Consider the following 56,781-nt stretch of genomic DNA (forward strand, 5'->3'; position numbering starts at 1 on the left):
TCCCAACTCAATACCGGCATGCGCGTGGTAGCATCGTTCGCGGCGCTGCTGCTGCTGATGGCATGCATGTCGGCAGTCTCGTTGTGGCGCCTGCAATCGGCCAATGACACCACTGCCAACCTGGTGCACGACAAGCTGGCGCGCGAACAACTCACTTCCGAGCTGCTGGGCGCGGCCGAACTCAATGGTCTGCGGGCGATTTCCGTGGCCCGCAGCGACAGCCTGGAAGTATCGGACCTGTTCATGGCGCAGCTGGTGGCCGGCGACCGCCAGGCCGAGGCCACGGAGCGCAAGCTGGCGGCCCTGCCGACCGAAGCGGCGGAGGCGGCGCTGCTGCAGGCCGTGGCGGCAAAAAAGGCGGTGTACATGGCGCTGCGCGCTGACCTGTTCAAGTTCAAGGACATGGGCCGCATCCAGGACGTCGAGAGCCTGCTCGACACCCGCCTGGGCGCCACCTTCAAGCAGTACACGGGCGCGCTCGACCAGTTGCTCACCTGGCAGACGCAGGAGGCGACCGCGCTGGCGGCGGCGTCCGACCAGCAGTTCCGCAACAGCCGCGTGCTGCTGGCAGCGCTCGGCGCGGCAGCGCTGGCGGCGGGCATCGTGCTGGCCTGGATGCTGACCCGCAGCGTGGTGCAGCCGCTCACGCAGGCGGTAGCGCTGGCCGAGCAGGTGGCCGCCGGCGAACTGCATGCAGTCATCAATCATGGCCGCCGCGATGAAATCGGCCAGTTGTTCGACGCATTGAGCCACATGACGGCGCGCCTGGCCGATACCGTGGGCCGCGTGCGCGACGGCGCCGTTGCCATCGATGCCGCCTCGCGCGAGATCGCCAACGGCAACCTCGACCTGTCGCGCCGCACCGAGCACCAGGCCGGCGCCCTGCAGGAAACCGCGTCGGCGATGGTGGAACTGACCACGGCCGTGAAGCAAAACAGCAGCAACGCGCGCCAGGCCAATACCCTGGCGGTGTCGGCGTCCGGCGTGGCTGGCAAGGGCGGCCACGCGGTGCGCGACATGGTCAACACCATGGCCGGCATCAACGACGATGCCCGCAAGATTTCGGACATCACCGGCGTGATCGACGGCATCGCCTTCCAGACCAATATCCTGGCGCTGAATGCAGCGGTGGAAGCGGCGCGCGCCGGCGAGCAGGGACGCGGCTTCGCGGTCGTGGCTTCCGAAGTACGGTCGCTGGCACAACGCTCGGCCGATGCCGCGCGCGAAATCAAGAAGCTGATCACCGCCTCGACCGAGCGCATCGCCAGCGGCAGTGCGCAAGCCCAGGCGGCCGGAGCCACCATGGACGATATCGTTGCGAGCGTGGAGCAGGTGACCGTGATCATCGGCGCCATCAGTACCGCCAGCGGCGAGCAGGAAGCAGGCATCGAGCAAGTGGGCCGGGCGATCGGCGAAATGGACGGTGTGACCCAGCAGAACGCCGCGCTGGTGGAGGAAGCGGCAGCTGCCGCCGACGCCATGCAGGCGCAGGCGCGCGACCTGGCTGCGCTGGTCGGTTCGTTCCGCATCGACGGCGCCGCCGCCGAGGACACCACGGTCGTGGTGGCAGCAGCGAAGGCGCGGCCCGCGCTCAGGCGCGCGGCGGTGTTGTTGCCTGCCGGTCGTGCTGCAAATGGCGCCGTATAACCGCCAGCATCTGTTCGACATCGATCGGCTTGGCAATGAAGTCGTTCATCCCCGAGGCGATGCACTGTTCGCGCTCGGATTCCATCACGCCAGCGGTCATGGCCAGCACCGGCAGCGTCAAACCGAGTTCGGTGCGAATCAAGCCGGTGGCGGTAAAGCCGTCCATCTCCGGCATCTGTACATCCATCAGCACCAGGTCGTAGTGCTGGTTGCCGCCGTTGACGCTGTCCCGTAGCGCGTCGATGGCGGCGCGGCCATTGTCCACGGCGGTGATGTGCGCGCCTGCGTATTCGAGCATGCTGCGGGCGACCAGCTGGTTGACCGGGTTGTCCTCGACCAGCAGCAGGTGCGCGCCGTCCAGGCGTATCTGCTCGGGGGGCTCCTGCGGCACCGGCGCTGCCGGAAGCGATTCATTCACGGCGTAGGCGTGGTGGTGCGGCGCTTCCTTCAGCGCCGCTTTGAGCGCTTCATGCAATCGCGCGGCGGTCACCGGTTTTAATAGCACGCCGTCGGCGCTCTGTTCGCTTTCCACCAGCAGCAGGCGGCCCTGCTCGTAGGCGTTGACCATCACGATCACCGGGCGACCGCCCAGCCGGGCGTCGTCACGCAGCTGGCGCAGGATGGCGCGGCCGCACAGGCCCGGCATATTCCAGTCCAGCAGCACGGCATCGTAGTGCTGCGCCGGATCGCCAAGCAAGTCGAGGGCATGGTCGCCACCGGCGGCCGGCGTGGACGTCCAGCCACAGGACGCCACCGTGCGTCCCAGGTAGCCGGCGCCCGGTCCCAGGTCGCCGATCAGCAGCAGGTGCAGCGCTTGCTGGTTGCCGGCGCGGGCCGCGCCGGGTTCTTCTGCATCGGCCGCGCGCTGCAATGGCACAGTCAGGACGAAATCGCTGCCGGCGCCAGGGGTGCTGCGCACATCGATGGCGCCGCCCATCAGGTCCGCCAGGCGCCGTGAAATGGTCAGGCCCAGGCCGGTGCCGCCAAAGCGGCGCGTCGTCGATGCATCGGCCTGTGCAAACGGCGCGAACAACTGCGCCAGGCGTTCGGGCGCGATGCCGATGCCGGTGTCGCGCACGGTGAAGCGCAGCGATACGGGACCGCCGTGTTGCGGCGCGGCGGGCAGCGCTTCCACCAGCAGCACCACCGAACCCTGCTCGGTGAACTTGATCGCATTGCCCAGCAGGTTGACCAGGATTTGCTGCAGGCGGTGGCTGTCGCCGACCAGCTGCGCCGGCACGCCGGCATCGACGTCGATGGCCAGGTGCAGGTTTTTCTCGCCGGCGTTTACGCTCATGATGGTGGCCACCGCTTCGAGCACCTGCGCCAATGCGAACGGGGACGGTTCGAGCTCCATGCGGCCTGCCTCGATCTTGGAAAAATCCAGCACGTCGTTGAGGATGGCCAGCAGCGAGCTGCCCGACGACCGTATCATGCTCACATACTGGCGCTGCGGCGGCGCCAGCGCGGTCTGGTCCAGCAAGTGGGCCATGCCCAGCACGGCATTGAGCGGCGTGCGGATCTCGTGGCTCATGTTGGCGACGAATTCGGTTTTGGCGCGGCTTGCCGCTTCGGCCTGGTCGCGGGCCACGATCAGTGACTGCTGCGATTCGCGCAGCGCGGCCGTCATCTGGCGCGCCAGGCCGGTGGCATACAGGTGGCGCGCAGTGAGCGCGCGCACCACGCCGAAGAACAGCAGGCTGATGATCATCCCGGCCAGCAGCACGATGTGCGACTTCTGGCGGTCGATGGCGCGCTCGAAGGCCGGCAGCGAGGTAAAGCGCAAGGTCCAGCGGTGTTGCAGCAAATCGAGCGTCTGTACGTCCTGGTAGGGGTTCGGATACTGCAACTGGTCGGCCGCACTGCGGTCGGGGGCGCTGGCGTACAGGCGCTGCCCCGGTGCGGTGCTGTCGCCGTCGAACACTTCGAGCCCGATATCATGCACGCCGGTGCCCATCAGTCCCGCCATCAGGTCTGCCGCCCGGATCGGGCTGTAGGCAAAGCCCTGCAGCGCCGCCATGCGCTGCTCCGGCGTGGCATCGGGGCGCAGGCCGGCCTGGCGCCGGTACACGGGGAAGTACATCAAAAAGCCCGGCTGGCCGCCGCCTTGGGCATCCTGGATCAGCACCACGCGGTCGGTGAGGGCGGGTTGGCCGTTGCGGCCGGCATTGAGCAGGGCCACGCGGCGTACCGGCTCGGACAGCATGTCGTAGCCAAAAGCGATCACATTGCGGCCGGTGAACGGCTCGAGGTAGTACACCGGCACGTACATGCCCAGATCGGCCACGCCTTCGCGCGACCAGACGCGGAAATCAGGATAACCTTCATGCGCCACCTGCGCCTCGAGCGCGGCGCGCTGGCCCTTGCGGATAAAGGCGCCGTAACCAAGGCCCATCACGCCTGGGAAATTGCGCTGCAAGTCCATGCCGGCGGCAAAACCGCGCCATTGTTCGCGGCTCGGTTGCTGCTCGGCCTGGAACAGCGCCTGCGCCGCGCGCAAGCCCGATTCGTAGAGCGAGATGCGGCGCATGATGCGCTCGGCAATATCGTGGCTGTCGGCCTCGAAGTGCTCGCGCGCGCGGCGCTCGGTGCCCACCGTGACCAGGTGCCACACCAGCACCGTCAGCGCCACACCCAGCAGCAGCGTGGCCCATTGCACCGCGCTATGCTGCAGCACGCCTGCTTGCAGGCGCCGGCGCTCGGCCGCGTCGGCGCTGAGCACCATGCCGATCAGGCTGCACAGCACCACGAAGGTATCGAGCGCGATCAGGGCGTCGTTGAGGGTGCCGGCCACGAACGGTCCCTGGCCGTTGACGGTGGCCAGCACGGCGGCGCCGGCCGCCAGCAGGCACACGGCGCTGGCGCCGCGCAAGCCGTAGCGGTGCGCGGCCCAGGCCACGCAGGGCACGAACAGGTACGGCAACCAGCCCAGCGCATCGTCGCCGGTATAGCTGCGCATGAAGATCGCCGCGCCGAGCGCCGCCAGCAGGCCCAGCGACACCGCCACCTCCAGCGCCACCCGCAGCACGCCGCGTTCGTGCCAGCCCGGCGGCGGGCGCAGCCGCCAGATCACGATGGCCGGCGCCACCAGCAGCACGCCGGCGGTGTCGCCCACCCACCAGGTGAGCAGCACGGTGCCGAAGGCGCCCGCTGGCGCCAGCCCGGCCGCCACCAGCGCGCTGGCGCCGATGCCGGCGCCGACCATGCTCATGAGCATGGCCACCAGGGCGAATTTATAAACGTTTTGCAGTTGGCCGAGCGGTTGCGCGCCGTCGGTGTAGCGCCGCATCATCCAGGCGCCGGCCAGCGCCTCGAGCGCGTTGCCGGCGCCGATCACGGTGGACACCAGCACCAGCGTGGCCGACAGCGGCTGGCCGTTGATATAAAAGGTGACCAGGTTGGCGAGGAAGGCGCCCAGCATGATGGCGGGCCAGGCGCGATAGCCAAGCAGGATGATAGCCGCCAGCGCCATCCCCGACGGTGGCCACAGCGGCGTGGCGTTGGTGTGGGCGACGCCCAGTTGCAGGCTCAGTCCCGCCACGATCGCGTAGCTGGCGGTGAGCAGCAGCAGGGCGCCCGCGCCCGGATGGTGGTTGCGGCCCAGGCCCTGCGGCGGCAGGGGATCGAAATCGGAATTCGGGGCTGCCGCGGCTTGCGCCGATTGGGCTGATCGAGCTGTAACGGTGGGTGGCACTGCGGGCATGGCAGCTCTCGTGGTTCGTCTCCGGAATGACTATAACGTACCGCTGCAACCGGCGCCACCATGGTGCAACTGGCGCCGCCAGGATACCGTTCGTCGCAGCGTTCCACGCAACACCTGGCCATTCCATACAGTGTGGTCATACCCACCACATGGAGCACAACATGTCCTTTCGATACCATCTCGCAGCCCTGTTCATCACCGTCGCCGCGCAGTCCGTCCATGCCGCAGACCTCAATATTGCGGTCGAAGGCGTGGCCAGCGCCGATGGCCGGGTGATGGTGGCCCTGTTCGATTCGGCCGAGACCTACCGCCGCAAGCCGGTGCGCGCGCTGGTGGCGCCGGCCGCCGCCGGCACCGTGCGCATCGACGTCAAGGACCTGGCGCCCGGCGACTACGCGTTTGTCGTGTATCACGACGCCAACGCCAACAATCAGCTGGACATGAACCCGGTCGGCATGCCGGTCGAGGACTTCGCCTTCAGTAACAATGCCATGGGGCAGGGCGGCGCGCCCGGGTTCGACGCCGCGCGCTTCACGCTGCCGGCCGCCGGCCTTGCCACCACGGTCAACCTGCGCTGAGGTTCATCATGCCAGCACGCCGCCAATTTCTCTCCCGCTGCGCCGGTCTCGCCGCTCTCGGTGTCTCCGCCACCACGCTGGCCGATACCGCCACGTACCGCAGCTTCCACGCCGCCCTCGATGGCGACGCCCGCCTGCTCCCGTATGCCGACTTCGCGGGCGAGCTGGCCGGCGATGCAACCGTGCTCGGACGCTTGCCGACAGACCTGGCAGGGGTGTTCTACCGTAACGGCCCCGGCCGGTTCGAGCTGGGGGGCGAACGCTATCACCACTGGTTCGACGGCGACGGCTTTGCCCAGCGCTGGGCGATCGCCGATGGCAAGGTCCACCATCGCGGGCGTTTCGTCGCCACCCAGAAATTCGAGCAGGAGACGCGCGCGGGTCGCTTCCTCTACAGCGCCTTCGGCACCCAGATCGACCGCGCCCCGGTCCGTAGCAACGACACCATCAACGTTGCCAACACCAATCTGCTGCCGTTCAACGGCGGCGTGTATGCGCTGTGGGAAGGCGGTTCGGCAACCGAGCTCGATCCCGATACGCTGGACACGCGCGGCATCAAGACCTGGCGCCCGGACCTCAAAGCGATGCCGTTTTCCGCCCATCCCAAGCAGGATCCGGACGGCGGCCTGTGGAACTTCGGTAACCTGCCCGGCGCCGACCGGTTGATCATCTATAGGCTCGACGCGCGCGGTGCGGTCACCCGTACCGCCATGCTGCCGGTGCCGCAGCTGAACATGGTGCACGATTTCGTGGTCAGCGCGCGCCACCTGGTGTTCCTGGTGCCGCCGTATGCACTGGACGCCCCGGGCCGCAGCCTGGCCGAGCGGCTGCGCTGGCAGGGCGGCGAACGGCCGCTGCGCGCGGTGGTGGTGGACAAGGCCACGCTCACCGTGCGCCAGGTGTTCGAGCTGCGGGCGCGCTCGGTCTTCCACCTCGGCAACGCGTGGGACGACGGCGACTGCATCCGGCTCGACGCCGTGCTGCACGCGGGCGATATCGTGCCGGAACCGGCGCTGCCGATGCGCGGCGACATGCGCCCGTACGAGGCCCAGCGCAGCAGCGCGGTGCAGATCATGCTTGATTTTGCCAGCGGCCAGGCGCGCGAGGCGCGGCTGTTTGGCGTGAGCGAATTTCCACGGGTGGCGCCGCAGGTGGTGTCGCGCCGCCACCGCAAGCTGCTGGTGCTCGGCGTGGGTGCGGGCAGCACGGCGCAGGTGCTCGACTCCGTCAACCTGGTCGATACCGACAGCGGCAAAGTCGATGGTTACCGCTTCGGTCCCGGCTGGCAGGTCGAGGAACATGTGCTGGTGCCGCGCAGCGGGGCCAGGACGGAGACGGACGGCTACGTGGTGGGTGTGGCGCAGGATACGCGGCGCGGCCAGACCGTGCTGACCGTGTTCGATGCACGCAACGTCCAGGATGGCCCGGTGGCGCTGGCGCGGCTCGGCTATCGCGCGCCAGTGTGTTTTCATGGTAACTTTCTGGCGGCATGAAAAATCCCGACATCATCGTATCCGCTCACCCGCTCGAGCTGATTCCCGGCTTGCGGCGCTGGCCGGCCTCGCGCTGGCGCAACGCGCTGTACACGGCCATCTTCAGCACCCTGATCGCGGCGGTGCTGACCGCCGCGCGCACCGCGTTTTCCGACGACGGCCCACCGGTGATGCGCTACTTCCTGCACATGCTGCTGGTGGCCAACCTGTGCGGGCTGTTCATCCATGGCGGCATGGTGCTGCTCAACCGCTGGTTCGACAATTTGCCACGGCGCCTGCGCGGACTGCCCAGGGTGGCGCTGCACGTGGTGTTCAGCGTGGCCAGCGTGCTGGCGGCGATCGCGCTGGCCAACGTGCTGCTCAGCGGCGGCCCGGCGCTGCATTTGCTGGCGCGGCCGGTGGTACTGCTCGAATGTACCCTGATCGCGGCGGTGATCGCCGGCTTCATGGTCGTGGTGCGGCGTAATGCTGAGCGGCGCATCCAGGCCGCGATGGACGAGGCGCGCCAGAAGGAGACGGCGGCAGCCACCGCGCGCCTGCTGGCCGAAGCGCGCCTGCGCGCCTTGCAGGCGCAGATCGAACCGCACTTCCTGTACAACACGCTGGCCAACGTGGTCAGCCTGATCGGCACCCGGCCGGACCAGGCGCGCTACATGCTCGAGCGCTTCATCGATTACCTGCGCGCGAGCCTCGATACCAGCCGCAGTGAATCGTCGACGCTGGGCGACGAGGCGCGCCTGCTGGCCGCCTACCTCGACGTGCTGGCCGTGCGCATGGGCCCGCGCCTGCGCTATGGCATCGACGTGCCGGCCGAACTGCGCGCCATCGCCATCGCGCCAATGCTGCTGCAACCGGTGGTGGAAAACGCCATCGCCCACGGCCTGGAACCGCAGGTCGACGGCGGCGAGGTTACCATCGGCGCCGCCGTTGCCGATGGCCGCCTGTGCCTCACGGTTGCCGATACCGGCGCCGGGCTGTCCGGCACGCAGTCGACCAAGCCGGGCGGGGGGGTGGGGCTGAGCAACCTGCGCGAACGCCTGCGCACCCTGTACGGCGCCGAGGCCAGAGTCGAACTGCTGGAAAACCAGCCGAGTGGCGTGGTGGTACGCATCGTCCTGCCGCTGCCGTGTCGCTGAACGAGGATCACATTAACCATATCGCTACCAATATGAACAACTCTCCGCGCGCGGTGATCGCCGACGACGAAGCCCACCTGCGCGACTACCTGGAACAGCAACTGGCCGCCGTGTGGCCGGAGCTGCGCGTGGTAGGCCGCGCCGCCAACGGCCTCGAGGCGCTGCGCCTGATAGACGACGAGGCGCCCGACGTGGTGTTCCTCGATATCCGCATGCCCGGTCTGACGGGGCTGGACGTGGCGGCGCGGCTGATCGACAGTCCGGCGCCGCCGCAGATCGTGTTCGTCACCGCCTACGACCAGTATGCGGTGCAGGCATTCGAGCACTCGGCGCTCGACTACCTGCTCAAGCCGGCGTCGCTGGAACGGTTGTCGAAAACAGTGGGGAAACTGAAAGCGGCGCTCGCCACCCCAGTCGCAGCGGCGCCGCCAATGGACGCGCTGCGGGTTTTGCTGGCACAGTTGGGCGGGCCGGCCGCGCTCTCAACACCGGCGCCGGCACCGGCACCGCTGCAATGGATACGCGCGTCACAGGGTGAGCAAACACGCCTGATTGCGGTGGACGAGGTGCTGTACTTCCAGAGCAACGACAAGTACACGAGCGTGATGCTGGCCGATGGCGAATGCCTGATCCGCACGCCGATCAGCAAGCTGCGCGAGCAGCTCGATGCGCAGCAATTCTGGCAGATCCATCGCAGTGTGATCGTGGCGGCGCGCCACGTGGCGGGCACGCGTCACGATTTTCGGGGCAGGTTGATGGTGCAGCTGAAGGACCGCACCGAGCAACTGGTGGTGAGCCGGAACTACGCAGACCTGTTCCGGCAAATGTAATGTGACCGAGAACCTGTTCGGGAAGGGAACGAGGCGCTGCCTGCGCGCCTCGCACATGACAGGTTTAGGCGATGACGGGCCGCACCTTGGAAGCGGCCAGCTTGGCGCGTTCGCGCGCGGTATCGGTGTCGGCAGCGGTGGCTAGCGCCACGCCCATGCGGCGCCGTGCGAACGATTCCGGTTTGCCGAACAGGCGCACGTCCGCGCCCGGCACCCGCAGCGCATCTGCCAGGCCTTCGAAAGCAATGCCTTGGGCTTCGTGCTGGCCGTAGATCACGGCCGAGGCGCCTGGAGCGCGCAGCGAGACATCGACCGGCAGGCCGAGGATGGCGCGGGCGTGGATCTCGAATTCGCTTTGCGTTTGCGTGGCCATGGTGACCATGCCGGTGTCGTGCGGACGCGGGCTCACTTCCGAGAACCACACCATGTCGTCACGCACGAACAGCTCCACGCCGAACAGGCCCAGGCCACCGAGGTCGCCGGTCACCTTGGCGGCGATGTCCTGCGCGCGCTGCAAGGCCAGCGGATGCATGCGGCACGGCTGCCACGATTCCACGTAGTCGCCCTGCACCTGGACGTGGCCGATCGGCTCGCAGAACTGCGTGGTGACCTGACCGTCGCTACCGATAGAGCGCACCGTCAGCAGCGTGATCTCGTAATCGAAATCGATGAAGCCTTCGACGATCACGCGGCCCGCATCGACCCGGCTGCCGGCGGCGGCATGGTCCCAGGCGGCGTGCACCTCGGCGGCGCTGTCGATTTTCGACTGGCCCTTGCCCGACGACGACATCACCGGCTTGATCACGCATGGAAAACCGATCTGCGCGGTGGCAGCTTCCAGCTCGGCCAGGCTGCTGGCGAAGCGGTAGGGCGAGGTGGCCAGGCCCAGGGTTTCGGCAGCCAGCACGCGGATGCCTTCGCGGTTCATGGTCAGCTGGGCGGCGCGCGCGGTAGGGATGCAGGTGATCTTGCCGGCGCGTTCCAGCGCGGCCAGGGTGTCGGTGGCAATCGCCTCGATCTCGGGCACCACCAGGTCCGGCTGCTCCCGCTCGATCAATGCCGCCAGCGCGGCGCCGTCGGTCATGTCGATGACGTGAGCGCGGTGCGCGACCTGGTGACCGGGCGCGTTGGGGTAGCGGTCGACGGCGATCGTCTCCACGCCCAGGCGTTGCAGGGCGATGATGACTTCCTTGCCCAGTTCTCCGGAGCCGAGCAACATGACCTTGGTGGCCGACGACGACAGCGGCGTGCCGATAATGCGTGCAGTATTCATGGTGGCCAAAATATCAGAACGAGTAGACCAGGGTGACGGAGGTCTGGGTATCGGTGTTTTTCTTGTCGTCCGGGACGCTGGTGTCGCTGCGCACGCTGAACGCCGCCTTCATCTGCATGGTGGTGTTGATCTTGGTGGACAGCGAGGTCTCGGCGGTGGAGTGGGTGTTCGAGGTGCCGCGTTCGACCGTGACCAGTTGGCTGAACAGGGCCGATTCGCTCAGGCGCCATTTCAGGCTGCCGGCGGCGCGCACCGTCATGCCGTTTTCGGTTTCGCCGGTGGAGCGTTCGCCGCGGAAGTAACCGGGACCGAGTTCGCCGTCGATGGTCAGGTTTTCCGCGCTATAGAGCCGGGTACCATAACCGACGCCGACGGTCGAATAGGTGGTGTACGCGCCGAATTTATCGTTGACGTGGGTGGCCAATGCGAACAGGCGGTCGTTGTCTTCCATCAGCTTGTAGGCGGTCTTGCCCGACACCGAATAGCGCTGCGCCGAGCGCTGGCGCGACTTGCTGCCGTCTTCGTTGGTGATCTGTTCATCCTTGAAATAACCGGCCAGTATGTACTCGTTGCTGAAGTCGGGCAGCTCTTGCTTGGCATCGATCTTGCCGGTCACCGAAGTGCCGACCGTGTTGCCGGAAGTGGAGATGGCGCCCAGTTCGGCCGAGGTGCTCCAGCCGTACGGTGGCGGGGCATCGATCGCGGCGGCGCTGCCGCATAACAGGGTCAAGGCAAGCGGAGTGACGAGCAGGGAAGATTTCATAGGCATGGTGAGCGAGTTCCATGGCGCCGTGGGCGAGCCAGGCAACGTTGCTAAAGGGTTACGGATGAAGTGCTATTGTACCCGAGGCATGCCTGCGTGTGGTTCCGTACAGATTTCACGCGGATGGCGCGCGATCATGGCGCATCGCTACAAAACACGCCAGGAGGCGGCCATGAATACCATCCATCCGATCACGGGCGCCACCGCCGCCTTCCTGCTGTGCGCCGCGCTGGCCGCGGTTGCCGGCAGCGCTCAAGCCCAGGTGAACCGCTGCGTCGATGCCGAAGGCCGCGTCACGCTCACCGATGAACCGTGCGCGCGCAACAGCCGCGCCGTCAACGACGACGTCAGCGACAACGGCGCAACCGGGCTTATCGTCACCACCGGCGCCCAGTCTGCGCACCTGACCGACGATGTCGCTGCGACCCAGTCCGCCGCCATTTCCACCGGCCTCACGCGCAGCCGCTGGGCCGACCTGCCACGTCCGCTGGTGCGCAATGCCGCCGGCACCGACGTCGTCACCCTGCAAACCGCGCGCACCACCATGCTGATGCGCGACGACATGCGGCGCCAGAGCCGCACCGTGGCTACCCGCTGATCGTCGATTCGATTGCCAGCCGGGGCGCGGCCTCGGCATAGCGGTTCTTGCCCGCGCGCTTGGCGGCATACAGGGCCTGGTCAGCATCGCGGTAGCTGAGCGCCAGGTCGCTTTTCTTGCACAGCTCGGCAATGCCGATGCTGACCGTCCGCGGCGGCTGGCATGCCGTCTGCACTTCCGCCAGCAGCAGCGCGGCAAACTGGCGCGCTGCCTCCGCGCTGCCGGCCAACACCACCCCGAACTCTTCGCCACCCAGGCGTCCGCACAGGTGGCCGTCCGACAGCCTGCCGATCACCTCAGCCGTGCGTTGCAGTACTTCGTCGCCGGCATCGTGGCCCAGGGTGTCGTTGATGACCTTGAAGTCGTCGATGTCGATCATCAGGAATTGCAGCGGCGTGGCATCGGTGCGCGCTTGCGCGGCGCGCGCGTCGAGCGTGAACTTGCGGCGGTTGTTCAGTCCCGTGACACTGTCCTTGAAGGCCAGCGCCGTCAACTCCTCCCGTACCCGGTAATTGTTTACGCGCAGGGTCAGGAAATAGACGTTCAGATACGCACCGATGCACAGCGTGCCGATCACCGCTACCAGCCCCAGGTAGAAGTTGACGTGGCCCGGCTGGGCCGGAAAGTGGCCGACCGCCAGGATCAGCCAGCACCCGCACGCCGTGGCCAGGTAGTTGAGCAGGCTGCAAAACACGGGTGCCGCCGCCAGTGATATGGCTATACCCAACGGTAATACCCACAGACCGGGGTGATCGCTATAGTTCAGGAACCAGCGATAGGCCCAGGCCGTCGCCAGTGCGCCCAGCGCGCCGCTGACCAGGAGCGGTGTCAGCGCCCGGGCGCGCAAAGTCATCGCCAGCGTAATCACCATTACCGGCAAGCCCCACAGTACGGGCGCGCGGGCGCTGCCATAGGCGTCGAGCACCAGGGTTACCGTGACCAGCCAGGCCAGCAGGCCGAAGGCCTGGGTCAGCGCCACGATGTGGTGGACTTCGGCGAAGAACTGTTGGCGATGCCCGGGGTCGCCGATGGAATAGGAATAAGCCAGGAGTTTACGCATGATTGCCAAATGTTATTGCACTAGTATATGTTTTTTGGCAAACGAATAACAAGCTCTCCGATCGTGGTGCCGAAGACAGTGTGGTTTTCAGGGTTCCACGGAATGGGTCTTTTTCAGGCAGCGCAGCACGAAGGTGGAGCGGCTGTGCTTAAGTCCTGGCAGCTTGTAGAGCTTGCGGCGCAGGAATTCCTCGTAGCCGGCGGTGCCAGCCACTGCCACCTTGATCAGGTAGTCGTAGTCGCCCGTCAGCAGGTAGGCTTCCATCACCTCCGGCAATTCCGCCAGCGCCTGGCCGAATTTGTCGAAGATGTCGTCGTCATGGCGGTCGAGCGTGACTTCGATGATGACGGTATCCGGATAGCCGAGACCGGTCTGGCTGAGCAAGGCAGTGTAGCCCTCGATCAGGCCGGCCTGTTCGAGCGCACGCACGCGGTTCCAGCACGGCGTGGTGGACAGCCCGACCAGTTCGGCCAGCCTGGTGTTGGACAGGCGCCCATCGCGGCGCAGTTCACGCAAGATGCGGCGGTCGATTTGGTCGATTTCCATTTTGATATCGAAAGAAGATTATTCCAGGTATTGTACCTAAGATGGGTAATGTTTCTTTGAAATCGCGGAGATCGCAGGAAATCAGGGAGCCTATTCCCGCCGCCGGGCAGTATTCTGGCGGCATGAAATCTCATCAGACCAGCTATCGCTTTTGCCTGGAGCCGGACGCTCCCATCGCCACCCTGGAGCAGGTATTGGCCATCGTGCGCCGGCTCGACCTGGAACTGCGCGCACTGCGCACCACCGCCACGCCCGGCGGCGTGGAAGTGATGCTGCGACTGGCCGGCCAGGATCCCGAACCGCTGACCTTGTGCCGGATGCGTCTGCACAACCTGGTCGGCGTGCTGCCGATCCGGGAATTGTCGGCGAATAAGTCAGACCATCACCAGCGACGTTCGACACCAGGCGGCGTTGCCGAGATGCTCTGAAGAACGGCCGCCATCGCCGAAGAAGGGATCTTCAGTTTGTTATGGAGCCGTCGAGGGTGAATTTCACTCAGAAACGTATTCCAGTGTGATCAAGGCAACCGGCGCAAAAGTCCCCTGATCCGAACAGTGCGCCGAGCATTAATTTTGTCACCAACGATGCGAAAGCTGCGCATGGGCGGATATCCGGGACCGGCGATGACCACTTTAGTTTTGTCAGGAATCTGCGATGGCTGGTTCCACGCGTAACGCTGCGCTCTTTTAGGCGCGTGCGTGGGTGATAATTGGTGAGTCTTTTTGATGGGCAAGTTGATATCCTGTCGGCTGATAGCGTGCAGTCGCAGCTCAGCGTAGCGCCCCAAATAAATGTAAAAGGATCCACGTATGCCAAGAGGAGCGCATCTGACCAATATCGCCAGCGGTTTGTGCGGCTCGTTTGCTAGCCGGAACAACGAATTGGATGGCTACTGGTCAATTGGTCAACTACGCTCGTTGGCAGGGCGGCATGGCGAGTCCACAGTAATATTCGACCTGGTAATGTCCACCATTCAACCGCCGTCGTCCGAGTTCGAAATCGTATTGGTGCGCTATCGCCGCCTCCTTGCAAAGTTGACAGACATCTCGAGTATCCGACTTGAAGAAATCACCGCAGCACGAATCAAGCTCAACTTCGCACCTCGACCTTGGGCCCGAATTGAATACTACAAGCAGCAATGGGGTGATCAGTTCACCTTGTCCGTGACTATTAACGCAGACGGTCAGTCCGCTGGTATTTCGCACCACACCGGCTATTGCCGGCCGCATGATCCCGCCCGAGAGCGCCGGTCAGCTCGTTCAGCAGGTTACTGAAGCGAAGATCGGTTAGGTAGCTTCTGGCCTGTCGTGGTGGTGGATTTTCAAACTGGCAACCTGCTATGCTGGCGTTAACCGTATGTTTCGGCCACAAGCAGACGGCGTCAAAATATGCTGGAAACGACTATGCAGTTGCACGAAAACTTGAAGTGGTAACTGATGAGGCCACGTTCCTGGCTTTTGTCCAGGCCCTCGCGCAAGACCGGCGCGCTGATGGCAAAACCTGGGAAAATGATTCAATTGAGGACTTTTTAGAAGCGGCAGGCAGCTGGGCTGATGATTCTGGATTCGGAGCTAGCCAGGGGCTCTCAGCAGCATCACCATGGAAGAAGTTCGCATTGTTCCTTTACTGCGGCAAGATATATGAGTAGGCATGCAGCTTTGAGATCGGCACACGGCCATGAGCGGACGGTCAGGCCAGTTTTCTTGAGCATACATACAAGGATGATTAAATGCTTACGCAAAAAATGCTGACTGAGATGGCTGACCTATTGGATTCCGATGGCATTAACTATTCGGTTTCTCTCAGCTTGTATTCGGGCCTGAAAGAAACTGCGGGGGACATCAACAGTGTCGTCACTGGGTTGATTGGCGATGATGCCGTGCTCGATGGCATTCGGAACGCCAGCATGTCTGAGGTAGTTGAAACTCTGCGTCAAAGCCTCAGCTATGTTGGCGATGATGGCGCAGGCCCCGGTCCGAGTACTCTCAGGACGGCTGATTTTTCGCGGCTGCTTGAAAGCATTTGCCATAGTGTCCTGCAGTTGAGTCAAACAGGGTCTGGAATCAAGTCATTTCAATTCGTGAGGGGGCATCCCCATTACCCGGTGTTCTGGGATTTCGCCTACCTTTTTCTTGGAAACGACGAAGACGTCTTGTTGGTCGGTTCCAGTTCTGATTAGGTCCGCTTCGAGGCGACAACGGTGTTCCGGGCAGAACATGATGTTTTTGTAACATCGGCATGCTATGCTGGCGCGACCGGTCGAAAACGGCCAAGACCCGCTGGTCAGACGCGTGTAGAAAAATGAATTTTTTGATGAAAACTTTTAACCCGATGAAGGCTTGCGATTCTCGTCACTAATGCCAGAGACGTGTACTCGGCAATTGACAGACTGCGATTCCGTTCATACCACTCCTTAAAGAGCTTTGTCATTCTTCAATTTAAGCAACAGATGAAAGCACTGGCTCTTGCCGCAATTAAGTTCTACCAAAGGTATATTTCGCAATACAAGGGCTTTTGCTGTGCTTACGCCGCTTACACGAGCGATGCTAGTTGTTCGACGCTCGGTTATCCCGCAGTCCGGCGCTACGGGGTTTTGGATGGACTTTCCGTTCTAAACCGGAGGCTGGTGCGATGCGGGACGGCGAGTCGAATTGCGACGGTTGCCCGGCAGATGCCGATGCTGATGCGACGGCAATCCGGCTATATCGACTGCGGTGGTTGCGATGCCGGTGGTTGCGATATTCCACTCGGAGGTTCTAGTTGGTCGTGCCACGATTTTCTGAAAATCCTGGACTGTTGTTCTGGGTGCAGTTGCGAGTGGCCAACTCGCGGCAGGGCAACCTCAGGCTATCGCGAGGGTACCCCAGACAACGAGGAAGCCGTCAGGCGGCGTAGCCGACTCCTGCGCGAGGCAAACACCCCCCCCGATACCCCGGAGCCGTAGTCAATTACCGTTAGAAAGTCTCCACAGCGGGCGACTTCTGCCAGGACGTGACAAATTGTGAGCTTTGCACTCAGGCAAGATGCTATCGTGACCACGTGGACCGTATCGGGCCGATGATAGACGTTAGACGTTGTATTAATTACTGCGGATGCGCCGACTGCAATCGGCCATGAGCGGACGCTAGCTCACTTTTCCAGACAGGGGCGTATGTTTTCGACTTTAACGCTGCGCAGCTACTTTGTAATTACACTTGGGCTTTTACTTGCACTTCCACTGCTTTTGCTTATTGCTGGAAAAGCTGGTACGCCCGAGGACGTGCTCGCTGCTAGGGAAGCGGTTGTTCGGTATCAGCTGACGAGTAGTGAGTTTGCACCTGCAGATGGTGTCGACACCTTCTGTGTCGAATTTATTGATACTGTCGCAGAAACCAGATCAGACCCGCCGCAGGAATTGATCCAACGTCTTAACGATGGGCGTCATAAAGTACGAAAGGGGTCCGACTGTGATTACAACAGAGGGTACGGTGTTGTTGTGAAGGGTTCGAATAGCCCTGGGTTAGTGCTGTGGGTAGAGGGAGTGACTTGGAAAACCGATACAAGTATGGCCATTACAGGCAGATATTTTCGTGGCGCGGAAAATGGATCGGGCCACGTGTACCAGCTGGAAAAGCGCGGCGGCAAATGGCTAGTCATCGAAGAAAGGTTAATCTGGGTTTCATAAGATCACTGCCTTTTGTTGAGGATGTCCGCTTAGGGGCGAAAACGACGAGTCGGGGCAAATCATGATGTTTTCGCAACGGCAACATGGTATCCTGGCGCGACCGGCCGAGAACGGCCAGATGCGGCCGTTCGATAAAGTCGCGTAAACCATTAAATCGGGAGAAACTTCCCACCCCAAGACGTCTCTTGAATAAGTTACTTTGTGCGTTTTTGTTGTTAATTTCTGGGGCAGTTATGTCAAGCGATCAAAAGGTTTATTTTCCATCGTCACAAGACATTGAGGTGTTGGCACACCAGCGGGCAGTCATCGAGAAGCTCTTGTCCCCATCGGACTTGGAATCAAAATATATCACTGCACCTGGAAAACTGGGAACGTTGCGCGCGGTTATTGCTGCGAACATGTTCAAAGCGAACCAAACGTTCGAACTTCAGTGCATGGGGGTCGTCTTGGGCGACGCGTTTGTCCTCGACATGGGCTTCCATTGGGTAGTCGTCGAAGACGAACACGGCAGAGATTTTGCTCTTAGATACAAAGACACATCCGTCATAGTCTTCCCGGTCACCATGATTTCAAAACGTGTTGAACGGGGAGAGACCGTTGACGTTTTTGATCTCTACAACGGTGTTACAAACAGGTTTGAAGAGATTTCGAGTAAAAAACCCGACAGACTTTAGTCTAGATTTTCAGTGTAAAAGCCGGTGGTGCCAACGGCCGAACGGCCGGCCCGTGACTTCATTCACTCAGTCAACAGACTCCCAAGGCAATAGCCCTCCGGAAGAGATGAGGGTCGGCTTTGGGGTGGAAACCGCCGAATTCAGCAAGCGGCCAGAACCAATGGGATGGACTCCTCCTCACCTTTCGGCGTCTGGGCGCCTAAACTGGAGTTTCGACACAACCAGTTGAGAGAAGGAGTCCACCATGAAGATTATCCGCGTCGGCGTTGATCTCGCCAAGAGTGTCTTTCAAGTGCACGGGGTTGATCGTTGCGAAAAGGTTGTATGGCGCAAGAAGCTAAGTCGGTCAGAATGGCTGCCGGCATTGCTGGAGAAAATCGAACCGGGCTGCGAAATTGGAATGGAAGCTTGCGGCGGCGCGCATCATTGGGCCCGGCAATTGCAGAAACACGGCTTCGCGGTAAAGCTCATCGCGCCGCAGTTCGTCAAGCCGTACCTGAAGAGCAACAAGAACGACGCCAACGATGCCGAGGCAATTTGCGAGGCGATGAGCCGGCCGAGTATGCGATTCGTGGCGGTCAAATCGGTGGAGCAGCAGAACCTGCAGGCGATCCACCGGATCAGAGCGGAGCTGGTGAGTCAGCGCTCCGCCAAGGGCAACCAGATCCGGGGGCTGTGCAGTGAGTATGGCTTGGTGGCGCCAAGGGAAATGATTCAACTGCGAGCAGCCATTCCGTTGTGGCTCGAGGATCTGGAGAACGGTCTGACACAACGTTTCCGTCGCCTGCTGCGCGGCTTGTGGCTCGACCTGCTGAACCTGGAGTTGCGGGTGAAGGAACTGGATCAGGAAATAGAAATCGCGGCATCGACCGATCCGGTCGCCACCCGCTTGCAGCAGTTGCGCGGCGTCGGCCCGATCATCGCCACCGCGATTGTGGCCAATGTCGGCGACGCGAAGCAGTTCAGCAGTGGCAGGCAGATGGCGGCCTCGCTGGGGCTCACGCCAAGACAGAACAGTTCAGGCGGCAAGGAGCGATTGCTGGGGATTACGAAACGCGGCGACGCTCAGTTACGAACGTTGTTAATACACGGGGCCCGTTCAGTATTAAGAACGGCGGCGAGCAAGAATGATCGGATGAGCCGCTGGGCGACGCACATCGCCGAGACGAGGCACCACAACATCGCTGCGGTCGCACTGGCCAACAAGACGGCGCGTATCGCCTGGGCGATGATGACCAAGGGCACCGATTACCAGCCTGGGGCAGTAGCATTTTAAGCTGTAGAGCAGTTAGTACGTAAAAAGGAGCATCCAACCACGATTGCGAAACATGCCGATGATGGCCAACAGGTCGAACCGGCGCTGGCAGAACCCGAGAATGTCTGTGGCTTTGAAGCCCGTAGAAGCGATAGGGTGCCAGCGCGCGAATAGCCCATTATGGTCCTTGCCCGATGACGGGCAAAGCAGTTAGAGACCGAATATACGTGAGCAGTCGTATCTAAAGCCAAAGACGGAGTGTTTGCAAACGAGGAGGAGTCCATATACGGACATTTGATGCTCCACCATGTCAACGATAAATCCATGAAAGCAGAATTCCTTAGTCCTCACGATCCCTACCTTGAGTTCGACCAAGTCCTAGCTGCCGCTGGTGAGATATCGGACTCCGAGGTCGTTGCAAGCGTGGCCGTGACCGTTGATAGCGCACCGCTGGCCCGAGTAGACATTCTTGCGAGTGCAGGCGAGTCATGCTTCAGGGACGTACGTTCCATTGACAGCATGATTTACATTGGCTACGGGCGGTTCGCCTTCGTCGTCGACGTTCATCTTGGCTACGTGCGCCGCTTCTCACTTAGCGGGTATTTCGGGTATCTATATGACTCGCGTGACCTGGATCATCTTGATCGTCAGATCTCCGTCCTTGCCGCATCTGCATCTGAAGTGCTCGCATTTGACCGTATAGGGGGTCTGATCTGGAAGCAGCACGACCTTGGAATTGATGGCGTGGTACTCCACCGTGCGACACCCGGTGAGATTGATGGAGAAGGAGAATGGGATCCGCCTGGTGGGTGGCAACCGTTCAGCTTAAGGTCAGAAACTGGTTCGATAATCCGATGACCGCTTCGGGGTGACAACGTCGCATCGGGGCAGATCATGATGTTTTCTCAAGTTCAACATTCGATGCTTGAACGACCGGCTGAGAACGGCCAAGACCGGACCTTATTGGTGGAAAGCTCCTTCTTCTTTTTGAAATTGATCCAATGCGATTTTTCAGCAGAAAACCTACACCGACGTTCACAGCAATTAAGTTGTATAGCATTGGCGAGCCTAAAAACCAGGAACTTCTGTTACAACGTATCCTCAGCTCGCTACTGAAGAACTTCGGTGCATTGCCCGAGGAATTTGATATACATGGTCCTTATGGCATACGAAAGGGAAGTTCCATTGGGTATCGTGTATGCCTTGAGCGGAGAAGCAAATGGTCAATTTGGATTTAACCTCCTGATCGGCGCGCGCATCGGCGAAATAACCTATACATAGTTGGTTCTATGGTATGCGTCAGCAACCTACGTAGTTGACTTCCTGGAGCTTGTAGAGCCAATCCTTGGGCCTATGAATGCTTGGGCAAGGAGCGATTGCTGGGGATTACAAAACGCGGCGATGCTCAGTTACGAACATTGTTGATTCACGAGGTCCGTTCAGTATTAAGAACGACGGCGAGCAAGAATGATCCGATGAGTCGCTGGGTGACGCACATCGCCGAGAGGAGGCACCGCAACATCGCGGCGGTCGCACTGGTCAACAAGACGACGCGTATCGCCTGGGCGAGGATGACCAAGGGTACCGATTACCAGCCAGAAGCAGTAGCAGTTTAAGCTGTAGAGCAGTTAGTACGTAAAAAGGAGCATCCAACCACGATTGCGAAACATGCCGACGATGGCCAACAGGTCGAACCGGCGCTGGCAGAACCCGAGAATGTCTGTGGCCATTGAGTCCGGAAGAGCGATAGGGAGCGACCGCGCGAATAGCCCATTATGGTCCTTGCCCGATGGCGGGCAAAGCAGTTAGAGACCGAATATACGTGAGCAGTCGTACCTAAAATTCAAAGACGTTGCAAACGAGGAGGAGTCCATATACGGACGCAATGACATCGAACCTACATGGCAGCGCGAGCAAATAACCCGCTATCAATGATTTTGAACAGTTCTTCTATAATAAAATTAGTGCTGCGTTGGCGGGCATAGATACATCTGCCATCCCAGATATATACGCGTTGTCATTTTTCATAAACGATAATGGCGACGATCCACGTTATCCCGTTCTCCAATTGGGCTACAATACCCTGAAGCATGTCGCGGACAGCACAGCTTTTGCATCCAGTGTTGAAGAAGCAAAATGGAACTTCGCATTCTGGCTCCAGAACGAACTGGAGTTCATTGGTTTGCCTGGGACAGAAGACGCGCAACTGTTAGAAGAGCTTTTGCGGTCGCGAAACGTTTGGTACACAGACGAAGATGAGGAAGCCGATTTTGATCTATGTATGCAGCTTGGAAGTGCAATAACTGCCTACTTCGTGGACGCATGTGTTCGGATAGCTCGGGCGCTGCACGAAAATGGAGTCATCGAGCAGCAGTTTTCCCGCCCGATCCCAATTGTCGTGCATGAGCTTGAATATTACGAGAAGATTACCGTACAAACCCGATCGGCTAATCCGCTAGGATTGGCCAAGGAATTTGAAGACTGGATTGCCCGTATGTAGTTTGTGTCCGCTTCGGGGCTGTAACGGCGCATCAAGGCAAATCATAATGTTTTCGCAGCGACAACTTGCTATGCTGGTGCGACCGCAGAGAACGGCCAATGAAACACGGAGCTGGATTGCTAGATAGTGCCCTATTTTTTGAAGGACTTGCATGACAACTCGAGGTGTTTTATCAGCCATCATGGCGCTATTCATGTTGATCAGTTCGGCTAGCGAGTCAAAAATAGTCGAAAAGCCGAAGCAGCCGGAGAATAAACAGCAGTGCATTGAGCTGGGTGGAAAGTGGATGCTTTTTCCTATGGGTCAGCTCTATTTTTGCGCAATTAAAACGAATGATTCGGGCAAGGTATGTTCTGATGACAGCGAGTGCCAAGGGGACTGCGCTCCCGTGAAGAGCAAGGCCGCGAAACCAGGCGTCTGCGCACCCACGTTGCCAATGCCAAGCGGATGCTCAGAGCACTTGATTGGCGGTAAGATGGTCTCAGAGCCGTGTATTTGAAATTATGTTGAAAGCGGCCACAAGCAGCCCTCGACACGACCTATAATTCTTGAATAAATTCGATTCCTATGCCCGCCCAGGCAATTTCTCTTGACGTAGCTATTGAACCCATCGCATCTTCTGCCTTTGAAGTATTTTTTGCGTATTTAAATGACCATCTTTCCGATAACGGAAAACCCGGAAATGTTTACTTTCAGCCATTGCCCTACGCTGAATCGGTATTTTCGATTGATAAGGCTAAGGCGTTTCGGGATGCGCTAGACATCCCGATGGGAGAGCCAGGTTGGCGTCGATTGTGGGGAGCGTTTACTCCTGGTCGAAAGTTGGTAGGCCACATCGACTTGCGGGCAAATCCGGAGCCATTTGCAGCTCATCGTTGCCTTCTAGGTATGGGAGTTGACCGAACCTTGAGAAAGTTTGGATTGGGACAACGCCTAATTGAACATGCGGGAAAATGGGCCTCGGAGAGCGGCAAAGTAAAGTGGATTGATTTACAAGTTTTGTCTGTTAACCAACCTGCCATTCGCCTTTATGAGCGCTCGGGCTTCACGAAAACTGGAGAGGTGCCTGAAATGTTTGAGATAGATGGCCAACCTTTTTCGTACACGAGTATGGCGAAGAGGGTTGAGGTAAATTTTAGCGACCTCGTGTAACATCATTTCGCAGGGTGGCGACAACTACCGGCCAAGGGCGGACGGACAAGAAAGGCAATATGAGGTTGTTTAGATTCCTTTTGGTTTTGACCGCTGCTTCAGCTGCCGTTGCGATAATGGTGTGCGCTTGGAGTGAAATATCGATTGATCGATGCCTAGATAGTGGCGGGCGATGGAACGGTGAGAAATCGTCCTGTGAGGGCTCGCCACGCTAGACCGTTTTCGGCCAAAAGCAGCAAGTCGTTATAGAAAGTTTTTATATGAATTCGCGTTCAACCGAAGGCTACACGCCACCTGAAAACCGAGCTCAGCTTGAACTGCGATATGCTGCTGGAGAGCGCTATTTTCCGAATACCGACTTGAGCGGCGAGTCCCTTGTTGGAATCAAACTGGATGGTGCTGACTTCGAAAAGCATTCTTGGTTTTTCGACGCTGATTTTTCTAGAGCGAGCTTGCGCGGCGTAAGCTTTAGAGGATGTAATCTTAAATGTGTTAATTTTTCAGCCGCGGACCTCACTGGTGCAATCCTCGAACTTGCCGCAATCGAGTCGATAAAAACAAATGGTGCGACACTATCGGAGGTGAAAGTCCGTGGCGCAACCTTCTACGGCTGTGAGCTTGGCGAGAACGTTGAACTGCCGTCTTGGAACTGGTAAGCTGATGCCCGAGTTCGGCCACAAGCAGCCCTTCAACTATCGTCCAAAAGCTTATGCAAGAAAATGTTCAAACTGTGCTGCTCGAAATGGCGTCGCTCTTGCGGGCTTATTATGATACGGACTGGGGCAAGGCATATGAAAAGCTCGCCAACTACATCGTAGTTTCTCCTGACGAGACCGCACGCCGGATACTGGCCAGTTATGGCGGAATGGGGTCTATCAATGACGTTGTTCTTACGTCGGGTGGACGCCCTCTGATTGAAGAGAACAACAGATTTGATTTGCTACGCTCCCAACTCAAGAGGCTATGCTTAAATAGTCTGAATGGACCAAGTAGTAGCTAGGCCGATTCCGGCCAGGAACGGACATTCATGGAGAACATTTGCAGGCCGCGATGACTAAGAAATTGTATGGTGTGGTATTTGCCTCTGCGGCAGACGCAGAATATGAGGGCATGGCTCATGTCTGGGTGCGTGACGCGAATACTGCACACTGGTTTTCCCTGTCTCGTGCTGTCGAATCCGACTGCATTGAAGTCATGGTTTCGGACCAACTCAGCTGTTATGATGAGGTTAACGTAACGCTCTCAAAAACTGGAATTCTTGTTCGGCTAAACGATGCAGGAACACAATCGCTCGACGGCCATCATGAATATTCTATCGAATTTCATCCCGAGAGCGTAGACATAGCTGAAATTAGAGAGACTTTGGAAGTTATTTTCAGGGGGAAATCAGGATTGCTGCTACATGTCTGACCATCACCGCCGCAACCGGCCAGAAGCGGCCGGTCACTTGAAAGCGAGGTACTGGAAATGAAGCTCGAGAATATTCATCGCTGGATGCTTTGCGTCGTCGGGGGAGCAGCTTTATTGTGGGTAGCATTTGGCTACTTCTTTAATCGCATGATGGCACTTAGGTATTATACGCAGCTTTGGACAGGTTTTAGCTTGTACGACACAGTCATCACCGTATTGGCGAACTACTTCATACTTACTTCGCTGTCTGGTAGATGGGCATTATGGCTTGGCCGATAACGGCCAAAAGCGTATGCTCCAGGACTGTTTAAAAAATATAGGATGTTCTGAAAGTATTTCGTATAATCGGGTGGTTTTATTCCTTGATCGTCTTTTTTTTTTCGGCTAGCTTCGCTTGGTACTCTCATATTCGTTTTTCTAAATCGGTGGGCGAACACCTATTGCCCGAACTTTTACTCTTTTTTGTCACAATCCCGGCATCTCTTGCGCTTGAGCCACTCTGTGAAAGTCTCAGTATTTTTATTGATGGGCCGTCTGCTGGCCTCACTTTTCTTATGCTGTGTGGAGCTACGCAGGTAAGTGCATTATTTGTCATGGACTATTTGGTTTCTCGTAAATAGAACGCAACAGTGAACCTTGATGCTGTGAAAGAAGCTCGCGTCAGGAATTGGCCAAAAGCGGAATGTCGTGCTTAATCGAGAATCGATACTTTATTCATCAATTCCAGCCTTATGAAGAACCGCCTTGCTCAGCTCATCTTTTTAGCTTTCTTTCAAAGCACTGCGTTAGCGCAAAGCTCACTTGAGCCATGTCGAAAAGATTTCATTGATGCCTACCATGTCGGCGTCAACAAAGTCATTGATGATGCTGTTGCCGTACCTTCTTCACTTCAGCTAACAACTTTTCCATCATTTCAGGCTGAATCTGGGTTGCGGTTAGTCGCATCCAAGGTCTACTTTGTGGAGTTTCAAACATCGTTCTGGGGCGATTCGTATGTGGTTGACCGTAAAGGAAATGGCCGCATGGACTTTACCAAGCCCAGAACGGTGGCGAAATCAAGAAGCGCTCCATTAAGCTCAGATACAGCGCAACGTATTGGGCGTGCGTACTCAAAAGCTATTACTGAAGCAACACAATCGGGCAGGACGGGATTGGATGGGACCGCTTACGTGCTTTCGACGGGGAAGGGAGATTGCGCGTGGGCTTGGTCTCCGGAGCCGAATTCTCAGAATGGGCAATTAATCGAGTTGATGCGAAGATTGGAGACGCACACCAAATTCTCGTCTTTAATTGATTTACAAAGAAGTGAAAAGTCTATCATTCAACTTCTCAACACCATCGAGAGAGTGGGAAAATAATCTGCGTACTTCAGCTAAGGGGCGAAAACAGTCATTCGCAATATTCCGCTAATTCTGCAAATTACCCAAAAATTAATACCCAGCTAGCGTAACTCCTGCGCTTCCGAACCCGTCAGTGGCATGCATGAATGCGTTCGCAGAGTATTTAAGAAATCCGACTTCATACCAGCGCTGGTGTCAAACCTTATAGCTCATCCACAGCCATATCATGTGTAGCTGTACTTGACCAGGAATACCACGGCGATAATCCACACCACCGGCTTGACCTGGCGCGCCTGGCCGGTCAGTAGCTTGAGGCCGGCGTAGGTGATGAAGCCGAAGGCGATGCCGTGCGCGATTGAATAGGTAAACGGAATCACCAGCGCGGTGATGGCGGCCGGCACGCTTTCGGTGGTCTCGGTCCAGTCGACCTCCACCAGGTCGCGCAGCATCAGGCACGCGACAAACAGCAGCGCGGGCGCGGTAGCGTAGGCGGGTACCACGCGGGCGATCGGCGCGAAGAACAGGGCGGCCAGGAACAGTGCCGCGACCACCACGGCGGTCAGGCCCGTGCGGCCACCGGCCTGCACGCCGGCCGCGCTCTCCAGGTAGGCGGTGGTGCTGGACGTGCCCAACATGGAGCCGGCCAGGATGGCGCCGCTGTCGGCCATCAGCGCCTTGTTCAGGCGCGCCATCTTGCCGCCGACCAGCAGGCCGGCGCGGCTGGCCACGCCCATCAGGGTGCCGGTGGCGTCGAACAATTCCACCAGGAAGAACACCAGCACCACGTTGAACAAGCCGATCGACAGGGCGCCGGACAGGTCGAGGTGGAAGAAGGTCGGTGCGATCGATGGCGGCAGCGACATGAAGCCGTTGAAGGTATTGCCGCCGAAGAAAAAACTGAGCACGGTGACGGCAACGATGCCGATCAGCAAAGCCCCCGGCACTTTCAGGCGGTCCAGGGTGACGATCAGCAGGAAGCCGAACACGGCCATGATGGTGTGCGGATTATGCATGTCGCCTACCGTGACCAGGGTGGCGGGGCTGCCGACCACCAGGCCCGAGCTTTTCATGGCGATCAGGGCCAGGAAAAGTCCGAGGCCCACGGTGATAGCCACCCGCAACGAGTGCGGGATGCCGTTGACGATGTGCTCGCGCACCTTAAAAATGCTGACCAGGAAGAACAGGCAGCCGGAAATGAAGACCGCGCCCAGCGCCGATTGCCACGGCACGCCCATGCCCAGCACCACGGCGTAGGCGAAATAGGCGTTCAGGCCCATGCCGGGCGCCATGCCGATCGGGTAGTTGGCATACAGGCCCATGATCAGGCTGCCGATGGCGGCGGCCACGCAGGTGGCCACGAACACCGCGTCGCGCGGCATGCCGGCGTCGCCGAGGATGGTGGGGTTGACGAAGATAATGTAGGCCATCGTCAGGAAGGTGGTAATGCCGGCCACCACCTCGGTGCGTACGTTGCTGCCATGCTCGGGGAGCTGGAAAAATCGGGAAATCGGGGACTGATGAGAGGACACGGGGGGCTCCTGCGGTAGCGGCGGTTTTTTTGCGAGGGCGAACAATAGCACGGATGGGCTATCTTTTTTTCATGGGGCCAGCGCGTAGCCGTCGCGACCCTGACGCTTGGCCTGGTACAGCGCGGCGTCGGCGCGCGCCACCAGCGCGGCTGGGGCCAGGTCGTCGCCGTCGAGCAAGGCGATGCCGATGCTGGTGGTGACCAGCAAGGGCGCGCCGTCCACGGTGAATGGCACCCGGATCGCGGCGACGATTTTTTGCGCCATCCGCGCCGCTTCGTCGGCCTGGTCCACCTGCTCGAAGATGATGACGAATTCGTCGCCGGCAATGCGCGCCACCGTATCGGCCGCGCGCACGTTGGCGCCCAGGCGGGTGGCGAATTCGCACAGCACGGCGTCGCCGGCGGCGTGGCCCAGGCTGTCGTTGATGGATTTGAAGCGGTCGATGTCGAGATAGGCCAGCGCGAGCGGCATGCGGTTGCGGCGCGCCCGCACCACGGCCTGTTGCAGCACTTCCTCGAAGTACAGGCGGTTGGCAATGCCCGTCAGCGGATCGATGCGGGCCAGTTGGGTCAGCCGCTCTTCGAACGCCACCCGTTCGGTGATGTCGTGCAAAAACGCCGTGGCATAGTAGGCGCCGCCATGGCGGATCGAGCCGACCGACAGTTCGACCGGCACTTCGTGGCCGTCGCGGTGCAGGGCGGTGATGCGCACCCGCGCGTTGATCAGGCGCCCCATGCGGCCTTCGCCAAACGCCTGCATGCCGGCCTGGTGCGCGCCGCGCATGGCCGGCGGCACGATCAGTTCGGCGATATCGCGGCCCAGCGCTTCGGCACGGCGCCAGCCGAACGTGCGTTCGGCCGCTTCGTTCCAGTTAGTGATGGCGCCGTCGGCCGCGCAGCTGACAAATGCGTCCGGCGCCCGCTCGAGGATGCTGCTGATCAGCGCTTCGCTGTCGCGCACCGCCTTTTGCGCCGCTTCGCGCTCGGCCATCAGCTCGTGGAATGCGCCGGCCAGGTCGCCGATCTCGTCGGGGCGGCACGGTTGCAACACGCCGATGTCGGCGCTGCCGTTGCGGATCTCGCCGATGTGCTGGCGCAGCAAGCTCAGCGGGCGCAACATGGCGCGGACCGCCAGCCAGGCCATCACGCCGGCCATGGCCGCAAACGCGGCCGCTGCCAGCATGCCCTTGTGGCGCATGGCGATCATCGGTGCAAATGCCTCATCGACCGGGTAGCGGGCGCCGACGATCCAGTCCGCGCTGCGCAAGCGCTTATAGGAATAGATGCTGGGCGTGCCATCTTGTCCAGTCGCCTCGGTCCAGCCTTCGAACCCTTCCAGCGCCCGTTGCATGCCAAGATTGAGGTTGTCACGCTTGGTCACGTCTTCGAGCAGCAACGCGCGGTCCGGGTGCTGGACCAGGATGCCGCGGGTGGTGAAGATGAACGAGTAACCGGTGCGTCCCGATCGTTGCCCGGCCACCTGTTCCAGCATGCTGGAGTCCGCAAGATCGAGGCTGCCGCCCAGCATCATGGTGGCACGGCCTTCAGCGTCTTTCACCGGTTGCATGATCACCACTGCCGGCGCGCCGGTCATCACGCTCTTGTAGGGCGGCGAAACGATGGCCTTGCCGTCTGCCAGCACCTTGGCCAGGTAGGCGCGCAGCGAGGCGCTGGTGTCAAGCGTGGCCACGCCTTGGCCCTGGGTGTGCAGCAGGTCGCCCTGCCGGTTGTAGATGACCAGGTTGCGAAACTCGCGCCGCGCGATCGGGTGGCGGTTGACGAACTCGAGCATGTCTGCCGCGCTGGCGGTGGCTGCCGGCGGCAAGTCTTCGGCCAGGCTGGCCAGCAGCAGCTTTTTGGCGTTCAATTGCGCGTCGATCTGGGCAGCCGATGATGACAGCAATGCAAATTGCTGGTTGCCGATAATGGCTTTCATGTCGCGCTCCGCCAGTACCAGCGCCACCCACGTCACGATCATGGTGGCGGCCAGCACCAGCAAAATCACGACCAGGGTCATGCGAAACTTGAGACTCCGTGGCAGGATGACGGCTACGTCCATGGTGCGCTTTTCGAGGGGGGCTGAACCTAGTATTGCATAGGAGACAGAGTTACACCAGCAAGCGCTGGTGTAGTGTGGCAATAGTGTCGGCAGTCGTGCGACTTCCGCGCTCAGCATTCATTAGGATAGGCCATGCGAATGTTTAAGGAGTACGACATGCCCAGAGGCGCCAACCCCAAGCGCGAGCGCGAATTCAAGGAACTGGAACAGAAGTTCAAGCAGGAGGGCCGCTACCCTGGCCACGAGGAGGAAGTCGCCGCCCGCATCGTCAACCAGCAGCGCGCCGACGCCGGCGAGACCAAGGAACCGCAAGGCGGTCGCACCGGCACCGGTTATCGCCGACGAAACACGGTACGGCGTGCCAAAGCGTCGTGACAAAAAAATGGCCGGTCCCTTGGGGAACCGGCCATTTTTTTGCTAGTATCCTGCCTCACAATATTTTCCGCCTTCTCAATGAATTTGATCCAGCGTTCGGCCGCCGCCGTGTTCGTTGCCGGTGGCCTGCTGGCCGCCAGCCTGGCAGCCGCCAGCCAATGCCCGACCCATTATGTCGATGGCCGTCCCCCTGAAATTCTCAATCGCAAGATGGAAGCAGCTACCACCGAACTCTGCTACGGCGTGTTTGGTGTCATGCATTCCGGCATCACCCGCACGCCGCTGTGGTCGGCCGAGCATCTGAAGGTGGACAATCTCGAGGCCGCCAAGGACTTGTCGCGCGAGAACTCTTTCCATGCTGAAAAACGGTTGCCGGCCATTGCCCGCGCCGAGCTGGCCGACTATGCGCGCAGCGGCTACGATCGCGGCCACATGGCGCCCAATGCCGACATGCCCGACCGCAGCACCCAGCGCGAAAGCTTTACCCTGGCCAATATGGTGCCGCAAGATGGCGATATCAACCGCAACCTGTGGGCAGGCATCGAAGGCGTGGTGCGCGGCATGGCCAGGAAAGAAGGCGACCTCTACGTGCTGACCGGGCCGGCCTTCATCGGCAGCAACTTGCAAAAAGTCGGCAGGGTGCTGGTACCCACCCATTTGTACAAGCTCGTGTATAGCCCGCGCCAGCGCGCCGGCGGCGCCTATTTTGTCGAGAACAAGGCCGGCGCCACCTACGAGACCCTGACCGTGGCGCAACTGGAAAGCCGGATCGGCATCGATCTGCTACCGTCGTTGTCGGCGCGCGAAAAACAAGTGATGCTGCGCCTGCCCAATGTGCGTCAACGCAAGGAACGGAGTAAATAATGACTTTCAAACCCTATGCCAACGAAGCGGACGTGCTGACCATCGGCCGTCTCACCATCGAAAACCGGCTCGACCGCATCACCATCAGCGGCGACATCGATCTGACCGCCGACCAGGCCGGCCTGGCCGGTGCCCGCGACTTGCACCGCCTGCTGGGCGACGTGGTGAAACATCTGGAAGCGCGGCAGGACTTGCCGAAGCAGTTGCCACCCCCCACCGTGGAAACGGTGGACAACCCGTTCGCCTGAGGCCGTTCTAAAGGCTCAAGCCAGCAATTCGCTATTGGGCAGGCTGATACGGTTGCGGCCCATGTGTTTGGCGCGGTACAGCGCCGAATCGGCCGTCGCCACCAACTGGCTGGGATCGGTATCGTGCGAGGGCAGGGCGGTGGCGGCGCCGATGCTTACCGTCACCACGTGCGGCTGGCTGCCCAGGTTGGGCAGGTGCAGTTGCTCGACCCGGCAGCGGATCCGTTCCGCCACGATTGCCGCCCCTTTCAGCGACTGGTTGGGCAGGATCACCGCGAATTCTTCACCGCCGTAGCGCGCTACCAGGTCGTTGGTGCGCATCTCGTTGGCGACGGCGGCGGCAATGCGCTGCAGGCATTCGTCGCCACCGAGGTGGCCGTAGGCATCGTTGTACTGCTTGAAATTATCCACGTCCACCATCAGCAACGACAATGGCTGCTGCTGGCGCAGTGCGCGCTGCCACTCCGCTTGCAGGGTGTTGTCGAAGCAGCGGCGGTTGGCCAGGCCGGTCAGGCCGTCGCAGGTGGCCAGCTGTTCCAGCGCCACCTGGGCGCGTTTTTCGTCGGTGACATCGCGCAGGGTTTCCACCACAGCCAGCAACTTGCCGCTGGCGTCGAGTATCGGGCTGGCGTCGGCCGCCAGGAACCGGCGCCTTCCCACGCGCGGCATGTCGCACCAGTTTTGCGAGCCCAGGCTGGCGTCGGCTTCGCCGGAGCGCGCCGGCCGGCCTGTGCCTGTCGCCAGCTGGCGGCTGCCTTCGATCACCAGGTCGGCCAGGGTGGGGCGCCGGTCTTCGTAAAACGCTTGCCAGTGGTTGTCGGTACCCAGCACCTCCCACGCCTGCACGCCGGTCAGGCGTTCGCAGGCGGCGTTCCAGATGATCACCTTGCCGTCGATATCGATGACGAAAGTCGGTATCACCAGCGATTGCAACATATTGAGCGCAAAGCCGTGCTGCTGGTTTGCCTGGGACAATTCCGTAGTGTGCAACATCATGTGCGAAACCTTGTGCGTACTGTTCATGACGTCCTTTGCTGGTCGGCGGATGGACTACTGGATTAACGACTTAATGGATGGTGGTGAGCGGGAAGGACATGGTCAGCGCCGTGCCCTGGCCGGGCGTGCTGGCGACATCGAAACGCCCGCCCGCCTCGGCAACGCGCTCGGCGATGCCGCGCAAGCCCACCCGGACGCCTGTCCGGCAGGCGGACGGAGGCGGCGCCTGCATGCCGACGCCGTTGTCCTGCACGGTCAGGTCGAGGCGGTTGGCGGCGCGGGCGATCGCCACCGAGACCTGGGTGGCATGAGCGTGGCGGGCGATGTTGCTGAGCGACTCTTGCAGGATGCGGTAGATCATTTTTTCAACGCCGGCATCGCGGTTGTCGAATACCTCGGGCTGGACGTCGAGCTGGCAGGGAATGCCGGAGAGGCGCGAAAATTGCGCCAGTTGCCCGTTGACGGCCGCCTCCAGGCCGTTTTCCAGCGCCTCCGGTTGCAAGTCGCGCACCACGCAGCGCATGGCGCGCAAGGTGTGCTGGACATGGCCGTCGATCCGGTCCACTATTTCTCCCAGCGCCGGCTGGCTGGCGCCCAGTGCGCGCAGTTCCATGCCCAGGGTGAGCAGGTGCTGGCCGAGGTCGTCGTGCAGGTCGCGGGCGATGCGGCGCCGTTCGGCGTCACGCAGCGATTGCTGGCTGGCGCTCAGGTGGCACACCTGGCGCCGGGTATCGGCCAGCGCTTGTTCGGCCTGTTCGCGCGTGGCGCGTTCGCGCTCCAGTCGCGCCTGCAGGCGGTGCAGTGCCATATGCTGGTGGCGCTGGCGCCAGCAGAGGGACAGGGTCAACCCGGCCAGCAGGCACATGCCCGCCACGATGAGGTCGATTTCATTCAGTAGTGCAGCGGTTTCCATGCCCGGTATCTCCCTGTGAATGTTATTCCCAATGACAAATTGGTTGCAAAAAAGCAGGACTCGATTCGAAGAAAATACCTTGCTTGCCTATTTGCATCTTTGTGCAATGTCAATTCATGCTGCAATGCATGAAAAAGTGACGGATCAGGACAGCCGCGGACGCGTGCGATATAATCGAGGGTTGTCCATTCAGGAACTATCGTGACTTACAGCATCAAAGAGATTTTCTATACCTTGCAGGGCGAGGGCGCGCATGCCGGCCGGCCGGCCGTGTTCTGCCGCTTTTCCGGGTGTAACCTGTGGACCGGCCGCGAGAGCGACCGGGCCAGCGCCATCTGCCAGTTTTGCGATACCGACTTCGTCGGCACCGACGGTGAAGGCGGCGGCAAGTTCAAGTCGCCCGAGGAGCTGGCCGCCACCATCAATGCGCTGTGGCCCGAAAGTTATCCCGCCAGCAAATACGTGGTGTTTACCGGCGGCGAGCCGCTGCTGCAACTCGACGCGCCGCTGATCGCCGCCATGCATGCGCAAGGTTTTACGATTGCCATCGAGACCAATGGCACCTTGCCGGTACCCGAAGGCGTGGACTGGATTTGCGTCAGCCCCAAGGTGGGCTCCACCCTGGTGGTGTCCAGGGGCAGCGAATTGAAAGTCGTGATTCCGCAAACCAACCAGGACCTCGCTGCCTACGAACACCTCGATTTCGAACATTTCTACGTGCAGGCGATGGACGGTCCGCTGGCCGCCTTCAACACCACGCTGGCGATCGAGACCTGCAAGCGCCATCCGAAATGGAAACTGAGCTTGCAAACCCATAAACTTTTACAGATACCATAATGCTCACCATTACCCGCAAGCTGGAGTTCGACGCCGGCCACCGTATTCCCGACCACAAAAGCCAGTGCCGCAACCTGCACGGCCACCGCTACACGCTGGAAATCACGCTCACCGGCGCGATCATCACCGCCGAAGGCAATTCCGACAACGGCATGATCATGGACTTTTCCGACGTCAAGACGCTGGCCAAGCAGCACCTGGTCGATGTGTGGGACCACGCCTTCATCGTTTATGAGAAGGACACGGCGGTGCGTGAATTCCTGGCCAGCCTGCCCGACCACAAGACCGTCGTGATCGACCGTATTCCTACCGTGGAAAACCTGGCCCACGTGGCATTCGGCATCCTCAAGGCAGCGTTCACCGACCGTTTCGGCACCGGCCTGCGCCTGCACAAGCTGGTGCTGCACGAAACCCCGAACTGCTGGGCCGAGATCACCGATGCCTGAATCCCTGCATGACGATTTCATGAAGCTGGCGCTGGAACAGGCCCAGCACGCATGGGATCTGGGCGAGGTGCCGGTGGGCGCGGTCGTGGTCAAGGATGGCGTGGTGATCGCCACCGGCTACAACCAGCCGATCGGCAAGCACGACCCCACCGCCCATGCCGAGATCGTCGCCCTGCGCGCCGCTGCCGAAGTGCTGGGCAACTACCGCCTGCCCGGCTGCGAGCTGTACGTGACGCTCGAACCGTGCGTGATGTGCTCGGGCGCCATGATGCACGCGCGCGTGGCGAAAATCGTGTACGGCGCGCCTGACCCCAAGACGGGCGCCTGCGGTTCGGTGGTCAACCTGTTCGAACAGGAGCAACTCAATCACCATGCGCAGGTGACCGGCGGCGTGCTGGCCGATGCCTGCGCCGATCTGCTCAAGCGTTTCTTTGCCGCCCGTCGCGCGCAAGTTGCCGCTGCCCGCCGCGCCGCAGCCGGGTCTGCGCAGTAAGGGCCGCGCAACCACCTGCCGTGATGCGCGGGCCTCGCTTGTCCGCCATGCGGCTGCGGGGTAAGATGGCAGTGGATTCTTCCCTGCCGGCCGCGCCCGCGCCGGCGGCCACTCCGTCACCATCCGAGGCATTTTGAACCCACCACCGACAGGCATCGCCATTGTCGCGCCAAGCGGCCTCGCGCCCGACGCCGACGCCCTCGACGCCGGCATCGTCCGCCTGCAGCAGCAGGGCTTTATCGTCCATAACTATTACGATCACGCCGCCCGCCACCAGCGCTTCGGCGGCACCGACGAAGCGCGCGTGGCGCAGCTGCACGCCGCCGCCGCCAACCCGGCGGTCAAGGTGGTGATGGCCTTGCGCGGCTCCTACGGCATGACCCGGCTGCTGCCGCACATCGATTACCAATTGCTGGCCGACAGCGGCAAGCTGTTCGTCGGCTACAGCGATTTCACCGCCTTGCAGATGGCCCTGATGCAGGCGACCGGCCACATCAGCTTTGCCGGCCCGATGTTCTGCGCCGATTTCGCACCGGCCGAGCTTGATGACTACACGGTCGCCGAGTTTTTCAATTGCCTGCGTGGCCCGCAGCACCGGGTGCTGGGCGCTGTGGCCGACGGCGCGTCCGATAACCCCGAGATCACGGTAGCGGGGCGGTTGTGGGGCGGCAACCTGGCGATGCTGGTTAGCCTGCTGGGCACGCCGTATTTCCCGACCATCGATGATGGCATCCTGTTCCTGGAAGACGTGGGCGAGCACCCGTACCGGGTGGAGCGTATGCTGTTGCAGCTGCAGCAGGCCGGCGTGCTGGGCCGGCAGCGCGCGCTGGTGCTCGGTGAGTTCACCGCCTATAAACTGGGCGCGTACGAGAACGGCTACGACTTCGAGGCCATGCTGGCCTACGTGCGCGCCACGCTGCCGCTGCCGGTGCTCACCGGCCTGCCGCTGGGCCATGTGCGGCGCCACACCACCTTGCCATTCGGCGGCATGGCGCAACTCACCTCGAGCCCACGCGGCTTCACCCTGACCATCGCCGACTATCCCACCTTGTAAGTTTTCTAGTCGATGCGGCGCACGCGCGGCGCCTGGTTTACTCCTTCGATGTCGAGGAAGTAGGTGCCGAAGAAACTGCGCTTGATGACCACCTTGGGCGCATTGAGGTCATAGTGCGACGCCGAAGTGTCGTCCACCACGCGCCAGGTCTGGCCGTTGGCCAGGCGGAAAGTCGTGCCCGGCCTCCAGCCGCTGAACGTTCCGACCAGTGCACTTTCCACGGACTCTTCCTGCTCGGTCTTGCGCATCTGTCCCGCGGTCAGACCGAAAGTGCTGTTCGCAGCAGAAGCAGGGGCTGCCGGCGCCGCTGCGCCGACCGGAATGGCGTCGTAGCAGGCCAGCTTGGCCGGCGCATCGGCCAGCGCACGGCACCGCAGCAAATCGGCATCGGCGGCCATGACGGTGGTGGACACGGAGACTGCAAACAGGGCGAACAAGGCTTTCATCGGGCGCTTTCCAGGTTGAGATGGCCGATTATATCGGCTCCCACTATAAAAAAAACAGCCCGGGACGCTTGCGCGGCCGGGCCAAAAGACATGGAGGGTATTGCCACCCTCCCTGGAGTTGCACCTAAATTAGTTACGTAAATTCAGACCGACCATGATGCGACGGCCGGCATATGCGGTGTCGAGGATGCTTGGCGTGCCATCCGCAAACGCTGCGTAGTGGGCCTGGCTGTTGGTGGTTGACGACAAATTCAGGTTGCGGCCTTCGGCAAAGATCTCGAGGTTCTTGTTGATGCGGTACGAGATCTTGGCGTCCACGTAACGGGTGGCGTCCTTGAAGTTCGGCGAACCCGGGTTGTATGGCGCGAAGGTGGTGCGGCCGCCGCCTTCGTTCGGATAGTTGTTCACCGTGTTCTTGCCGCAGGCAGCAATGCAGGTGAATTTCTGGCCTACGGCTTGCAGCGTGATCCGTGCCGAGAACTTGCCGTCGTCGTACCACAGGGCGGCGTTGTACGTGTATTTCGACTCGCCCATCGGCGGCAGTTCCTCGCCGGTCAGCAGATCGACGATGCGCGCCGTGGTGTTCGACGATTTCAGCTTGGTGTAGTTGAAATCGAAGCCGGTGTAGCGCAGCATCCACGGCAGGAACGTGAAGGCTGTCTTGCCGCCCACTTCCACGCCCTTGCGGATGATGTTCGGGCCGTTTTCATAGGTGCGGTAGTCGAAGTCGATATTGTCCACCGGCTGGCCGGTTTGCGGATCGACGATGCCGGTGCCGTCGAAGATGCGCACATCGCTGCGGCCGACCACGGTGTTGGCGCCCACGATGCCGACCTGGCGGAAGCCGGCGAGCGACAGGTTGGTGTCGCTGTTCGGATACCACTCAAGCGCCAGATTCTGGTTCTTGTTGGTTTGCGCGCGCAGGGCCGGGTTGCCGATCACGCTGCCGCAAGTCTGGTTCAGCTCGGTGTTGCCATCGATTCCGGTGCGGCGCTGGTCGTAGGTGCAATCGCCAACTGGCAGCAGGGCATTGACCGGCGGCCGCGCCACGGTCTTGGCGCGGTTGTAACGCACCACTACCTGGTCCGGCACCAGCCACATCGACAGGTTCAGCACCGGCAGGTAGTCGGTGGTCTTGGCGTGGAACGTGGTGGGCTTGCGGGTGGTGGCCGTGATGGTGCCGCCTGCATCGTTCGGGCGCAACGGGTTGTACACGCCTGGCACGGTATAGATCGACGTGAAGCCCATGTTGCCGGTGGCTGTGATCTTGGTGCGGACCATGCGGTAACCGAAGTTACCGTCAAGCTCCATGCCGAACGGCAGCGACCAGTTGGTAAACGGGATTTCGCTCATGCTGAAGTCGGTCATCAGGTAGCCGGAAGTGACTTTTTCCTTGAACGTGTTGACTGGCTGGGCATACACATTGCCGTCGTTGGCCTTGCATTCCTTGACGCAGTCGAAGTTGACGTTTGGCGATCCCACCAGCTGGAACACCTTTTCCACGTCGATCTGGTTCCAGCCATTGATGATGCCGGCGGGACGGTCGGGCATGCCGTTGAAGAACGTCGAGTTCGGCGCCTTCATCGATTGCGTAATGATGTCCAGGAACTGCTGCTGGGACATGTAAGTGGTGCCGGAATTGGCCGCTGCCGGATTGGTGTTGGCAACGTAACCGGTCTGGCAAGGCCGGCCGCCCGCGCCCAGCGAGCCCGGCGTGTCGGTGCAACCCGTAAAGAAACTGCGTACGTTGGCGCTCGGGATGATCACCGCCGGCACATAGCCAGCCTTGCCGAATTCGCCTACCTGGCTCTGCACGGTATTGCCGCCAGCTCCCCAGCTGTCACCGGACGTGGTGCGCAGGTTGAAACCGGCCTTGATGCGGCTGAAGAACGGCACCGCTTCGCCGAGGGCGTAGCTGAAGTCGGCCTTGGCGGTTTTCTCTGCGGTTTCCGCCATTTTGGGCGAATAGGTGATCTGCGGCGACTGCGTGGTCAGCGGGATCTGGTTGGCCGTGTAGGCGGGAATCGCCACTGGCACATTGGGGCCGGCCGGCACGGCAGCGGTGCCGACGGTGGCGGGACGCACACCGGCGTAAATGGTCGGGTCGGCCTGGTTGAACGTACTGCCAGGTACCGCCTCATAGGTCCACAAGCCGTTCGGCAACACCTTCATCACGGCCGGGCCGTAGTTGTAGCTCCAGTTGGTGCGCTTGTCGCCGCGGCGCCAGTCGGACTTGGAGTCGCCCACGAAGAATTCGGCGGCGAACCCGCCGTTGCGATAAGTACCGCCTGCCTGCAGGTAGCGGGTGGAGGTCTCCATCGCATTGAAGATCTGGTCGGTGTTGACGTTGGCGTCGCTGATACGCATCTGCGTGACGTGGTGATTGGCATCGACCACCACCGAACTCGGATCGACGTTGGCCACCGCGCCCTGGTACGGGTAGGCGCCGCTGACATAGCTGGGGTTGTTGTACAGGTAGTAACCGGAACCTGCCACCGGCCGGCGCACGCCATTGCCGTTGGTCACCGTATCGGTAAACGCCAGGCCGTTGTAGGTCGGGCTGTTGGTGACGGCGGGATTGACGTTCAGGCCGCCAAGGCCGTATGTCATGAAAGTGTCGTCCACCTCGCGCTTGGAATAATTGACCTTGCCATATACGCTGAGGTTGTTGTCCACCTTGAAGTCGAACCGCAGGTCGATGTTCTTGCGCTTGTCTTCCTGGCGCTTCTGAATGAAGCGCACCAGCGACGGCGAGTAGTCGTTCCACTGGTTCAGGCAGGAGATCAGCTCGTTGCTGCGCGCATTGATGGCATTGGTCAAGTTGTTGCCGCCGATCAGGGCGTTGCGCTGCGCCGTGCTCAGGTTCGGGAATGCCGCATAGCACTCGGCCTTGGTCTGGGCAGCTGCCGACTTGGTCAGGATCTCCATCGGCGTGGCCGAGTTGAAGAGGCCGCCCGCAGCCAGCGTCGATTGCAGCAGCGGCTGGTTGACGGACACATCGGTGCGCGACAGGGTACCGGGCTGGTAGCTGAAAGTCTTGTTCGGCGAGTTGTCGAAGTCGATCGCGCGCGCATAGCCCTGATCAGCCGATGTCGCCACCTGTGACGAGTGCGACTCGTTGACCACGCGCGAGGTACTGGCGTTGACCATCACACCGAGGCGGTTGTCGAAGAATTTCTTGGTGGCGATCAGGTTGGCATCGGGCGTCCAGTCCTTGTTGATCGAGCTTTGCGAGCCGGCCACGCGCAACGACACGAACGGCTCCTTGAAGTCCAGGCTGGTGCGGGTCTTGATGATGATGCCGCCGCCGAGCGAGCCTTCGGTCATGTCGGCAGTAGAACCCTTGACCACGTCAACGCTCTTGATCAGGTCGGCGGACAGCGAGCGGAACTCGGTGCCGCGGCCGCTGCCGCCCCCGTTCATGTCGGTACCACCTGCCGATTGCACGCCCTGGCCGTCGATCTCGACGCGGGTGAGGTCGGCCGAGTTGCCGCGAATGGCCACGCTGACGCCTTCACCGAAATCGCCACGGTCGAGCGCCACGCCGGAGATGCGCGAAATCGCCTCGCCGATGTTACGGTCCGGGAACGAGCCCACGTCTTCCGCAACGATGGAGTCCATCGCGGTGGCGGCGTTCTTCTTGCGCTCGATGCTCGACTGCTGCGAAGCGCGCGTGCCTTGCACCACGACCTTCTTGATCTCGCCATCGGCAGCGGCAGCGGCTTCGGTGCCTTGTGCAGGCGCGGTCTCTTGCGCAGCGGCGTAACCGCTGGCAACGAAGGACGCGAGTGCGATGGAAATGGCGTAGCTGAGCGGCTTACGGCGGGTGCCGTAATCGGTGGTCGTCATGTGTATCTCCCTGAGTGGCCTTATGGCCTGTTTTAAGTTGCGGCTGTGATCGCCCGCTGATATTTCAGTGTTTAGTCTAGTGGCGAACAACACGTCGTGGATTGCATATTAGAAAACAATCATGCGACTGATCAGTAATGTCGCTTTAACGCAAATCGGCGATTTTGTACGTCATTTCGATATCACTTTTTTTGCACCGCAAAAAAAAAAGCCCGGCGCACAAGGCGGCCGGGCCCAAGGTCAGCTACTCTTTGATCAACTGCGTGATTGCTTGTCCGTCGGGGTTACCTCAATTTCGGTAGTTCATGCCGACCATGATGCGGCGGCCCGCATACGTGACATCGAGCAGGTTCGGCGTGCCGTCGGCGAAGCCCGCGTACTGGCCCTGGCTGTTCGATGTCGAGCTCAGGCCGAGGTTGCGGCCCTCGGCAAAGATGTCGAGATTTTTGCTGAGTCGGTAGGAAATTTTCGCATCGACATACCGCGTGGCATCCTTGAAATTCGGCGAACCCGGATTGTACGCGAGCGCAGTGGTGCGCCCCCCGGCGGCGTTCGGATAGTTGTTGACCGAGTTGTTGCCGCATGCTGCGATGCAATTGAATTTCACGCCCACCGCCTGCAACGACACCCGCGCCGACAGCTTGCCGTCGTCGTACCACAGCGAGGCGTTGTACGTGTACTTCGACTCGCCGATCGGCGGCAACTCGTCGCCGGTCAGCAGGTCGACGATGCGCTGCGAGGTGTTGGACGAACGCAGCTTGGTGTAGTTCAAATCGATGCCCGTGTAGCGCAGCAGCCAGGGCAGGAAAGTGAACGCGGTCTTGCTGCCGTACTCGACGCCGGTGCGCGTGATGTTCGGGCCGTTCTCGTAGGTGCGGTAATCGAAGCCGATATCGACCGGCTGGCCGGTGTTGGGATCGACCACGCCGGTACCGTTGAAAATATTCAGGTCGGTGCGGCCCACCACCACATTGCCGCCCACCTTGCCCACCTGGCGAAAGCCCGCCAGCGAGAACGAGGTGTCGGCATTCGGATACCATTCCAGTCCCAGGTTCTGGTTCTGGTTGGTTTGCGCACGCAGTTGCGGATTGCCGATGGTGCCGCTGCACGTCTGCGTGCCGTCGTCGCCGGTGGCGGGGTTGGCGTTGCGCTGGTCGTACGTGCAGTCGCCGGACGGGATCAAGGCCGTGACGGGCGGCCGGGCCACCTGCTTGGCGCGGTTGTAGCGCAGCACCACTTCGTTGGGCACCAGCCACAGCGCCAGGTTGAGGATCGGCAGGTAATCGGTGGTGGTCGCCTCCATGCGGGTGGCACGGCGCGTGGTGGCCGTCACGGTGCCGCCTACCGCGTTGGGGGCGGCGGGGTCGAAATTGGCGGTGGTGAGGATCGACGTCAAGCCCATGGTGCCGCTGGCCTGCACCTTGGTGCGCACCACGCGGTAGCCGAAGTTGCCATCGAGTTCGAGGCCGAACGGCAGGCTGCGGTCGGTGAATGGCAGGTGGTCGAAGCTGAAGTCGGTCATCACGTAGCCGGCCGTTGCGCGTTCTTTGTAGCGCGTCACCGGTTGCTGGTAGACCTTGCCGTCATTGGCTGCGCATTGCTTGACGCAGTCGAAATTGACGTTCGGGATGCCCGACAGCGCAAACACTTTTTCCACGTCGATCTGGGTCCACCCATCGATCAGGCCGGCCGGGCGGTCGGGGGCGCCGTTGAAAAACGGCGTGTTCTTTTGCGTCATCGATGCGGCGATGATGTCCTGGAACTGCTGCGGCGTCATGGTCGCCGTGCCCGACAGCGCTGTGGCCGGCGCCACATTGGCCACGTAGCCGAACGCGCACGGGCGGCCATTCGCACCGAGCGAGCCGGGCGTATCGACGCAGCCGACGAAATTGCTGCGCACGTTGGCGGTCGGCACCACCACTGCCGGCGTGTAACCGGCCGGGCGGCTGAACTGGCCGATGGCGCCCGCTGCCTCGTAGCCACCTGCACCCCAGCTGCTGCCCGACGTTTCACGCAGATTGAAGCCGGCCTTGATGCGGCTGAAGAACGGCACGCTGGCGCCCAGCGCGTAGCTGAAGTCGGCCTTGGCCGTGCGCTCTTCGGTCTCGGCCATCTTGGGCGAGAACTGCAATTGCGGCGCCTGCGTGGAGAGCGGCTGCTGGTTGACGGTATACGCGGGTATCGCGACCGGCACGTTGGCGCCGGCCGGCACGGCCACGGTGGCAGCGCCGGCCGGGCGCACGATCGCATAGAGGGCGGGATCTGCCTGGTTGAAAGAGGTGCCGGCCGGCTGTTCGTAGGTCCACAGGCCGTTCGGCAGTACCTTGAGCGTGGTGGGGCCGTAGTCGTAGCTCCAGCTCACGCGCTTGTCGCCGCGCTGCCACGTCGACCGCGCATCGCCGACAAAGAGCTCCGCCACCAGGGCGCCGTTCTTGTAGGTGCCGCCGGTCTGGAAGTAGCGGTCGCTGGTCTTCATGACGTTGTGGATCTGGGCGGTATTCGCGTTGGCGTCGCTGATGGTGAACTGCGTGACATGGTGGTTGGCATCGACCGTGACCGAGCGCGGATCGACGTTGGCGACGGCGCCGCGCGCGGTGGCCACCTGGGCCCGGTAGCTGGCATTGTCGTACAGGTAGTAGCCGGAGCCCGGTACTGCGCTGCGCACGCCGCTGGCGCTGTCGGTCCAGGCCGCACCTTGATAGGTAGGGCTCACGGTGACGTCGGGATTGACATTGAGGCCGCCAAGCGCCAGCGTCATGTTGGTGTCGTCGACCTTGCGGCGCGCATAGCTGCCCTTGGCAAACACGGTCAGCTCGTTGTTGACCTTGAGGTCGAAGCGCAGATCGACGTTGTTGCGCTTGTCCTCCTGGCGGCGCTCGATGAAGCGCACCAGCGACGGCGTGTAATCGTTCCACTGGTTCAGGCAACTGATCAGCTCATTGCTGCGGGCGTTGCTGGCCTGGTTGCGCGCGGTGTTGCCGTTGAAGGCATTGCGCTGGGCATTGGTCAGCGCGGGGAAGGCTGCGTAGCAGTCGGCCTTGGTCTGGGCGGCGGCGGACTTGGTCAGGATCTCGAACGGCGTGGCGGCGTTGAACGTGCCGCCGGCGGTCAGCGGCGAGCGCAGGGTGGGCGTGTTGACTGCGGGATCGTCCTTTGACAGCGTGGACGGCAGGTAAGTGAAGGTCTTGTTGGGCGAGTTGTCGAAGTCGATCAGGCGCGCATAGCCGGCATTGCGCGAGGTGGCGATTTCGGTCGAATGCGATTCGTTGACCATGCGCGAGGTGGAGGCGTTGATCATCACGCCGAGCCGGTTGTCGAGGAACTTGCGGGTGGCGATCAGGTTGGCGTCGGGCGACCAGTCCTTGTTCAGCGACCCTTGCGAACCGGCCACGCGCAGCGACACGAACGGCTCCTTGAAGTCGAGACTGGTGCGGGTCTTGATCACCACGCCGCCGCCGAGCGAGCCTTCGGTCATGTCGGCCGTCGATCCTTTGACCACGTCCACGCTCTTGATCAGGTCGGCCGACAGCGAGCGGAACTCGGTGCCACGGCCGTTGCCGCCGCCATTCATGTCGGTGCCGCCGGCCGACTGCACGCCCTGGCCGTCGATTTCGACACGCGTCAAGTCGGCCGAGTTGCCGCGGATGGCGACGCTGATGCCTTCGCCGAAATCGCCGCGGTCGAGCGCCACGCCGGAAATGCGCGAAATCGCTTCACCGATATTTCGATCGGGAAAAGCACCGACGTCTTCGGCGACGATGGAATCCATCGCGGTAGCGGCATTCTTCTTGCGCTCGATGCCCGACTGCTGCGAGGCGCGGGTGCCGTTGATGACGACCTTCTTGATGTCCTCGGCGGCCGTAGCTGTGGTGGCGTCGCCCGGCGCTTCCTGTGCCATGGCAAGGTTGCCTGCAACCACAGAGGCAAGCGCGATGGAGACGGCGACACTGATTTTTTTCTTGCGACCAACGTGATGATGACTGACTCGATGCATGGCAACTCCCTGAATGGCCTGGCGGCCTGTTTTAACGCCCGGCTATCGCTGCCAGGCTTGAATTTCAAGGAGTTTAATGTTGAAAGTAGCTCAAATGTTTCTAAAATGAAAATATTAGAACGAGGGCGTTTGTTATACGTTTAACGTTGCCATAAAGCAAATATACTTATGCGAAATTCATTCCAGGAGGGGGCTGGTTCCTGGGGCTATTGGACAAATATCCAAAATGTCCTTATGTGAAGTACATTCCAGGGTGAGGCGCGATCCCGGGGCTGGTGGAGCGGCAGGGGGCGGGTGCTGTATAATCATGGCATTCCGCCTAACGGCATGATTTCAATAGAAAAACCTCATTCCAGATGCTATCCACCGCAAATATTACGATGCAGTTCGGCGCCAAGCCGTTGTTTGAAAACATCTCCGTCAAGTTCGGCGATGGCAACCGTTATGGCCTGATCGGCGCCAACGGCTGCGGCAAATCGACGTTCATGAAAATCCTCGGCGGCGATCTCGACCCGTCCGGCGGCAACGTCATGCTCGACACCAACGAACGCCTGGGCAAGCTGCGCCAGGACCAGTTTGCCTTTGAAGACATGCGCGTGCTGGACGTGGTCATGATGGGCCACACCGAGATGTGGGCGGCGATGCAGGAGCGCGACGCCATCTACGCCAACCCGGAAGCCACCGACGACGACTACATGAAAGCCGCCGAACTGGAAGGCAAAGTGTCCGAGTACGACGGCTACACGGCCGAGTCGCGCGCCGGCGAACTGCTGCTGGGCGCCGGCGTGGCGATCGAGCTGCACCACGGTCCGATGAGCAATGTGTCGCCAGGCTGGAAATTGCGCGTGCTGCTGGCGCAGGCGCTGTTCTCGAACCCGGACATCCTGTTGCTCGACGAACCGACCAATAACCTGGACATCAACACGATTCGCTGGCTGGAAGACGTGCTCAACGAGCGCAACTCCACCATGATCATCATTTCCCACGATCGCCACTTCCTCAACCAGGTGTGCACCCACGTGGCCGACATGGATTACGGCACCCTGAAAATCTATCCGGGCAACTACGACGAGTACATGTTCGCGTCCACCCAGGCCCGCAACCAGCAACTGGCCAACAACGCCAAAGCCAAAGAGAAGGTCGCCGAGCTGCAAGACTTCGTGCGCCGCTTTGCCGCCAACAAGTCGAAAGCCCGCCAGGCCACGTCGCGCGCCAAGCAGATCGACAAGATCAAGGTCGATGACATCAAGCCGTCGTCGCGCGCCTATCCGTTCGTGCGTTTCGACGGCGAGAAAAAGCTGCACCGCCTGGCCGTGGAAGTGGACAGCATTTCCAAGACCTACGATCGCAACCTGTTCAACAACTTCAGCATCATGGTGGAAGCGGGCGAACGGATTGCCATCATCGGCGCCAACGGCGCGGGTAAAACCACCATGCTGCGTTGCATCGGCGGTGATGATATCGCCGGCTTGCACGCCGATCACGGCACGGTCAAATGGGCGGAAAACGCCAACGTCGGCTATATGCCGCAAGATCCGACCGAAGAATTCGCCAGCGGCGCCACGCTGACCGACTGGATGGGCAACTGGACCCAGGAGGGCGACGACGACCAGGCCGTGCGTTCGATCCTCGGCCGCCTGCTGTTCGGCGGCGACGAAGTGAAAAAATCGGTGAAGGTGCTGTCCGGTGGTGAAAAGGGCCGCATGATGTACGGCAAGCTGATGCTGGGCCGCCACAACGTGCTGCTGCTCGATGAGCCCACCAACCACATGGACATGGAATCGATCGAGTCGCTCAACATTGCGCTCGACAAGTACGCCGGCACCCTGATTTTCGTGTCGCACGACCGCGAATTCGTCTCGTCGCTGGCCAACCGCATCATCGAAATCAAGGAAAACGAAGTTGTCGACTTCCGTGGCAACTACGAGGAATATCTGACCAGCCAGGGCATTGCCTAAGCGCCCGAATCGTCTTCACTCCATCATGCAAACTGTAGAAATCAAACCCGTCGAGTACGAGCATCCACAAGACGGCGCCAGCTGCGTCGCCCATGCATGGGCACGCACGCCAGCCACGCCCACCGCCGACCAGCGCACGCAGCTCAAGGAGCGCATCAAGCAACTGCTGGTCGAGCGCGAAGCCGTGCTGGTGGCGCACTACTACGTCGATGCCGATTTGCAGGACCTGGCCGAGGAAACCGGCGGCTGCGTGTCCGATTCGCTGGAGATGGCGCGCTTCGGCCGCGACCACGCAGCGAAAACGCTGATCGTCGCCGGCGTGCGCTTCATGGGCGAAACCGCCAAGATCCTCAGTCCCGAAAAACGCATCCTGATGCCGGACCTGGACGCCACCTGTTCGCTCGACCTCGGTTGCCCGGTCGATGAATTCACGGCGTTCTGCGACCAGCATCCGGACCGCACGGTAGTGGTGTATGCCAACACCAGCGCGGCCGTCAAGGCGCGCGCGGACTGGATGGTGACGTCGTCGATCGGCCTCGATATCGTCAAGCACCTGCATGCGCAGGGCAAGAAGATCCTGTGGGCGCCGGATAAACACCTGGGCGGCTACATCCAGAAAGAAACCGGCGCCGACATGTTGCTGTGGCAGGGTTCGTGCCTGGTGCACGACGAGTTCAAGGGCGTCGAACTGGACCTGCTCAAGGAACAGTATCCGCACGCGAAAGTGCTGGTGCACCCGGAGTCGCCCGCCAACGTGGTGGCGCTGGCCGACGTGGTGGGTTCCACCACCCAGATCATCAATGCCGCCGTGGAGATGGATGCCGATACCTTCATCGTTGCCACCGACAACGGCATCCTGCACAAGATGCAGGCGGCCGCGCCCGGTAAACGGTTTATCGTCGCGCCGACGGCCGGCAACAGCGCCACGTGCAAAAGCTGCGCGCATTGCCCGTGGATGGCGATGAACGGCCTGCAAAACCTGGCCGACCTGCTGGAAAACATGGACAGCCGAGGCACGATCGCCGCGCACGAAGTGTTTGTCGATCCGGCCATCGGCAAGCAGGCCGTTACGTCCATCAACCGCATGCTGGACTTCGCGGCAGCCAAAAAAGCCAAGGTGCAACCGGGCCCCGACCTGGGCCAGGAAGCGCCACTGTTTTCAGGAATCGGACCGGCATGATGAGTACCCTTAAAAATACCTTTGCGCCGTTCGACGACGCTTTGCGCACCGCTTTTGAAGCCAACCTGCTGGCAGCCCTGCTGGAAGACGTGGGTACGGGCGACCTGACCGGCTTGCTGGTGCCGGACGGCGGCCGGGTTACTGCCCGCGTGATCGTGCGTGAAGACGCGGTGCTGTGCGGCGCCCCGTGGTTCGAAGGCGTGATGAACTGCCTGCAGGCCGGTATCGAGATCGATTGGCAATACGCCGAAGGCGACCTGATGACTGCCGACAGCGTGGTGTGCACCCTGACCGGGCCGGCGCGCGCGCTGCTGACCGCCGAGCGTTCGGCACTCAATTTCCTGCAGTTGTTGTCCGCGGTGGCCACGGCCACCCGCAATTACGTGGACGTCATCGCCGGCACCCGCGCCGCAATTCTCGATACGCGCAAGACCTTGCCCGGCCTGCGCCTGGCGCAAAAATACGCGGTGCGTGTCGGGGGCGGCAAGAACCAGCGCCTGGCGCTGTACGACGGCATTTTGATCAAGGAAAACCATATCGCGGCCGCTGGTGGCGTGACCAATGCCGTGTTGGCAGCCAAAAAGCTCGACGCCGGCGTGACCATCCAGGTCGAAGTGGAAAACCTGGCGGAACTGCACGAAGCGCTGGACGCCGGCGCCGTTTCTGTCCTGCTTGACAACTTCAGCACCGACATGATGCGCGAAGCGGTGGTGATCAATGCCGGACGGGCGTTGCTGGAAGCCTCGGGCGGAATCAACTTCGATACCGTGCGGGCGATTGCCGAAACCGGCGTGGACCGGATTTCAATCGGCAGCCTGACCAAGGATATTCGGGCCACCGATTATTCGCTAAGGATTGTGGGCTAATGCACCGCTATTACACAGATGGTTTGGTCAGCCATTGAGTGCGGCCAAAATCATGTCAAGATATTCCTGGGCCGCTCTCAGATCGGCCTGGGCCTGCAGCCAGGCATCATAGGCCAAGTTGCGCCCGTCATTGATTCCGGCCATAGTGGCATCGTATTCGTTGTAATAGCCATCGATGCATTCGACATAATTGCTGCCGTTTCCGTGACAAAGTGAAAAACCATGGTTTAACGCTATGATCGCGGCGAATTCTGCGGTTTCGTGTCCGTGGTTGTACTCCCATTCCGCATTGCGCACATTGCCATCAGCGATAATTACCGCCATCGCGGCATCCTGGGCATCCGCCTGGGTATAGGCGTTTGCGGCGGGCGCTGCTAGTACAGTCATTATTCCGAAGAAAAGAACAGCGATCGAGCGGTTGAAGAGGGATATGTGTGACATGAGATCTCCTATTTTATTAATGATCACGCCGAAAATTAGAAGTTGGCAGGTAACGATTAGATAGTTACTTTCGCGCAACTTCCATCGTGAATATATCATTTAGGAGTTTTTATTTTAATCAAGTTAATGATTAATTAATTTTTATGTATGTAGTCCGCCCTGAATAATCCCAAAATCAATGCAGACAAAGACTGGGCCGTGGACGATCGCCGCCAATGATGTCGTGAAACAAGCTCGCCAGCGCGATGCATACCTTCGATATGAAGTGCAGCGACGTCAGCGAAGCGGCGATGAAAGCGAAAAAAAGCCGCAGCTTTCGCAGGATCATCCGCAGGTAGTGGCCGCAGCCGCACAGCAGCACATTGAACGCGTCGCCATCGGCGCCCTGGAGCCAATTACGTCGCAGCCTGACCAAGCCTTCCTTGTGCGTGGTGGCGATCGACACCTTCACGCCGAATTCGTAAAGCTGCCGCGTCTTGCCCTTGGGTGGCGTGACCAACGCCGTGCTGGCAGCCAGAAAGCTCGACGCCGGCGTGACCATCCAGGTCTGCTCGACAACTTCAGCACCGACCTGATGCGCGAGGCGTTCGTGATCAATGCCGGACGGGCGTTGCTGGAAGCCTCGGGCGGAATCAACTTCGATACCGTGCGGGCGATTGCCGAAACCGGCGTGGACCGGATTTCGATCGGCAGCCTGACCAAGGATATTCGGGCCACCGATTATTCGTTGCGCATCGTCGGCTAGGCAGGTACGGCAGGGCGCTTCACCGCATCGCCGGCTGTCGCCCCCGACCAGTGCGCCCGGTGCCGGGCGCTCCACGGCGTAGCCGGCAGCGCCTGCATCGACGCCGTGTAAAAACAGCATACCCCGTGGCCTGCCAGGCCTGCATGTAACAGCGCGATGCCGGCATGGCCCAGCAATTCTGCTGCCGTGTCGGCATCGGTCGGGCTGGTGGCGATGCCAATGCAGGCGGTCAGCATGATATCGCCGGCAGCGAGGTCGAACGGCTTCTCGAGCGCGCGGCGGATGTGCGCTGCCGTGCGCGTGACCTGGTGCAGGTCTTCGGGACCGGCCAGCAGCAGTGCCAGCGTATCGCGGTCAAGCCGGCCGAGCGCGGCGCCGCGTGGCGCCATATTCTCGAGGCGCCGGGCAAACTGCTCCAGCACCGCCTCCACACCAATTCGGCCGAATGCCTCGCCCAGGTCGTCCAGCCCATCGACGTCGATCAGCAGCAGCGCGCTGGCGCGCGGCCACACCCGCGCCAGCTCGCGTTCCAGCTTGCAGGCAAACAGGTTGCGCGACAGTAGGCCGGTCGCGGCGTCGACACCGCACTGGGGCAGGCCGCGCGCGATGCAGTTCTGCGGAAACGGGCTGAGGAAGATGGTCATGATTCTCTCCAGTAGGGACAAGCGGCGCCGATGGCGGCCAGCAGCAGCTGGTCGAAGAGCGGCTTTTGTAAATAAGCAACGGGTTGCCATTGCAATGCCAGGCTGTGCTCGCCAGCGGTATGGTGGCCTGTCATCAGTATCACCGCGACCGCCGGCGCGCAGTGGAACAATTGCGCCAGCAGGTCGAGTCCCGATCCGCCCGGCATGTGGACATCGATCACCGCGCAGCAGGGCGCGCCAGCTTCCAATGCAGCGAGGAAGCTGGCGCCCGAGTCGAACGCCAGTGCCGGGATGCCGGCCGAGCGCAGCAGCCGCAGCAGCGCGCGACGTATGCTGGCTTCGTCGTCGACTACCGCTACCCAGGGAAGTGTGGTGTCCATACCTGGACGATACCGCTGCCACTGCCGGCGCGGTATTGGACCTTGGGCCAATGCCGCCGCCCCGGTCGCGGGCTTCAGGTGGTGCCGTCGCTGCGGGCGCGGTCGACCAGGCGCACCAGCGCCGTTACCGACTTGACCGCCATCTTGGCCATGACCCGCGCGCGATGCACCTTGACCGTCTTTTCCACGGTGCCCAGGGCTGCGGCAATCTGCTTGTTGAGCAATCCTTCGATGACCAGGTTCATCACCTCGGCTTCGCGCGGCGTCAGCGTGTGCAACCTTGCGCGGATGGCGGCCAGTTCGCCGTCGGCCTGGCGCCGTTCGCGGTTGCGCTGCAACGCCAGTTCGATGGCGGCGATCAGGCGTACGTCGTTCACCGGCTTGGTCAGAAAATCGGCGGCGCCGTGTTTCATGGCGCGGATCCCGCTCTCGAGGTCACCGTGGCCGGTGAGGAAGATCACCGGCAGCCGGCTGGCGCGCGCCGCCAGCGCGTCCTGCAATGCCGGTCCGTCCATGTCCGGCATCGACAGGTCCAGCACCAGGCAGCCTTCATCGTCGGCGTGGCCGGCTTCGAGGAAGGCCGCGGCAGTGGCGTAGGCGCCCACGCGGTAGCCGGCAGCGGCCAGCAGGCGCCCCAGTGCCTTGAGCACGGCCGGCTGGTCGTCCACCAGGAACACCTGGGCGCCGTTCATGGTGCTGCCTCGTGCGCCAGCGGCAGGCGCAAATGCACGCTGGCGCCGCCATCCGGATTGTTTTCGGCCCACAAGCGGCCCTGGTGGGCGGCGACGATGTTACGGCAGATCGACAAGCCCAGTCCCATGCCGCGCGCCTTGGTGGTGTAGAACGGCTCGAAGATGCGGGCCAGGTCGGCGTCGGCGATGCCGCTGCCGCTGTCGATCACGCTCAGTCGCACGGCATCAGGCCCCTCGGTCGCGGTGCGCACGGTAATGACCGCGTGTGCAGGCAAGGCACCGGCCATGGCATCGCAGGCGTTCATCAGGAGGTTGATCAGGACCTGCTGCAGTTGCACTGCGTCAGCTTCGGTGGTGGCCGCAGTCGCCGCAAAATCGGTATGCACGACCATGCCATGGTTGATCAGGTCGTTGCGCAGCAGGTGGATCACGTCCTTCGCCAGCCGGTGCAGGTTCACGGGTGCGCGCGGCGTCTCGCTCTTGTCGAACAACCGGCGCAGGCGCTCGATCACCGCGCCCGCGCGCTGGTCTTCGGCGATGATGTCGTCGAGGATCTCGTCAACTTCGGCCAGGTTCGGCGGTTGTTGCGCCATGAAGCGGCGCGCCGCCTGCGCGTTGCTGAGAATGGCCGTGAGCGGCTGATTCAACTCGTGCGCCAGTGCTCCCGACAGTTCACCGAGCACGGCTAGCCGCGACAGATGGGTGACCTCCTTCTGCTTCTGCCGCGCATCGAGTTCGGCCAGCTTGCGTGCGGTGATGTCGAGCGATACGCCGCGCACCAGTGCCGGGTGGCCGCTGTAGTCGAACTCCACGCTGCCTTGTGAACCGATCCAGCGCAGCCCGCCGTCGGGCAGCACGATACGGTACTCGATATCGTAACGCGGTGCGCCAAGCCTGGCGCTGTCGAACGTCTGCGCGACGTGGGGGCGGTCGTCGGCGTGCACCCGGTCCAGCAGGTCGGCCAGGTCCACCTGCTGTTCCTTGCCAAAGCCGAACAGGGCGCGCCATTGGTCCGAAACCCAGATGGTGTGCTGGTGCAGGTCGCGGACCCAGATGCCCAGGTGCGCGGCATTGGCAGCGAGCGTCAGGCGCTGCGCGCTTTCCTGCGACGCGGCGCGCGCATCGCGGACGCTGGCGCCGGCATTGCGCAGCGCTTGGCCCAGTTCATGCGCTTCGCGAAAATGCAATGCTGGAATCACCGGCACGCTACCTTCGCCGATGGCCAGCGCTGGCGGGATCAGCGCTTGTACCGAGCGCGTGATGCGTCCGCCCATCAGCCAGGCCAATCCCAGTCCGGCTGCCAGTGCGGCGAGCGTGGCGCCGATCAGCCAGGTCATGGTGCTGTGCAGCCCGGCGTTAAGTTCGCGCAGCGGTATGCCGAGGTAAGCGGACCATCCGCTCTGTGGCGAGCGGCTGAAGACGACGAACACATCAATGCCGTCGAGGGTGCGGGTTTCGAAACCGCCTTCCTGGGCGGCGGTAGCAGGCCGTAACTGGTCGTCGCTGAGGCGCTGGCCCGCATATCTGTCGATTTCGTGCGAGCGGGCCACCACCCGGCCGGCGGTGTCGATCACGCTGGCGCGCCAGGTGGGGGGCAGGCGCTGCTCCGCAATCACGTGGGCCAGCTGGGCGGGGGTGGCGGTGGCATTGAGCGTCATGACGATGCGGCCATCGCGGCGAATGGGCACGCCTACCGTGTAGATGAGGGTTTTATTGATGGGCCCGGTGAACAGGTCGGAAACGCCGGGCTGGCCGTCGGCCAGGATGCGCCGCAGGAGCGGCGTGCTGGCCAGCACCGGCAGTCGTGCGCCGTAGGGTCGCCGGGTGGACATCAGCATGCGGCCATCGGTATCGAGTACCAGGATGCTGTCGGCATGCAGATTGGCCAGCGCCTCGACGGCACGTGCATGAAAGCCGCGCAAGTCGCCGGACGACAGCATTCTGGAGGTGCCGAGGGCGCTGAGCGCCACCCTGGTATTGCTGAAATCATGGTCGACCGCATTGATCATGGCGTGGGCGCGCGCCACCGTGTTGCTGATCAGTTGGGCTCGTTCCTTGTGGTAAATACCGACGATGATGACAGCAGCCACGGCAGCCACCGGCAGGATACTGGCGATGACCAGCGCGGCCAGGCTGGCGCGCACGCCGTGCGATTGCTGCCAGGTCCGATCGGTTGCATTGCCCATGAAATGAGGCCTGGCCGATGAAGGCAGGCGAGTCTGACGACAACTGATTCTAGCATTGCCATCTCGACACAAATCGTGTCCGTGGAACTGGCGCCACAGTTATTTCACTGCAATCGCCTTGTGCATCCGGACCAGCGGTACCCGTACCGGACCAGGAAGGTCCAGCTCGAGACGCTGGATTTCGTTGAAACCACACGCCAGGTACAGCGGCACGCCCGGCAGGGTGGCGGCCAGTTCCAGCGTGGTGAAGCCGCCGGCGGCCGCAGCGGTGGTGCACCAGGCCAGCAGCAGTTTGCCGTAGCCGCGCCGGGCAGCCGACGGCTCCACAAAAAAGGCACGGATGCGCGCCGGTTCGGTGGCCGGGTCGAGCAGGGGATCGGCTTCCTGCTTCATACGGTCGGCGCCGAACAGCGTGGCGCGGCGGCTCCAGCCGCCACATGCCACCATCTCTCCACCGTCTTCGACCACGAAGTAAGTCTGGTCGATCACCAGCTGGGTATCGACCCCGAACACATGGTCGGTGACCGCGCGCGCCTGCTCCGGCGTATAGAAGCCCTCGCTCAACGCGATACCCGAGCGGCGGATCAGCGCCTCCATGGCAGGAATGTCGGCGTGGATGGCGGTGCGGACGGTCGCCATGGGCTTAGTTGCGGCGCGGTGGCGTCAGGATGCTCGGCAGCGCCTTGGGCAGGGTTTCGGGATAATCGCGGGAGAAGTGCAGGCCACGGCTTTCGCGCCGCTGCAGCGCGCTGTTGACGATCAGGCTCGCCACATCGACCAGGTTACGCAGTTCCAGCAGGTCGTGGGTGATGCGGAAGTTGCGGTAATACTCGTCGATTTCTTCCTTGAGCAGCGCAATGCGGTGCTGTGCGCGCTCAAGACGCTTGGTGGTGCGCACGATGCCCACGTAGTTCCACATGAAGCGGCGCAGTTCGTCCCAGTTGTGGGCGATCACCACTTCTTCGTCGGCGTCGGTCACGCGGCTCTCGTCCCAGTCGGGCAGGTACGGGATTTCGCCTTTTTCCTTCGCAGCGATATCGCGCGCGCAAGCACTGCCCACCACCACGCATTCGAGCAGCGAGTTGCTGGCCAGCCGGTTGGCGCCGTGCAGCCCGGTGCAGGCCGTCTCGCCGACCGCGTACAGGCCCGGTAAATCGGTGCGGCCTTGCAGGTCGGTGACCACGCCGCCGCACGTGTAGTGCGCGGCCGGCACGATCGGGATCGGTTCTTTCGTAATGTCGATGCCCAGCTCCAGGCACCGCGCGTAAATGGTGGGGAAGTGTTCGATCAGCCAGTCGGCCGGCTTGTGGCTGATGTCGAGGTGGACGTAATCGAGGCCGCGCTTCTTGATCTCGAAGTCGATGGCGCGGGCCACCACGTCGCGCGGGGCCAGCTCGGCGCGGTCGTCGTGGGCCAGCATGAAGCGGGTGCCGGCGGCGGCGCCGGCTTCGGGCGGCAGCTTGAGCAAACCGCCTTCGCCACGGATCGCTTCCGTGATCAGGAACGACTTCGCATACGGGTGGTACAGGCAGGTCGGATGGAACTGGATGAACTCCATGTTCGAGATGCGGCAACCGGCCCTCCACGCCATGGCGATGCCGTCGCCGCTGGCGGTGTCCGGGTTGGTGGTGTACAGGTACACCTTGCCGGCGCCGCCGGTGGCCAGCACCGTGTGTTCGGCCGCAAAGGTATGGACCACGCCGCTGCGTTCATCCTGTACGTACAGGCCGTGGCACTTCGGTTGCGAGTGGCGCCTGGCGTCCGGATTGACCTTGTCGGACGTGATCAGGTCGATCGCGCAGTGGTGCTCGAACAGCGAGATATTCGGGTGGGCGCGCACCTTTTCTTCGAGCGTGACCTGCACCGCGTGACCGGTGGCGTCGGCCGCGTGGATGATGCGGCGCTGGCTGTGGCCACCCTCGCGGGTGAGGTGGAAGCCCAGTTCAGCATTGGCGTCGCGGGTAAAGGGAACGCCTTGGGCGATCAGCCATTCGATCGCTTCGCGGCCATGTTCGACGATGAAACGCGTGGCGCTTTCGTCGCACAGACCACCGCCGGCAACGAGCGTGTCGTCGATGTGCTGGTGGTGGCTGTCGCCGGAATCGAGCACCGCGGCGATGCCGCCCTGGGCCCAGTTGCTGGCGCCATCTCGCAAGGCACGTTTGGAAATAATGGCGACAGTACGGGTTTCGGCGAGGTGCAGGGCGACCGAGAGGCCGGCCAGTCCGCTGCCAACGATTGCAACATCAAATTTCATGATTCACATGGCGGGATGCAGTAGGAAGCATACTATAGTCGATTTGTCATACTTTGGTCATATACCCCTGCTATTTACACAGGTTTTGCGCCGCTTCGATCACCGCGATGATTGCCGATTGCGGCGATTGTGGCGGCGCAAAGGCAGGCGGACTCGATCTTGCAATCATGGAAGCTTCCGCGTTTTTACCCACCGGGGAGCCGATCGTGATCCGTATTTTTCATCACTATGTATCGAGAATGGCGTTCCTGCTGCTCCTGATGGAAGTGCTGCTGCTGGTCACGGCGGCCCTGGCCAGTGCACCGTTGCTGCTGCCGGGCCAGGCATTGACGCCCGATACCCTGTATCTGCCGTCCGCCGCATTCGCGCTGGTGCTGGTGTTTTCGATGGGGGCGCTGGGCATGTACCAGCAGAACACCCTGCGCCGGATATTGCCTTCGTTCCTGCTCGGCTTTTGCCTGTTCAGCCTCCTGGCCATGCTGCTGCCGGCGCCGCAGTTCGGGCGCCTGGGCAGCATGGTGTTCGTGCTCGGCGGCGCGGCCGTGCTGCTGGCGCGGCTGGTGGTGTTCACGTCGGCCGGTTCGCGCATGCTGGAAAAGCGCCTGATGATCGTCGGCCACGGCGCGGCCGCGCACGAATGCCTGGAGCTTGCGGGTGGCGGCGGCTTTCACCGCTTCCGGGTGGTCGGCTGCGTGCCGGTCGAGGGAGAACAGCCGCGCGTGCCGCCCGCGATGGTGCTGCCGCCGGACCTGTCGTTGCTGGCGCTGGCGCGGCGCTACGCGGCCGATGAAATCATCGTCTCGGTGTCGGATCGCCGCAACGGCGGCTTCCCGGTGCGCCAACTGCTCGAATGCGCGGTGGGCGGCGTGCGCGTCACCGACGCCGCCACTTTTTTCGAGCGCGAGGCATGCCAGATCCGGCTCGATTCGCTGCAACCGAGCTACCTGATTTTCGGCGGTGGCTTTGACCAGAGCCTGTTCCGGGCTGCCGTCAAACGCGCGTTCGACCTGGCTGCCAGCGCCTTTATCGGGCTGGCGACGATGCCGGTAATGCTGCTGGCCGCGCTGGCCATACGCCTGGAAGATGGGGGACCGGTGTTCTACCAGCAGGAGCGGGTGGGACGCGACAACCGCCTGTTCCGGGTGCTGAAGTTTCGCAGCATGCGCATCGACGCGGAGCGCGACGGCACGCCCACCTGGGCTACCGAGGACGATCCGCGCGTGACCCGCGTGGGCCGCTGGCTGCGCAAGCTGCGCATCGACGAACTGCCGCAGATGCTCAACGTGTTCAAGGGCGAGATGAGTTTTGTCGGACCCCGTCCGGAACGCAGCTATTTTGTCGAACAACTGGCGCGCGACATCGCCTACTACAATATGCGGCACGGGATCAAGCCGGGCATCACCGGCCTGGCGCAAGTGCGCTACAGCTACGGCGCCTCGTTTGACGACGCCGTGTGCAACCTGCTGGCCGCGCTGGGCGAGCAACCGGCCGCCGGCAACCAGGTGTACAACGTAGCGCTGGGCCATCGCACCAGCCTCAACGAGCTGTACTTGCTGTTGCAGGAATTGCTGGTGGACCGCTACGGCCACCTGCGCGACTTTCAGCCGGCCTACGCCGATTTTCGCGCCGGCGACGTGCGCCACTCGCAGGCCGACATTACCAAGGCCGCTGACCTGCTCGGCTATGCACCCACCCACGACCTGCGGCG

The 56,781-nt window shown here is 61.6% G+C and carries 52 protein-coding genes and 2 pseudogenes (2 of these 54 only partly in view); 34 read left to right on the forward strand and 20 right to left on the reverse strand.

Going from position 1 to position 56,781, the window contains the following annotated elements; all coding sequences use genetic code 11:
* Window positions 1-1,647: the 3' portion of a methyl-accepting chemotaxis protein gene (locus SR858_RS12195; RefSeq protein WP_019921068.1), read on the forward strand. 18 nt of this gene lie to the left of the window's left edge; 1,647 of the gene's 1,665 nt are visible here — the last part of the coding sequence; its start codon lies off the left edge, out of view; the stop codon is at window positions 1,645-1,647.
* Here SR858_RS12195 and SR858_RS12200 read toward each other — a convergent pair.
* On the reverse strand, window positions 1,592-5,350 hold the full coding sequence (locus tag SR858_RS12200) for a CHASE domain-containing protein (RefSeq protein WP_019921069.1): 3,759 nt from the start codon (window positions 5,348-5,350) through the stop codon (window positions 1,592-1,594). The genes SR858_RS12195 and SR858_RS12200 overlap by 56 nt on opposite strands.
* A 161-nt stretch (window positions 5,351-5,511) precedes the next feature.
* On the opposite strand from SR858_RS12200, the gene SR858_RS12205 reads away from it, so the two are divergent.
* The 4 genes from SR858_RS12205 to SR858_RS12220 are packed head-to-tail and all read left to right on the forward strand — an operon-like array spanning window position 5,512 to window position 9,387.
* Window positions 5,512-5,928: a DUF2141 domain-containing protein gene (locus SR858_RS12205; protein WP_019921070.1), complete on the forward strand. Its 417-nt coding sequence runs from the start codon at window positions 5,512-5,514 to the stop codon at window positions 5,926-5,928.
* Between the two features lie 8 nt (window positions 5,929-5,936).
* Window positions 5,937-7,421: a carotenoid oxygenase family protein gene (locus tag SR858_RS12210; protein ID WP_019921071.1), complete on the forward strand. Its 1,485-nt coding sequence runs from the start codon at window positions 5,937-5,939 to the stop codon at window positions 7,419-7,421.
* A complete protein-coding gene (locus SR858_RS12215) occupies window positions 7,418-8,557 on the forward strand; it encodes a sensor histidine kinase (RefSeq protein WP_019921072.1) in 1,140 nt (379 codons plus the stop codon). Before SR858_RS12210 ends, SR858_RS12215 begins: the two co-directional genes overlap by 4 nt.
* Before the next feature lie 32 nt (window positions 8,558-8,589).
* Window positions 8,590-9,387: a LytR/AlgR family response regulator transcription factor gene (locus tag SR858_RS12220; protein WP_040377703.1), complete on the forward strand. Its 798-nt coding sequence runs from the start codon at window positions 8,590-8,592 to the stop codon at window positions 9,385-9,387.
* Between the two features lie 64 nt (window positions 9,388-9,451).
* Here the strand turns inward: SR858_RS12220 and purT are convergent, their stop codons facing one another.
* Window positions 9,452-10,660, reverse strand: coding sequence for a formate-dependent phosphoribosylglycinamide formyltransferase (purT, locus tag SR858_RS12225; RefSeq protein ID WP_019921074.1), 1,209 nt, complete (start codon window positions 10,658-10,660; stop codon window positions 9,452-9,454).
* Between the two features lie 13 nt (window positions 10,661-10,673).
* Window positions 10,674-11,423 (reverse strand): DUF481 domain-containing protein, encoded by a 750-nt coding sequence (locus SR858_RS12230; protein WP_026637147.1) that lies wholly within the window; start codon window positions 11,421-11,423, stop codon window positions 10,674-10,676.
* Between the two features lie 172 nt (window positions 11,424-11,595).
* Between SR858_RS12230 and SR858_RS12235 the strand changes: the two genes are divergently transcribed.
* Complete coding sequence (locus SR858_RS12235; RefSeq protein ID WP_026637148.1) at window positions 11,596-12,021, forward strand: DUF4124 domain-containing protein; 426 nt, start codon at window positions 11,596-11,598, stop codon at window positions 12,019-12,021.
* Here the strand turns inward: SR858_RS12235 and SR858_RS12240 are convergent.
* Entirely contained in the window at window positions 12,011-13,081 is a 1,071-nt protein-coding gene (locus SR858_RS12240) for a GGDEF domain-containing protein (RefSeq protein WP_019921077.1), read from the reverse strand. The two genes, SR858_RS12235 and SR858_RS12240, sit on opposite strands and share 11 nt — an antisense overlap.
* An 87-nt stretch (window positions 13,082-13,168) precedes the next feature.
* Complete coding sequence (locus tag SR858_RS12245; protein WP_019921078.1) at window positions 13,169-13,627, reverse strand: Lrp/AsnC family transcriptional regulator; 459 nt, start codon at window positions 13,625-13,627, stop codon at window positions 13,169-13,171.
* 122 nt (window positions 13,628-13,749) lie between these two features.
* Between SR858_RS12245 and SR858_RS12250 the strand changes: the two genes are divergently transcribed.
* The 16 genes from SR858_RS12250 to SR858_RS12315 all read left to right on the forward strand — a co-directional run bounded on the left by SR858_RS12250 (window position 13,750) and on the right by SR858_RS12315 (window position 25,640).
* Complete coding sequence (locus SR858_RS12250; protein WP_026637149.1) at window positions 13,750-14,055, forward strand: hypothetical protein; 306 nt, start codon at window positions 13,750-13,752, stop codon at window positions 14,053-14,055.
* A 534-nt stretch (window positions 14,056-14,589) separates the two neighbouring features.
* The gene (locus tag SR858_RS12255) at window positions 14,590-14,901 is read left to right on the forward strand and encodes a hypothetical protein (RefSeq protein ID WP_154819813.1); all 312 of its coding nucleotides are present in this window, start codon (window positions 14,590-14,592) and stop codon (window positions 14,899-14,901) included.
* A 65-nt stretch (window positions 14,902-14,966) separates the two neighbouring features.
* On the forward strand, window positions 14,967-15,275 hold the full coding sequence (locus SR858_RS12260) for a DUF7660 family protein (protein ID WP_019921080.1): 309 nt from the start codon (window positions 14,967-14,969) through the stop codon (window positions 15,273-15,275).
* 81 nt (window positions 15,276-15,356) lie between these two features.
* Complete coding sequence (locus tag SR858_RS12265; protein WP_019921081.1) at window positions 15,357-15,806, forward strand: hypothetical protein; 450 nt, start codon at window positions 15,357-15,359, stop codon at window positions 15,804-15,806.
* Between the two features lie 270 nt (window positions 15,807-16,076).
* Window positions 16,077-16,571 (forward strand): membrane protein insertion efficiency factor YidD, encoded by a 495-nt coding sequence (gene yidD / locus SR858_RS27750; RefSeq protein ID WP_084669918.1) that lies wholly within the window; start codon window positions 16,077-16,079, stop codon window positions 16,569-16,571.
* A 207-nt stretch (window positions 16,572-16,778) separates the two neighbouring features.
* Window positions 16,779-17,291, forward strand: coding sequence for a hypothetical protein (locus SR858_RS12270; protein ID WP_154819814.1), 513 nt, complete (start codon window positions 16,779-16,781; stop codon window positions 17,289-17,291).
* 233 nt (window positions 17,292-17,524) lie between these two features.
* Window positions 17,525-17,965, forward strand: coding sequence for a DUF3806 domain-containing protein (locus SR858_RS12275; protein ID WP_322534578.1), 441 nt, complete (start codon window positions 17,525-17,527; stop codon window positions 17,963-17,965).
* A 244-nt stretch (window positions 17,966-18,209) separates the two neighbouring features.
* On the forward strand, window positions 18,210-19,241 hold the full coding sequence (locus SR858_RS12280; protein WP_019921083.1) for an IS110 family RNA-guided transposase: 1,032 nt from the start codon (window positions 18,210-18,212) through the stop codon (window positions 19,239-19,241).
* Between the two features lie 303 nt (window positions 19,242-19,544).
* A complete protein-coding gene (locus SR858_RS12285) occupies window positions 19,545-20,078 on the forward strand; it encodes a hypothetical protein (RefSeq protein ID WP_154819815.1) in 534 nt (177 codons plus the stop codon).
* 518 nt (window positions 20,079-20,596) lie between these two features.
* On the forward strand, window positions 20,597-20,836 hold the full coding sequence (locus tag SR858_RS12290; RefSeq protein ID WP_322534579.1) for a hypothetical protein: 240 nt from the start codon (window positions 20,597-20,599) through the stop codon (window positions 20,834-20,836).
* 356 nt (window positions 20,837-21,192) lie between these two features.
* Window positions 21,193-21,720, forward strand: a complete 528-nt coding sequence (locus SR858_RS12295) for a hypothetical protein (protein ID WP_019921087.1) — start codon at window positions 21,193-21,195, stop codon at window positions 21,718-21,720.
* 567 nt (window positions 21,721-22,287) lie between these two features.
* Window positions 22,288-22,872 (forward strand): GNAT family N-acetyltransferase, encoded by a 585-nt coding sequence (locus tag SR858_RS12300; protein ID WP_084669882.1) that lies wholly within the window; start codon window positions 22,288-22,290, stop codon window positions 22,870-22,872.
* A 260-nt stretch (window positions 22,873-23,132) separates the two neighbouring features.
* Complete coding sequence (locus tag SR858_RS12305) at window positions 23,133-23,528, forward strand: pentapeptide repeat-containing protein (protein ID WP_154819816.1); 396 nt, start codon at window positions 23,133-23,135, stop codon at window positions 23,526-23,528.
* An 86-nt stretch (window positions 23,529-23,614) separates the two neighbouring features.
* Entirely contained in the window at window positions 23,615-23,872 is a 258-nt protein-coding gene (locus SR858_RS27755) for a DUF6966 domain-containing protein (RefSeq protein ID WP_407654709.1), read from the forward strand.
* Window positions 23,873-23,922: 50 nt separating this feature from the next.
* Window positions 23,923-24,282, forward strand: coding sequence for a transcriptional repressor (locus SR858_RS12310; RefSeq protein ID WP_154819817.1), 360 nt, complete (start codon window positions 23,923-23,925; stop codon window positions 24,280-24,282).
* A 731-nt stretch (window positions 24,283-25,013) separates the two neighbouring features.
* Window positions 25,014-25,640 carry a hypothetical protein gene (locus tag SR858_RS12315; protein ID WP_154819818.1) on the forward strand — a complete coding sequence of 209 codons (627 nt, stop codon included), beginning with the start codon at window positions 25,014-25,016 and terminating at the stop codon, window positions 25,638-25,640.
* A 206-nt stretch (window positions 25,641-25,846) separates the two neighbouring features.
* On the opposite strand, the gene SR858_RS12320 is transcribed toward SR858_RS12315, so the two are convergent.
* Together SR858_RS12320 and SR858_RS12325 are read right to left on the reverse strand one after the other, a co-directional pair.
* The gene (locus SR858_RS12320; protein ID WP_026637152.1) at window positions 25,847-27,151 is read right to left on the reverse strand and encodes an NCS2 family permease; all 1,305 of its coding nucleotides are present in this window, start codon (window positions 27,149-27,151) and stop codon (window positions 25,847-25,849) included.
* 69 nt (window positions 27,152-27,220) lie between these two features.
* The gene (locus tag SR858_RS12325) at window positions 27,221-29,209 is read right to left on the reverse strand and encodes a diguanylate cyclase domain-containing protein (RefSeq protein WP_040377585.1); all 1,989 of its coding nucleotides are present in this window, start codon (window positions 29,207-29,209) and stop codon (window positions 27,221-27,223) included.
* Window positions 29,210-29,341: 132 nt separating this feature from the next.
* On the opposite strand from SR858_RS12325, the gene SR858_RS12330 reads away from it, so the two are divergent.
* The 3 genes from SR858_RS12330 (at window position 29,342) to SR858_RS12340 (ending at window position 30,696) form a co-directional block, all read left to right on the forward strand.
* The gene (locus SR858_RS12330) at window positions 29,342-29,584 is read left to right on the forward strand and encodes a hypothetical protein (protein ID WP_229205120.1); all 243 of its coding nucleotides are present in this window, start codon (window positions 29,342-29,344) and stop codon (window positions 29,582-29,584) included.
* Window positions 29,585-29,662: 78 nt separating this feature from the next.
* Window positions 29,663-30,448, forward strand: a complete 786-nt coding sequence (locus tag SR858_RS12335; RefSeq protein WP_019921093.1) for a DNA/RNA non-specific endonuclease — start codon at window positions 29,663-29,665, stop codon at window positions 30,446-30,448.
* A complete protein-coding gene (locus SR858_RS12340) occupies window positions 30,448-30,696 on the forward strand; it encodes a hypothetical protein (RefSeq protein WP_019921094.1) in 249 nt (82 codons plus the stop codon). Before SR858_RS12335 ends, SR858_RS12340 begins: the two co-directional genes overlap by 1 nt.
* A 15-nt stretch (window positions 30,697-30,711) precedes the next feature.
* On the opposite strand, the gene SR858_RS12345 is transcribed toward SR858_RS12340, so the two are convergent.
* Both SR858_RS12345 and SR858_RS12350 read right to left on the reverse strand, forming a co-directional pair.
* The gene (locus SR858_RS12345) at window positions 30,712-31,692 is read right to left on the reverse strand and encodes a sensor domain-containing diguanylate cyclase (RefSeq protein ID WP_154819820.1); all 981 of its coding nucleotides are present in this window, start codon (window positions 31,690-31,692) and stop codon (window positions 30,712-30,714) included.
* Between the two features lie 70 nt (window positions 31,693-31,762).
* Window positions 31,763-32,605, reverse strand: coding sequence for a sensor histidine kinase (locus SR858_RS12350; RefSeq protein WP_019921096.1), 843 nt, complete (start codon window positions 32,603-32,605; stop codon window positions 31,763-31,765).
* Between the two features lie 201 nt (window positions 32,606-32,806).
* On the opposite strand from SR858_RS12350, the gene queE reads away from it, so the two are divergent.
* The 4 genes from queE (at window position 32,807) to ldcA (ending at window position 35,435) form a co-directional block, all read left to right on the forward strand.
* Window positions 32,807-33,442 (forward strand): 7-carboxy-7-deazaguanine synthase, encoded by a 636-nt coding sequence (queE, locus tag SR858_RS12355; RefSeq protein ID WP_019921097.1) that lies wholly within the window; start codon window positions 32,807-32,809, stop codon window positions 33,440-33,442.
* Window positions 33,442-33,888: a 6-carboxytetrahydropterin synthase QueD gene (gene queD, locus SR858_RS12360; protein WP_019921098.1), complete on the forward strand. Its 447-nt coding sequence runs from the start codon at window positions 33,442-33,444 to the stop codon at window positions 33,886-33,888. Before queE ends, queD begins: the two co-directional genes overlap by 1 nt.
* Window positions 33,881-34,381: a tRNA adenosine(34) deaminase TadA gene (tadA, locus tag SR858_RS12365; protein ID WP_019921099.1), complete on the forward strand. Its 501-nt coding sequence runs from the start codon at window positions 33,881-33,883 to the stop codon at window positions 34,379-34,381. The genes queD and tadA overlap by 8 nt, the downstream gene beginning before the upstream one ends.
* A gap of 133 nt (window positions 34,382-34,514) precedes the next feature.
* Window positions 34,515-35,435, forward strand: coding sequence for a muramoyltetrapeptide carboxypeptidase (gene ldcA, locus SR858_RS12370; protein WP_019921100.1), 921 nt, complete (start codon window positions 34,515-34,517; stop codon window positions 35,433-35,435).
* Between the two features lie 5 nt (window positions 35,436-35,440).
* Here the strand turns inward: ldcA and SR858_RS12375 are convergent, their stop codons facing one another.
* The 3 genes from SR858_RS12375 to SR858_RS12385 form a co-directional block, all read right to left on the reverse strand.
* Complete coding sequence (locus tag SR858_RS12375; protein WP_019921101.1) at window positions 35,441-35,881, reverse strand: hypothetical protein; 441 nt, start codon at window positions 35,879-35,881, stop codon at window positions 35,441-35,443.
* Window positions 35,882-36,010: 129 nt separating this feature from the next.
* Window positions 36,011-39,730, reverse strand: a complete 3,720-nt coding sequence (locus SR858_RS12380) for a TonB-dependent receptor (protein ID WP_019921102.1) — start codon at window positions 39,728-39,730, stop codon at window positions 36,011-36,013.
* Between the two features lie 289 nt (window positions 39,731-40,019).
* Window positions 40,020-43,628, reverse strand: a complete 3,609-nt coding sequence (locus tag SR858_RS12385) for a TonB-dependent receptor (protein WP_019921103.1) — start codon at window positions 43,626-43,628, stop codon at window positions 40,020-40,022.
* A 452-nt stretch (window positions 43,629-44,080) separates the two neighbouring features.
* Here SR858_RS12385 and SR858_RS12390 point away from each other — a divergent pair, with 452 nt between their 5' ends.
* The 3 genes from SR858_RS12390 to nadC are packed head-to-tail and all read left to right on the forward strand — an operon-like array spanning window position 44,081 to window position 47,728.
* Entirely contained in the window at window positions 44,081-45,682 is a 1,602-nt protein-coding gene (locus SR858_RS12390) for an ABC-F family ATPase (protein WP_026637155.1), read from the forward strand.
* A 25-nt stretch (window positions 45,683-45,707) separates the two neighbouring features.
* Complete coding sequence (gene nadA, locus SR858_RS12395) at window positions 45,708-46,862, forward strand: quinolinate synthase NadA (RefSeq protein WP_019921105.1); 1,155 nt, start codon at window positions 45,708-45,710, stop codon at window positions 46,860-46,862.
* Window positions 46,862-47,728, forward strand: a complete 867-nt coding sequence (gene nadC / locus SR858_RS12400) for a carboxylating nicotinate-nucleotide diphosphorylase (protein WP_019921106.1) — start codon at window positions 46,862-46,864, stop codon at window positions 47,726-47,728. Before nadA ends, nadC begins: the two co-directional genes overlap by 1 nt.
* Window positions 47,729-47,755: 27 nt before the next feature.
* Here nadC and SR858_RS12405 read toward each other — a convergent pair whose 3' ends face one another.
* Together SR858_RS12405 and SR858_RS12410 are read right to left on the reverse strand one after the other, a co-directional pair.
* Complete coding sequence (locus SR858_RS12405) at window positions 47,756-48,169, reverse strand: hypothetical protein (RefSeq protein ID WP_019921107.1); 414 nt, start codon at window positions 48,167-48,169, stop codon at window positions 47,756-47,758.
* 175 nt (window positions 48,170-48,344) lie between these two features.
* Window positions 48,345-48,653 (reverse strand): annotated as a pseudogene (locus SR858_RS12410) (hypothetical protein); the annotation flags it as partial.
* A 1-nt stretch (window position 48,654) separates the two neighbouring features.
* On the opposite strand from SR858_RS12410, the pseudogene SR858_RS12415 reads away from it, so the two are divergent.
* Window positions 48,655-48,914 (forward strand): annotated as a pseudogene (locus tag SR858_RS12415) (nicotinate-nucleotide diphosphorylase (carboxylating)); the annotation flags it as partial.
* On the opposite strand, the gene SR858_RS12420 reads toward SR858_RS12415, so the two are convergent.
* From SR858_RS12420 to nadB, 6 genes are all read right to left on the reverse strand, one after another.
* Complete coding sequence (locus tag SR858_RS12420) at window positions 48,911-49,558, reverse strand: GGDEF domain-containing protein (protein ID WP_019921110.1); 648 nt, start codon at window positions 49,556-49,558, stop codon at window positions 48,911-48,913. The pseudogene SR858_RS12415 and the gene SR858_RS12420 overlap by 4 nt on opposite strands.
* Complete coding sequence (locus tag SR858_RS12425) at window positions 49,555-49,938, reverse strand: response regulator transcription factor (RefSeq protein WP_019921111.1); 384 nt, start codon at window positions 49,936-49,938, stop codon at window positions 49,555-49,557. The genes SR858_RS12420 and SR858_RS12425 overlap by 4 nt, the downstream gene beginning before the upstream one ends.
* A gap of 74 nt (window positions 49,939-50,012) precedes the next feature.
* Window positions 50,013-50,630 (reverse strand): response regulator transcription factor, encoded by a 618-nt coding sequence (locus SR858_RS12430; RefSeq protein ID WP_019921112.1) that lies wholly within the window; start codon window positions 50,628-50,630, stop codon window positions 50,013-50,015.
* Window positions 50,627-52,816: a sensor histidine kinase gene (locus tag SR858_RS12435; RefSeq protein WP_019921113.1), complete on the reverse strand. Its 2,190-nt coding sequence runs from the start codon at window positions 52,814-52,816 to the stop codon at window positions 50,627-50,629. Before SR858_RS12435 ends, SR858_RS12430 begins: the two co-directional genes overlap by 4 nt.
* A gap of 99 nt (window positions 52,817-52,915) precedes the next feature.
* Window positions 52,916-53,455: a GNAT family N-acetyltransferase gene (locus SR858_RS12440; RefSeq protein WP_019921114.1), complete on the reverse strand. Its 540-nt coding sequence runs from the start codon at window positions 53,453-53,455 to the stop codon at window positions 52,916-52,918.
* Between the two features lie 4 nt (window positions 53,456-53,459).
* Complete coding sequence (nadB, locus tag SR858_RS12445) at window positions 53,460-55,073, reverse strand: L-aspartate oxidase (protein ID WP_019921115.1); 1,614 nt, start codon at window positions 55,071-55,073, stop codon at window positions 53,460-53,462.
* 167 nt (window positions 55,074-55,240) lie between these two features.
* On the opposite strand from nadB, the gene SR858_RS12450 reads away from it, so the two are divergent.
* A protein-coding gene (locus SR858_RS12450; protein WP_322534580.1) for a TIGR03013 family XrtA/PEP-CTERM system glycosyltransferase crosses the window boundary here: on the forward strand, window positions 55,241-56,781 show its 5' portion. Its footprint extends 61 nt past the window's final position; the window shows 1,541 of its 1,602 coding nt (coding positions 1-1,541); it begins with the start codon at window positions 55,241-55,243; its stop codon lies beyond the right edge, outside the window.

The organism is Duganella zoogloeoides (assembly GCF_034479515.1).
GTDB classification, from domain to species: domain Bacteria; phylum Pseudomonadota; class Gammaproteobacteria; order Burkholderiales; family Burkholderiaceae_D; genus Rugamonas; species Rugamonas zoogloeoides.

Excerpts from the sequence above, each read along its gene's own strand:
- SR858_RS12260 (WP_019921080.1), top strand. The coding sequence starts at position 14,967 with ATGCTGGCGTTAACCGTATGTTTCGGCCACAAGCAGACGGCGTCAAAA.
- yidD (WP_084669918.1), top strand. The coding sequence starts at position 16,077 with ATGAAAGCACTGGCTCTTGCCGCAATTAAGTTCTACCAAAGGTATATT.
- tadA (WP_019921099.1), top strand. The coding sequence starts at position 33,881 with ATGCCTGAATCCCTGCATGACGATTTCATGAAGCTGGCGCTGGAACAG.
- SR858_RS12275 (WP_322534578.1), top strand. The coding sequence starts at position 17,525 with ATGTCAAGCGATCAAAAGGTTTATTTTCCATCGTCACAAGACATTGAG.
- SR858_RS12375 (WP_019921101.1), bottom strand. The coding sequence starts at position 35,881 with ATGAAAGCCTTGTTCGCCCTGTTTGCAGTCTCCGTGTCCACCACCGTC.
- SR858_RS12245 (WP_019921078.1), bottom strand. The coding sequence starts at position 13,627 with ATGGAAATCGACCAAATCGACCGCCGCATCTTGCGTGAACTGCGCCGC.
- SR858_RS12420 (WP_019921110.1), bottom strand. The coding sequence starts at position 49,558 with ATGACCATCTTCCTCAGCCCGTTTCCGCAGAACTGCATCGCGCGCGGC.
- SR858_RS12425 (WP_019921111.1), bottom strand. The coding sequence starts at position 49,938 with ATGGACACCACACTTCCCTGGGTAGCGGTAGTCGACGACGAAGCCAGC.
- SR858_RS12345 (WP_154819820.1), bottom strand. The coding sequence starts at position 31,692 with ATGATGTTGCACACTACGGAATTGTCCCAGGCAAACCAGCAGCACGGC.
- SR858_RS12230 (WP_026637147.1), bottom strand. The coding sequence starts at position 11,423 with ATGAAATCTTCCCTGCTCGTCACTCCGCTTGCCTTGACCCTGTTATGC.
- queD (WP_019921098.1), top strand. The coding sequence starts at position 33,442 with ATGCTCACCATTACCCGCAAGCTGGAGTTCGACGCCGGCCACCGTATT.
- SR858_RS12430 (WP_019921112.1), bottom strand. The coding sequence starts at position 50,630 with ATGAACGGCGCCCAGGTGTTCCTGGTGGACGACCAGCCGGCCGTGCTC.
- SR858_RS12270 (WP_154819814.1), top strand. The coding sequence starts at position 16,779 with ATGTTTTCGACTTTAACGCTGCGCAGCTACTTTGTAATTACACTTGGG.
- nadB (WP_019921115.1), bottom strand. The coding sequence starts at position 55,073 with ATGAAATTTGATGTTGCAATCGTTGGCAGCGGACTGGCCGGCCTCTCG.
- SR858_RS12265 (WP_019921081.1), top strand. The coding sequence starts at position 15,357 with ATGCTTACGCAAAAAATGCTGACTGAGATGGCTGACCTATTGGATTCC.
- SR858_RS12220 (WP_040377703.1), top strand. The coding sequence starts at position 8,590 with ATGAACAACTCTCCGCGCGCGGTGATCGCCGACGACGAAGCCCACCTG.
- SR858_RS27755 (WP_407654709.1), top strand. The coding sequence starts at position 23,615 with ATGGCGTCGCTCTTGCGGGCTTATTATGATACGGACTGGGGCAAGGCA.
- SR858_RS12380 (WP_019921102.1), bottom strand. The coding sequence starts at position 39,730 with ATGACGACCACCGATTACGGCACCCGCCGTAAGCCGCTCAGCTACGCC.
- nadC (WP_019921106.1), top strand. The coding sequence starts at position 46,862 with ATGAGTACCCTTAAAAATACCTTTGCGCCGTTCGACGACGCTTTGCGC.
- SR858_RS12385 (WP_019921103.1), bottom strand. The coding sequence starts at position 43,628 with ATGGCACAGGAAGCGCCGGGCGACGCCACCACAGCTACGGCCGCCGAG.
- SR858_RS12330 (WP_229205120.1), top strand. The coding sequence starts at position 29,342 with ATGCGAATGTTTAAGGAGTACGACATGCCCAGAGGCGCCAACCCCAAG.
- SR858_RS12255 (WP_154819813.1), top strand. The coding sequence starts at position 14,590 with ATGTCCACCATTCAACCGCCGTCGTCCGAGTTCGAAATCGTATTGGTG.
- SR858_RS12310 (WP_154819817.1), top strand. The coding sequence starts at position 23,923 with ATGACTAAGAAATTGTATGGTGTGGTATTTGCCTCTGCGGCAGACGCA.
- SR858_RS12305 (WP_154819816.1), top strand. The coding sequence starts at position 23,133 with ATGAATTCGCGTTCAACCGAAGGCTACACGCCACCTGAAAACCGAGCT.
- SR858_RS12325 (WP_040377585.1), bottom strand. The coding sequence starts at position 29,209 with ATGGACGTAGCCGTCATCCTGCCACGGAGTCTCAAGTTTCGCATGACC.
- SR858_RS12240 (WP_019921077.1), bottom strand. The coding sequence starts at position 13,081 with ATGCGTAAACTCCTGGCTTATTCCTATTCCATCGGCGACCCCGGGCAT.
- SR858_RS12280 (WP_019921083.1), top strand. The coding sequence starts at position 18,210 with ATGAAGATTATCCGCGTCGGCGTTGATCTCGCCAAGAGTGTCTTTCAA.
- SR858_RS12250 (WP_026637149.1), top strand. The coding sequence starts at position 13,750 with ATGAAATCTCATCAGACCAGCTATCGCTTTTGCCTGGAGCCGGACGCT.
- SR858_RS12315 (WP_154819818.1), top strand. The coding sequence starts at position 25,014 with ATGAAGAACCGCCTTGCTCAGCTCATCTTTTTAGCTTTCTTTCAAAGC.
- SR858_RS12205 (WP_019921070.1), top strand. The coding sequence starts at position 5,512 with ATGTCCTTTCGATACCATCTCGCAGCCCTGTTCATCACCGTCGCCGCG.
- SR858_RS12235 (WP_026637148.1), top strand. The coding sequence starts at position 11,596 with ATGAATACCATCCATCCGATCACGGGCGCCACCGCCGCCTTCCTGCTG.
- SR858_RS12215 (WP_019921072.1), top strand. The coding sequence starts at position 7,418 with ATGAAAAATCCCGACATCATCGTATCCGCTCACCCGCTCGAGCTGATT.
- SR858_RS12435 (WP_019921113.1), bottom strand. The coding sequence starts at position 52,816 with ATGGGCAATGCAACCGATCGGACCTGGCAGCAATCGCACGGCGTGCGC.
- SR858_RS12335 (WP_019921093.1), top strand. The coding sequence starts at position 29,663 with ATGAATTTGATCCAGCGTTCGGCCGCCGCCGTGTTCGTTGCCGGTGGC.
- SR858_RS12200 (WP_019921069.1), bottom strand. The coding sequence starts at position 5,350 with ATGCCCGCAGTGCCACCCACCGTTACAGCTCGATCAGCCCAATCGGCG.
- SR858_RS12440 (WP_019921114.1), bottom strand. The coding sequence starts at position 53,455 with ATGGCGACCGTCCGCACCGCCATCCACGCCGACATTCCTGCCATGGAG.
- SR858_RS12285 (WP_154819815.1), top strand. The coding sequence starts at position 19,545 with ATGAAAGCAGAATTCCTTAGTCCTCACGATCCCTACCTTGAGTTCGAC.
- purT (WP_019921074.1), bottom strand. The coding sequence starts at position 10,660 with ATGAATACTGCACGCATTATCGGCACGCCGCTGTCGTCGTCGGCCACC.
- nadA (WP_019921105.1), top strand. The coding sequence starts at position 45,708 with ATGCAAACTGTAGAAATCAAACCCGTCGAGTACGAGCATCCACAAGAC.
- SR858_RS12405 (WP_019921107.1), bottom strand. The coding sequence starts at position 48,169 with ATGTCACACATATCCCTCTTCAACCGCTCGATCGCTGTTCTTTTCTTC.
- SR858_RS12390 (WP_026637155.1), top strand. The coding sequence starts at position 44,081 with ATGCTATCCACCGCAAATATTACGATGCAGTTCGGCGCCAAGCCGTTG.
- SR858_RS12340 (WP_019921094.1), top strand. The coding sequence starts at position 30,448 with ATGACTTTCAAACCCTATGCCAACGAAGCGGACGTGCTGACCATCGGC.
- SR858_RS12210 (WP_019921071.1), top strand. The coding sequence starts at position 5,937 with ATGCCAGCACGCCGCCAATTTCTCTCCCGCTGCGCCGGTCTCGCCGCT.
- SR858_RS12300 (WP_084669882.1), top strand. The coding sequence starts at position 22,288 with ATGCCCGCCCAGGCAATTTCTCTTGACGTAGCTATTGAACCCATCGCA.
- SR858_RS12350 (WP_019921096.1), bottom strand. The coding sequence starts at position 32,605 with ATGGAAACCGCTGCACTACTGAATGAAATCGACCTCATCGTGGCGGGC.